This is a genomic window from Rhizohabitans arisaemae, assembly GCF_025996515.1.
In the GTDB taxonomy this organism is placed as follows: Bacteria; Actinomycetota; Actinomycetes; order Streptosporangiales; family Streptosporangiaceae; genus Rhizohabitans; species Rhizohabitans arisaemae.
In genome coordinates, this window is sequence record NZ_BLRH01000035.1 from 401,607 (window position 1) to 459,277 (window position 57,671).

Here is a 57,671-nt window from a genome sequence, read left to right on the forward strand (position 1 = left end):
CGCCGGGTGCTCGCCGGCCCGTCCCGGCCGACCGCGGTGTTCTGCCTCTCCGATTCGATCGCGTACGGCGTCTACGCGGCGGCGGCCGAGCTCGGGCTCGCCGTCCCGGGCGACGTCTCCGTGATGGGATACGACGACCATCCGATGTCCGGGCTGCTCAGCCCCGCCCTCACCACGGTCGACTGGGACATCGCGGGTATCGTGCGCACCGCGGTCGAACTCGTGCTCGCGGCGGCGGACGGCGAGCCCCGCGCCCGCCGTACCGTCCAGGTCCCCTCGCTCCGCAGGCGCGGATCGACCGCCCACCCCGCCCGCTGAGGTTTTGGGGGGCGTCGCGCCGTGTGATGAGCGGCTTGGCGAGGTGGGAGTGGCATGATCGATATTTGCCGTTGAAGGAGCGACGATGAATGATCCCCGTGAGGTGCTGACCCGGTCGGCACCCCCACCCGACCTGGTGATTCGATACGGTTCCTGGCCTGATCACATAATCGACGTACGGCTGCCGCACACCGAGGCGCCGGCCCCTTTGGTCGTCTTGCTGCACGGGGGGTTCTGGCGGGCGGAGTACGACCGCACCCATACCTGGCCCATGGCCGCGGCTTTGGCGGAGCGGGGATACGTGGTCTGCACCCCGGAGTTTCGGCGGATCGGGCACGAGGGCGGCGGTTGGCCGGGCACCTTCGACGACGTCGCCGCGGCGGTGGACGCCCTGCTCGGCCAGGAGGCCGAGGACGCGGAGGCGCCGCAGGGCGAGGCGGAGGCCGAGGGTGAGCCGAGGCGGACGGGTGGGCTGCTGATCCGCGCGGTGGGACGGGACCGGGTGGACCTGCAGCGTGCCGTGGTCATCGGGCACTCGGCCGGCGGCCATCTGGCGTTGTGGTCCGCGGCGCGGCACCGGCTGCCGAAGGGGTCTCCGGGGTTTCGGGAGGAGCCGCTCCCGATCCGCGGGGTCGTCGCGCTGGCGGCGGTGTGCGATCTGGGGGCCGGAAGCGCCCTGGGGTTGGACGACGGGGCGGTCGACGAGCTGCTGGGCGGGTCGCCCGAGGAGCGCGGGGAGCGGTACGACGCGGCGGATCCGTCGCGGCTGGTCCCGTACGACCTTCCGGTGGTCCTGGTGCACGGGGCGCTGGACGAGCAGGTCCCGGTGGGGCAGAGCCGGGGTTTCGCCGCGGCGGCCGGCGGCCTGGTGGAGCTGCGGGAACTTCCGGCGACCGAGCACTTCGGGGTGATCGACCCGCTCTCGCCGGCCTGGCCGCACGTGCTGGCCGCGGTCGCGGAGGCCTGCGACAGGTCACCGTCCGCGCGGCGGTGAGGGGCCGTGGCCCGCGGCCGAGGAGGTCGGCCGCGAACCGGTTCCCCGTCGGTGCGGTCTAGTCGTCGCCGAGCACCAGGCTGAGCAGCCAGCTCACGATGCCGATGATGAGCGCGCCCCAGAAGGCGGCCATGAATCCCTCGACGGCGAACGGGATGTCCAGCCCGTCGGCGATCCAGCTCGTCAGCCAGAGCAGGCCCGCGTTGACCACCAGGGCGATCAGGCCCAGGGTGAGTATGTAGAACGCGCAGCCGATGGTCTTCACGATCGGCTTGATGATCGCGTTGACCAGTCCGAAGATCAGGGCGACCGCGAGGAGGGTGCCGATCTTGGTCGCCGTGGTGTCCGCGTCGACCGTGATCCCGTCGACGAGTTCGGTCGCGGCCCACAGCGCGGCGGCGACGACCACAATCCTGATGAGGATCTTCATGCTTCCGATCCTGGCACGTATTCGGGGTCTCGTGGAGTGGTGAACGGGGTTCGGTCGCCGGATCCGCCGTCGGTTCGGGGGCGCCGGGCGAGGTCCTCCGGTGTTTCACGGAGAAGGTGGTGTTTCGTGCCCATGCCTCCACGCTAAGCGCTGGGACGGTACGGCGTGCGGTCCGCCGGTGAACCCGCGGGGAAAGCCACGGCGGTGGCGCCCAGGAATCCGCGGTTCCCCCGCGGGCAGGACGGACGGCCGCGACCGTGTACGGCGAGCCGCCGGAACGTCCGGCCGTCCCGGGCCGGGCGGGTGGGGGTCCCGCGTCCGCCCGATACGGTGCCGCGCGGCCGGGCCGGCCGTACGGCGGGGGAGTCCGCGGCGGGCTCGTCGCCCTTGGCCGGTCCCCGGCGGCCGAGCAGGGACGCGGCCAGGACGAGCATGAGGATGATCTCCGCGAAGAGCACGGTCCGCTGGGCCAGTCCGTCACTGGTGAGCAGGAGCCCGGCCACGCCGAGCAGGCATCCCCCCGCGATCCAGGTCACGATTCGCGCGGTCGCCTCCAGCTCCGGGATTCCGGCGAGCCTCCGCGCGACCAGCAGCCCGGCGCCCGGGATGCCGAGCAGGGCGGCGCCCGCGCCGTACCGGTGGATGTATCCACTCAAACTCACCACGTCGGCACCGGGGTCGGTGGGGAAGTACGCGGCCAGGAGCAGTCCGAGCGCGGCGAGGGCGAGCAGCCACTGCGCCAGGGGGTGTACCCCCGGGCGGAGTTTGGAGAGCGCCAGCCCGAGCGCGACCAGCCCGGCGGCGAGGGAGGCCATGCTCGCCCCGAGCACGGCGGCCCCGTCCGGGTGGTGCGCGTACACGCTGATGAGCCCGGTGGTGCCGATGGCCATGTGGAGGTAGATCATAAACGCGAAGGCCAGCACCGTCCCGGTGACGGTCAGGCGGGCGTAGGTGCGGGTCACTGCGGCGGTCCTCTTCTTCGTTCGGGGTGTGCATCGAACGTACGGACCGCGAGGGGGGTGAATCGTCCGGCCAGGTGGGGATCTTCCCCCTGCGACTCCGGAGGGAGAACCCCTAGCTCCGCACTGCGTCCCAGGGCGTCGGCGGAGCGGAGGAGTGGTACCTGAGGAGGAGGCGATCTGGGCCGTCGGGAGGGTTGACCACGCCGACCTGCGGCGATGCGGCCGCTTCGGATCGGCGGGACGTCATCTGGGGGAGTATGCCCCTAAGGGGGGTCACCCCCCGGGTTCATGGTCGAGGAGTGAGTAAGCCCCGTACCCGTTCCACGGCGTCCGATCGGCGGGCCACCTGGGGCAAAGGCAAGACCCGGCCTGCGGGGCAGGCCGGGTCACGGGGTCAGCGGAGGGATTTCAGCGAGGAGATCACCGTGGTGATGTCCCGCCAATGGCGGCGGTGGGTGTCGGGAATGCTCATGAAGATCATGGCGGGCCGCTTCTTGCCCACGTTGACCAGGCCGACGGCGGAGACGGACTCCCTGCTCTTCCCCTTGACCGTGTACTTCGCGGTGAAGACCAGGAGCCAGCCCTTGCGCTTGCCCGCCTTGAGCTCCTGGGAGGCGCGCCAGGAGACGGTGGTGCCCTTGGGGTGGAAGCGGAGCGTCCAGCGGGCGATGTCGGCGGCGGCCAGCCGGAGGTTCTTCTGCGGCTCCAGCGGCATCGGGGCCGAGGCGATCCAGGCGGGGGCCTTGTCGCGCAGGGTGCCCTTGAGGAAGCGCTTGTGCGCGAACGGCGAGGGCGGCGCGGTGCCCCAGGGGCTGACCAGTTTGGCGTAGGAGATGCCGGTGCGCCGGTCGGTGATCCGCCCCTTGGCCTTGGTGGCCTTGCCGGGCAGGGCGCCCAGCCGCTTCTTCGCCGGCGGCGGGGGAAGCTTCTCCACACCCGGGGGCTTGGCGGGGGTGACGGTCGGGGTCGGCGTGGGCCCGAGGCCGCCGGCCGAGCCCGGGGGGAGGGTCACGGTGGCGATCGGCGTCAGGGTCACCGAGGTGCCCGGCGAGGGAACCCCCGCGGCCAGCGGCACCGGGGTCGCCTGGGGCGGGGCGTCGGTGGGCGACGGGGGGACCGAGCCCGCGGACGGGGAGGGCAGGGCCCTGTTGCCCAGCGGCGCGGCGGCGACCTTGTCGTCGGCGGACGGCCGGTTGATCAAGAAGAAGGCGACACCGACCACGGCGACCACGGCCACCCCGCCCGCGACGAGGCGGTAGATGACCCGCATGGGCAGATCGCCGATTCGAGTCCGCTTTGAGCTGCGGGGATCCGGCTGGGGCGCCGGCTGCGGCGGTTCTTCGACCTTGATCCGGGGAAGCGGGGTGGTCTCCGCTTCGGCGAGCACGTAGGTCGGCTGCCATTTGGATCGGTCGGTGTTGTTCCATTCACCCGGCTCGTCTGACACGGCGGGAGCTTACGGCAATCCGACCTCATTCCGGGCCTGGTCAAATCACGCTTTGAGAACGAAGAACCCGACGAACAGTGGCAGAGGTGGCTAACCCCACCTTTCACTTCAACCTCATGAGATACCACCACGAATCGTCAATTTGGGTGTCAGTGCCCTCCTCGCGGTCGGCGTCGGTCGGCGTGTGGTGGTTTGGGTGACGGCGGCGGGTGCGGTGTGTGGGTGATCGTTGTGGTGTGCGGCCCCCAAGGGGTGCGGACAGCGCAACGATCACTGGGCCGTACGGCTGGGGCGGCGGCTGGGTCGGGTGGTGGTGGCCTGTGCTTCGGCGGTTGGCGCGGTGGTCTGCGGGGTGCGTTTCGCGGCAGGCCGGCGGCGGAAGGTAGCACGGTGATTACGTGGTGAAGTCGCCGGGTTTGGTCGGGCGTGGGACCGGCGGTCCGGTGGGGCGGGAAGCAGGCGTGTCAGGGGGCCTTTGGGGGGTGCGTAGGGAACGCGTCAAGGTTCATGTGGTTCGCATATGGAACGCGTTAAGACAAGGCAAATGTCCCTTTTGAGGATGTTTGCTCAGTCTGGGCCCATGGGGGACGGGCTCGGGAGCGGTCGTCCGGCCACTCCCGTCGTGGCGCATCCGGGGCGCCTTCCCACACAAGACAAGGACTGAAGAACCAGATGGGTGACGTGATCTTCATCGTCCTGACAGTGGCGATCTTCGCCCTGTTCGGGCTGGTCGTGAAGGCGGTGGAACGGCTGTGAGGAGTAAGCACGCCGACTCACGCCCCGCCTCGCTCCGGGATCGGAGCGTTCGATGACACCGGACAACCTGATCGGCCTCGTGCTCGCCGTGGGCCTGGTGGTCTTCCTGGTCGCTGCCCTGCTGTTCCCGGAGCGGTTTTGAAATGAGTACAGCCTGATGAACCCCACACTGGCAGGGATCCTCTTCATCGGATCCCTCGTCCTCGCCCTGGCGCTCGTGTACCGCCCCTTCGGCGGCTACATGTACCGGGTCTACACCGGAACCGGGCACCTCGCTCCCGAGAAGTTCATCTACCGCCTCATCGGCGTCAAAGCGGACTCCGAGCAGCGGTGGGGCACCTACGTCCGGAGCATCCTCGCCTTCTCCCTGGTCTCCGTTCTCCTCCTGTACGGCCTCCAGCGGCTCCAGGACAAGCTGCTGTTCAACCTCGGCTTCGACCCCGTGGTCGACCACGTCGCGTGGAACACCGCGATCAGCTTCGTCACCAACACCAACTGGCAGGCCTACTCCGGTGAGTCCACCATGGGGTACCTCGTCCAGATGGCCGGGCTCGCCGTCCAGAACTTCGTCTCCGCGGCGGTCGGCATGTCCGTGGCGATCGCCCTGGTCCGGGGCTTCGCCCGGAGCAAGACCGACCTGCTCGGCAACTTCTGGGTGGACCTGGTCCGGGGGACGGTCCGGATCCTGCTGCCGATCGCCTTCGTCGGCGCGCTCGTCCTGGTGGCGGGCGGCCTGATCCAGAACTTCAACGGAATCCAGACGGTCGCCACCCTGGCGGGCGGCGAGCAGAGCATCACCGGCGGTCCGGTCGCCTCCCAGGAGGTCATCAAGGAGCTCGGCACCAACGGCGGCGGCTTCTACAACGCCAACTCCGCCCACCCGTTCGAGAACACCACGAGCTGGACCAACTGGTTTGAGATCTTCCTGATCCTGGTGATCCCGTTCACGCTCACCCGGACCTTCGGCCTCATGGTCAAGGACAAGCGCCAGGGCTACGCGATCCTCGCCGTCATGGCGACCCTCGCCATCGCCAGCGTCACCCTGGTCAACCTCGCCGAGATCTCCCACAACGGGACCGTGCCGCAGGCGGTGGGCGCCGCGACCGAGGGCAAGGAGGTCCGGTTCGGCGTCTCCAACTCGGCGACGTTCGGCGCGGCCACCACCCTGACCAGCACCGGCGCGGTCAACTCCTTCCACGACTCCTACACCGCGCTCGGCGGCGGCATGCTCATGTTCAACATGATGCTGGGCGAGGTCGCGCCCGGCGGGGTCGGCGCGGGCCTGTACGGCATGCTCATCCTCGCCGTGATCGCGGTCTTCGTCGCGGGGCTCATGGTCGGCCGGACCCCCGAGTACCTGGGCAAGCGGATCGGTGCCCGCGAGATCAAGTTCGCGGCGCTGTACTTCCTGGTCACCCCGGCCCTGGTGCTGATCGGTACGGCGGCCGCGATGGCCTCGCCGGAGCAGCGGGCGAGCATGCTCAACACCGGCCCGCACGGTTTCTCCGAGGTCCTCTACGCCTTCACCTCGGCGGCCAACAACAACGGTTCGGCCTTCGCGGGCATCACGGTGAACACCCCGTGGTACGACACCGCGCTCGGCCTGGCCATGGTGTTCGGCCGCTTCCTGCCGATCATCTTCGTGCTCGCCCTCGCGGGCTCCCTCGCCGCCCAGCAGCCGGTGCCGGTCTCCGCGGGCACGCTCCCCACCTATCGGCCGCAGTTCGTCGGCCTGGTCGTCGGCGTGACGGTCATCCTCGTCGCCCTGACGTACCTGCCGGCGCTCGCCCTCGGCCCGCTCGCAGAAGGAATTCGCTGACCATGACGACCCAGGTCCTCAACACTCCCCCGGAGAAGGCCCCGGTCGGGCGGGTCCGGGCCGGCCTGCTCGATCCCAAGCTCATGCTGACCTCGCTCCCCGACGCGTTCCGCAAACTCAACCCGGCGACGCTGTGGCGCAACCCGGTCATGCTGATCGTGGAGATCGGCGCCTTGTTCACCACCTACCTCGCGATCAAGGATCCCTCCTTCTTCTCGTGGTCGATCGTGGTCTGGCTCTGGCTGACCGTCCTGTTCGCCAACCTCGCCGAGGCGGTCGCGGAGGGACGCGGCAAGGCGCAGGCGGCCACGCTCCGCCGTACCAAGCGCGACACCCTGGCGCGCAGGCTCCGGGGCTGGAAGCCCGGCGGCAGCACCCCCCGGGACGCCGCGGTCGACGTGGTGGGCGGCCCCGACCTCAAGCAGGGCGACTATGTGATCGTCGAGGCGGGGGAGCTCATCCCCGGCGACGGCGACGTGGTGGAGGGCATCGCCACCGTCGACGAGTCCGCGATCACCGGGGAGTCGGCGCCGGTCATCCGGGAGTCCGGCGGCGACCGGTCCGCCGTCACCGGCGGCACCAAGGTGCTCTCCGACCACATCGTGGTCAAGATCACGCAGAGGCCCGGCGAGAGCTTCATCGACCGGATGATCGCCCTCGTCGAGGGGGCGAACCGGCAGAAGACGCCGAACGAGATCGCGCTCAACATCCTGCTCGCCGCAATGACGATCATCTTCCTGCTCGTCACGGTGACGCTCCAGCCCCTGGCGATCTACGCCAAGGCGCAGAACCCCGGCGTCCCCGACTCCCTGGCCATCACCGCCGACGGCGTCACCGGCGTCGTCCTGGTGTCACTGCTGGTCTGCCTCATCCCGACCACGATCGGGGCGCTGCTCTCGGCGATCGGCATCGCCGGCATGGACCGCCTGGTCCAGCGGAACGTCCTGGCCATGTCGGGCCGGGCGGTCGAGGCCGCGGGCGACGTCAACACCCTGCTGCTCGACAAGACCGGCACGATCACCCTCGGCAACCGGCAGGCCTCGGAGTTCATCCCCGTCCAGGGGGTGTTCGCCGCGGACCTGGCCGAGGCCGCCCAGCTCTCCAGCCTCGCCGACGAGACGCCGGAGGGCCGCTCGATCGTCGTCTATTCCAAGGAGCAGTACGGCCTGCGTGAGCGCGAGATGATCGTCGGGGACACGGGGGAGCCGACCGCGGAGCCCGTACAACTCCACTTCGTCCCGTTCTCGGCGACGACCAGGATGAGCGGCGTCGACACGCCCGACCGGCAGATCCGCAAGGGCGCGGCGGCCGCGGTCATGCGCTGGGTCCGGGAGAACGGCGGTGACACGGGCAACGTGGGCACGCTGGTCGACGGGATCAGCGCGAGCGGCGGCACGCCGCTGGTCGTCGCGGAGCTGCCGCAGGGCGGTACGGCCAGGACGCTGGGCGTCATCCACCTCAAGGACGTCGTCAAGGCCGGCATGCGGGAACGCTTCGAGGAGATGCGCCGGATGGGCATCCGGACCGTCATGATCACGGGCGACAACCCGATGACGGCCAAGGCGATCGCCGAGGAGGCGGGGGTCGACGACTTCCTCGCCGAGGCGACGCCCGAGGACAAGATGGCACTGATCAAGAAGGAGCAGGAGGGCGGCCGGCTGGTCGCGATGACCGGGGACGGCACCAACGACGCCCCCGCCTTGGCGCAGGCCGACGTGGGCGTGGCGATGAACACCGGGACGTCGGCGGCGAAAGAGGCCGGCAACATGGTGGACCTCGACTCCAACCCCACCAAGCTCATCGAGATCGTCCAGATCGGCAAGCAGCTGCTGATCACCCGGGGCGCCCTGACCACCTTCTCCATCGCCAACGACATCGCCAAGTACTTCGCCATCATTCCGGCGATGTTCGCGGTGGTCTATCCGGGCTTGGACGCGCTCAACATCATGCGTCTGGCGAGCCCGCAGTCGGCGATCCTCTCCGCGGTCATCTTCAACGCGGCGATCATCGTGGGGCTGATCCCCCTGGCGCTGCGCGGAGTGAGGTACGTCCCCAAGAGCGCGTCCAAGCTGCTCAGCCGGAACATCTCCGTCTACGGAATCGGCGGGATCATCGCCCCGTTCATCGGTATCAAACTCATCGACCTTGTGATTCAGTTCCTTCCGGGGATGTCCTGACATGCGCATGAACAGTTGGATTCGTCAGCACTTGGCAGCATTGCGGGCGTTGCTCGTGCTCACCGTGCTGCTCGGAGTCGCCTACCCGGCGGCGGTCTGGGCCGTCGCCAGGGTCCCCGGCCTCAACCACAAGGCCGAAGGCTCCCTCATCTCGGTCGACGGGAAGACCGTCGGCAGCGAGATCATCGGCCAGTCCTTCACCGACGCGGAGGGCAATCCCCTCAAGCAGTACTTCCAGAGCAGGCCGTCGGCCGCAGGAGCCGGCTACGACCCGCTCTCCACCGCCGCGAGCAACCTCGGCCCCGAGGACGTCCTCGACACGCTCCCCATCCCGGGTGCCAAGGACGATGAGGGCAACCCGGACGAGGGCAAGCAGAGCCTGCTCACCCAGGTGTGCGCCCGGAGCAAGGCGATCGGCGAGCTCGAAGGCGTCGACGGCGGGCGCCCGTACTGCACGCAGGACGGGGTCGGCGCGGTGCTCAAGGTCTTCCCGGACCGAGCCGTCAGCGTCAACCAGGCCTGTCCGGCCACGCCGTTCGTCGCCGCCTACCAGGGGCGCCCGGTGGAATGCGGTAAACCTGGCGAAGACTACGCGAGCGGCCGTACTGTACCGATAAGGGGGAACATCAAGGCTGTGGTCCCGCCCGACGCGGTCACCGCGAGCGGCAGCGGCCTCGACCCGCACATCACCCCGGCCTACGCCGAGCTGCAGGCCCCCCGGGTCGCCACGGCGCGGGGGATGGACGTCGGCAAGGTGCGGGAGCTCATCGCCGAGCACACCGTCACCCGGACGCTCGGCTTCATGGGCGAACCCGCCGTCAACGTCCTGGAGCTCAACCTCGCCCTGGACCGGGCGAAGGCCGGCTCCTGACCGGCGGGACACCGGCGGGTCGAGTAGAGGAGGAGATCGACCGGAGGGGAAACCGGACACCGGTGTACCCTCCGAGGCTCCAGAGCACCGAGGCACGGAGGTGTGAGTGGCACGGGGACGGCTCAGGATCTACCTCGGCGCGGCGCCGGGGGTGGGAAAGACCTACGCCATGCTCGGCGAGGGCCACCGGCGCCTGCACCGCGGTACGGACGTCGTCGTGGGACTCGTGGAGACCCACGACCGTCCGCTCACCGCCCAGCTGATCGAAGGGCTGGAGGTCGTCCCCCGCAAGACCATGGTCCACCGGGGGGCGACCTTCACCGAGCTCGACGTCGACGCCGTGATCGACAGAAGACCCCAGGTCGCGATCATCGACGAGCTCGCGCACACCAACGTCCCCGGCTCCCGCAACGCCAAGCGCTGGCAGGACATCGACGAGATCCTCGACGCGGGGATCGACGTGCTCTCCACCGTCAACATCCAGCACCTGGAGTCGCTCAACGACGTCGTCGAACAGATCACCGGGGTCCCCCAGCGGGAGACCGTCCCCGACGAGGTGGTCCGGCGGGCCGAGCAGGTCGAACTGATCGACCAGACGCCCGAGGCGCTCCGCCGCAGGATGGCGCACGGCAACGTCTACCCGCCGGAGAAGGTCGACGCGGCGCTCCGCAACTACTTCAGGGTCGGCAACCTCACCGCGCTGCGCGAACTCGCCCTGCTCTGGCTCGCCAACAAAGTCGACGACCAGCTGGACAAGTACCGGGCCGACCACGGGATCGCCGGCACTTGGGAGGCCCGGGAACGGGTCGTCGTCGCGCTCACCGGCGGCCCCGAAGGCGACACCCTCGTCCGCCGGGCCGCCCGCATCGCCGCCCGGGGCAAGGGCGCCGACCTGATGGCCGTGCACGTCACCCGGAGCGACGGCCTCGCCGACGCCGGCCACGCCAACCTCGTCCGCCAGCGGACCCTCGTCGAAGACATGGGCGGGACCTACCACCAGGTCGTCGGGGACGACGTCCCCCGGGCGCTCATCGACTTCGCCCGCGGGGTCAACGCCACCCAGCTCGTGCTCGGGGCGTCCCGGCACGGGCGGCTCGCCCAGCTGTTCACCCGGGGAGTCGGGGTGACCACCACGGCGCTGTCCGGGCCGATCGACGTGCACCTGGTCACCCACGAGGAAGTGGGCAAACGCTCCCGGCACAGCCCGCACGGGGCGCTCACCCGCCGCCGCCGGCAGATGGGGTTCCTGCTCGCCCTGATCGGGGTTCCGCTGCTCACCATGGGCCTGTGGTGGTTCCGCGAACCGCTCTCCCTGCCCAGCGAGATCCTGCTGTACCTCTGCCTGGTGATCGCCGTCGCGCTGACCGGGGGAGTGTGGCCCGCCGTCTTCGCCGCGGTGGCGGGCTCGCTGGCGCTCAACTACTACTTCACGCCTCCGATGATGGAGTTCACCATCGCGGAGACCGAGAACGTGCTCGCCCTCCTGGTGTTCGTCCTGGTCGCCGTGGCGGTGAGCTACGTGGTCGACCTGGCGTCCCGCCGGACCCGGGAGGCCGCCAGGGCGGGCGCGGACGCCGAGGTGCTCTTCACGCTGGCCAGCAGCGTCCTGCGCGGGGAGGGCGCCCTCAACCAGCTGCTGGAACGCCTCCGCGAGACCTTCCGGCTGGACGGGGTCACCCTGCTGGAGCGCCGCCAGGAGAACCACGCCTCGGCCGACGACCCGCTGGACTGGCAGATCCTGGCCACCGCCGGACCCGCCGCCAGCACCTGCCCGGCCGAGGACGACACCGACATCGTCATCGACGAACATCTCGTGCTCGGCCTGCGCGGCCGTACCCTGCGCGCCGAGGACCGCCGGGTGGTCGAGGCGTTCGCCGCCCAGGCCGCGGTGGCCTTGCGGCAGCAGCGGCTCACCGCGGAGGCGCGCACCGCCCGGCCGCTCGCCGAGGCGGACCGGATGCGCACCGCGCTGCTCGCCGCGGTCAGCCATGACCTGCGGACCCCGCTCGCCTCGGCCAAGGCCGCGGTGGACAGCCTGCGCAGCACCGAGATCGACTGGAGCGAGGAGGACCGCAAGGAGCTCCTCGCCACCGCCGAGGAGTCGCTGGACCGGCTGGACCGGCTCGTCGCCAACCTGCTCGACATGTCCCGGCTCCAGGCCGGGGTCCTCGGTATGGCCGTCGCCCCGCTCGCCGTCGAGGAGGTGATCCCCCGCGCCCTGGACGAGCTGGGCCGGGCGGCCGTCGGAGTCCGGATCACCATCCCGGACGGGCTCCCCGAGGTCCAGGCCGACCCGGCGCTGCTGGAACGAGTCCTGGTCAACCTGATCTCCAACGCCCTGCGCTACAGCCCCGAGGGGCGGGCCGTGTACGTGACCGCCTCCGCGCTCGGCGACCGGGTGGAGATCCGGGTCATCGACCGCGGGCCGGGGATCCCGACCGCCGATCGCGAGCGGGTCTTCCTGCCGTTCCAGCGGCTCGGCGACCGGGACAACGACACCGGGGTCGGTCTCGGGCTCGCCCTCTCCCGGGGCCTGGCCGAGGCGATGGGCGGCGCCCTCACCCCGGAGGAGACCCCCGGCGGCGGCCTCACCATGGTCGTCGCCCTGCCGGTCATGCCGCGATCCATCAAGGGGCGCCGATGACCCGGGTCCTCGTCGTCGACGACGAACCACAGATCCTGCGGGCCCTTCGGATCAACCTCGCCGCGCGGCGCTACGAGGTCGCGGTCGCCCGGGACGGCGCCGACGCGCTCCGGCAGGCCGACGCGTGGCACCCCGACCTGGTCCTGCTCGACCTCGGCCTGCCCGACGTCGCGGGAACCCAGGTGATCCGCGGGCTGCGGGCGCGGCTCGCCGTACCGATCATCGTGCTCTCCGGCCGGGTCGGCAGCCGGGACAAGGTGGAGGCGCTCGACGCCGGAGCCGACGACTACATCACCAAGCCGTTCGCCGTCGACGAGCTGTTCGCCCGGATCCGGGCGGTCACCCGGCGCGGCGGCCGGCACACCACGGAGACGCGGATCGGCGAGCACATCGTGGACTTCGTCCGTCGGACCGTCTCGGGAGGGGTACGGCTGACGCCGACCGAGTGGCGGCTGCTGGAGGTCCTGTCCCGCGATCCCGGCACGCTGATCGCGCACGACCGGCTCCTCACCGAGGTCTGGGGCCAGGCCTGGGTCGGCCAGACCGGCCATCTGCGCCAGTACATGGCCCGGCTCCGCCGCAAGCTGGAGCCCGATCCCGCGCACCCCCGCCACCTGCTCACCGAGCCCGGGATGGGGTACCGCTTCCAGCAGCAGTGAGCCCGGCCGCTCCCGGGGGAGGCGCCGCGTGGGCTCGGCGCCTCCCCCGGGAGCGGACCGAAGCCCTCCGGGAAGGTCAGCGCCGGGCGACGCCCAGAACGTGGGTGACGTGGGAATGCCGGAAGCGTTCCAGGGACTCCACGACGAGTCCCGCGCTCTCCACGGCGGCGATCGTGTCCCGGTTGGGGTGGCATCCTCCGCTCACCCGCCACCAGAGCGGGGTGGCGAGGTCCTCGGCGAACGCGGTGACGGGGTTGGCCGAGCGGACGTGCTCGTAGAGGCGCAGGGACCCGCCGGGCCGGAGCACCCGGGCGATCTCGCGCATCGTGAGGTCGGGCCGCGGCGCCGTACAGAGCACCAGGGAGCAGACCACCGCGTCGAATCCGCCGCTCGGGAACGGCAACCGGTCGAAGCCTCCCAGCACGACGGTGGCGGCGGGGGCGACCGAGGCCGCGAGCCGGGCCAGGGTCGAGTCGGGTTCCACCGCGACGATCTCGGTGACGGTCGCCGGGTATCGGGTGAGCTTGACGCCGTCGGCGGAGCCGAGCTCCAGGATCCGGCCGGCGAGGCCGTCGACGAGCCGGGCGCGTTCCGGGCTCCGGGCCGAGCGGGGGTGGTGCAGCTGCTCCATGCCGTCGCCGTGCTCCATGGTGACCGTTACGGTGCGGGGCGTCGCGCGGCGGTGATCGGGAGGCTCCTCGGCCGGTTCGCCGGCGCTGGGTAAGGCGGACATCGGACTCCTTGCGAGATGTACATCATCAAATATCTACCGGCGAGGTGGATTGTGTGGGTTTCTTGACGTTTTCCTGACGCCTGTCCTGATAATCGCTATGCGCTGTTGACAAGGTCCGGGGCGTGAAGCCGCGGCCTGCGGGCAGTCGATGCTGTGTGACTCAGGTTTGGCCGGGGGAGGCGTATCCGCTCGGCGCCCACTACGACGGCGTCGGGACGAACTTCGCGCTCTTCTCCGAGGTCGCCGGCCGGGTCGAACTCTGCCTCTTCGCCGACGACGGGACGGAGAGCCGGATCGACCTGCGGGAGACGGACGGATTCGTCTGGCACGGGTACCTGCCGGGGGTGGGGGCCGGGCAGCGGTACGGCTACCGCGTGCACGGCCCCGACAAACCGGAGAACGGGCACCGCTGCAACCCGGCCAAGCTCCTGCTCGATCCCTACGCCAAGGCGATCGAGGGCACCCTGGACTGGGACGAGGCGCTGTTCGGCTACCGGTTCGGGCGTCCGAACGTGCGCAACGACCTGGACTCCGCACCGCACGCGATGCGCTCGGTGGTGACAAACCCGTACTTCGACTGGGGGGTGGACCGGCCGCCGCGGACGCCGTACCAGGACACCGTCATCTACGAGGCCCACGTCCGCGGGTTCACCATGCGCCACCCCGGCGTCCCCGAGGAGCTCCGCGGCACCTACGCCGGGCTCGGGCACCCCGCGGTCGTCGACCACCTCACCTCGCTCGGGGTCACCGCGCTGGAGCTGATGCCGGTCCACCAGTTCGTGCACGACGACGTACTCCTGGAGCGCGGGCTCGTCAACTACTGGGGGTACAACACGATCGGCTTCTTCGCGCCGCACAACGACTACGCCTCATCGGCCCGGCGGGGGACACAGGTCCAGGAGTTCAAGGCCATGGTGAAGGCGCTGCACAAAGCCGACATCGAGGTGATCCTCGACGTCGTCTACAACCACACCGCCGAAGGCAACCACCTCGGGCCCACCCTCTCCTTCCGGGGGATCGACAACGCCTCCTACTACCGGCTCGTCGACGACGACCCGCGCTACTACGCCGACACCACCGGGACCGGCAACAGCCTGCTCATGCGCAACCCGCACGTCCTCCAGCTGATCATGGACTCGCTCCGCTACTGGGTGGAGGAGATGCACGTGGACGGCTTCCGGTTCGACCTGGCGGCCACCCTCGCCCGGCAGTTCCACGAGGTCGACCGGCTCTCCGCCTTCTTCGACCTCGTCCAGCAGGACCCGGTGATCTCCCAGGTGAAGCTGATCGCCGAGCCGTGGGACGTCGGCGAAGGCGGCTACCAGGTCGGCAACTTCCCCCCGCCGTGGACCGAGTGGAACGGCAAACACCGCGACACCGTCCGCGACTTCTGGCGGGGCGAACCGGGCACCGTCCCCGAGTTCGCCTTCCGTCTCACCGGCTCCAGCGACCTCTACCAGGACGACGGCCGCCGACCCGTGGCCTCGATCAACTTCGTCACCTGCCACGACGGGTTCACCCTCACCGACCTGGTGTCCTACGACCGCAAGCACAACGAGGCCAACGGGGAGCTGGGCCGGGACGGCACCGACGACAACCGCTCCTGGAACACCGGCATCGAGGGACCCGCCGCCGACCCCGACATCACGGCGCTGCGGGAACGCCGCAAACGCACCTTCATCGCCACCCTCCTGCTCTCCCAAGGCGTGCCGATGCTCTCCCACGGCGACGAACTCGGGCGCACCCAGCGCGGCAACAACAACGGGTACTGCCAGGACAACGAGCTCACCTGGGTGGACTGGACCGCGCTGGACCGGGACCGTTCGCTGATGGAGTTCACCCGCGGGCTCACCGCGTTCCGCCGGAAACACCCGGTGTTCCGGCGGCGGCGCTTCTTCCGGGGGGACGCCTCCACCGGCGAGCTCAGCGACCTGGCCTGGTTCACCGCCGGGGGGCGTGAGATGGCCGACGAGGACTGGAACGCCGACCACGTCAAATCACTGGGCGTCTTCATGAACGGGGACGCCATCACCGAACCCGGCCGCCGGGGCGAGACGGTCCGGGACGACTCGTTCCTGCTCCTGTTCAACGCCCATCGGGAGACGGTCCGGTTCACCCTCCCCGCCCAGCGGATCGGCGAACGTTGGATCAAGGAGATCGACACCGCCCTCCCGTTCCTCCTCGACGACGGCCTGCTCAGCAAGGTCGGCGACGTGGTCGACGTCGAACCCCACTCCCTCCAGGTCCTCCGCCGCGTCTGACCCCGCCCGGCGGGGTACGGCCGCGGAGCGGCTCGGTTTGTGCCGGTACGGTCACCTGGTCAAGGCTCAGGAGCCGGTTTCGGCCGCGACCAGGAGCCCGTCGCGTCGGACGGTTTTGGCGAAGACGAGCAGGATCGTCCCCACGAGGTAGCAGATCCCGGCCGCGAGCGACAGCCACCAGGGGAAGTCCGCGTACCAGCCCACATGCTCTTCGCGTAATCCGTCTCCCGCCCACGGGCCGTAGAGCAGGAGCATCGTGTACGGGGCGACGGCCAGCGCCACGGCGGTCCGCACGCCCGGGGTCCCGCCCCGCAGCCACACCAGGGCCGCCAGGGCCAGCGCGATCACACCGGCCGCGGCGTAGACCCACAGTTGAGCTTGGAGGGCTTCCAGGGCGCGTTCCACGACGAAGCCGTCGAGGGCCGACTCGGGGTCGGCCGCCCGCCGCCGGACGGAGGGCAGGAACACGAGCGAGCCCGCAGCGACCAGCAGCCCGCACACCGACGCCACCAGCAGACACGCGACGGCCCACCCCGGCCCCGGCCTTCCCCGCTCCCGTACCGCCGCGCCCCCGTCCCTCGGGCGGTTCGGTCCGGTGAAGAAGAGCAGGCCCGTCCCCACGAGGTGGCAGAGCGCGGCCGCGCCCGCCAGCACCAGCACCGCGTCCCACCACAGGCCGGGCTGATCCTTGTTCGCGGCATCCGCCAGCACCAAGCCCAGGAACAGGTAGAACGGCGCGTACGGCGCGAGCACCAGAGTCGCGACAGTCTGTACCGCCCGGGTGCCGCCCCGCCACCACGCCCAGGCAGCCACGGCGAGTGTGATCACACCGGCCGGGGTGTACCCCCATGCGAACAACTGCAGGGAGAGGGGCACACTGTCGGGGAGTTCCACCAGGGCTTTCGGGTCACGCTGCAGGTCCAGCAGGAGAACGAGCGCGCCGATCCCGATCACCAGCTCGCACAGGGACGCCGCCAGCAGACACCCGGCGGCACGCCCCATGCGCCATGTCTTGAGGCCTTTCATCGCCCCCACCCTTCCACGGCCGACGCGCCGCCGGTACGGCTGCCGCGCGCCGAAGCCTGAGGCCGTACCGTACCTTCGGTCTCTCATCGCATCGGGCGATCAATCGATCATGGACGGGTCCACTTGGGAACCACTTGCGGTCGCGGCGGAGGAACGCGACTCCTCCACCGCGTGTGAACCCCTCTGAGGTCTGGGTACGGCCTGGGCCGATTCGGCGGATGTCCGGTACGGCCCCGGCGGCCCGGACGCAGCCCGTACGACATACCTCCGGTCGAGTGACCGGGTGGCGGTGGCCGCTCAAGGCGGTGGTGCGGGCCGCCGGCCGTGTCCGTCGTGGTGGTCGAGGGCGAAAGCCCAGGTGACGAGGGAGGAAGCCGTCCGGAACGGGGTGTCGTCACCCGCTTCCGGATCGGAACGATCACCGTTTTGGAGGGGTGGGGAGGGGTACCCACCCTGATCATGAGGGACTATGAATCGCTCTCGTCGGAGGAGCTGCACGATCTCGCGGTACGGCGGGCGGTCCGCCACGCCGACTTCGGTTTCCTGTGGGAGCTGCTCAAGGCGATACCGGCCGCCGAGGCGGTGTCCGGCCATCCGGACGCGACCACCCGCGATCTGACCAAACTCGCCGGGCTGATCAGCGACGCCATGACCTCCGGCAAAGGCGACATCGCGGAGGCGCTCCGGCCGTTCTACCTGCACTACCTGATGGAGAACGGGTCCTGAACCGGCTACGCGCCCGGGAAGACCTCCCACTCGGTGCACGGCTGCAGCGCGTAGTGGTGAAAGATCATGCCGACCTGTGCCGCCGCGGAGTTGATCTGCACGACCTCGTCCCCGGGCCCGCAGACGCACTCGGGCGTGCCCTCATGTGCCACCACATCCCCTAGTGGCATCACATGAACGTTCATGAAAACCTCCCAATTGCCCCATTCTGGGATAAATACGACTTTAAGTCCTTTGGGGTGGGTTGGCTAGTCCTTGGGGTGCGGACTCGGAATCCTTGACCTTTGCCGGGTCTTCGCAGCTCAGTCGTCGGCCTGTTGAGAACCGGTCTCGGCTACGTGGGGGAGTGCGACACGGTGGACGGCCTTGGTGAAGACGAGGAGGGTCGTCCCCACGAGGTAGCAGATCCCGGCCGTGATCGACAGCCACCAGGGGAGGTCCGCGTACCAGCCCACATGTTCTTCGTGCAGGTACGACCACAGGCTGAAGGATGTCCACGAACCGAAGACCAGAAGCGTCGTGTACGGGGCGACGGCCAGCGCCACGACGGTCCGCACGCGCGGGCTTCCGCCTCGCCGCCACACCAGGGCGGCCAGGGCCAGCGCGATCACGCCGACCGTGGTGAATATCCACAGGTGCGCATGGAGGGTTTCCAGGGTGTCGCTCGCGTTGTAGTCGTCGACCAGGCCCGACTCGTGGTCGGCCGCCCTGCGCCGGACGGACGGCAGGAAGACGAGTGAGAACCCCGCGGCCACCAGCCCGCAGATGGACGCGGCCAGCAGGGACGCGACGGCCCACCCCGGCCCGAGCCTTCCCCGCTCCTGTACCGCCGTGTCCCCGCCATCCGGGCGGTTCTGCGCGGTGTGGAAGAGCAGGCCCGTCCCCGCGAGCTGGCAGAGCAAAGCCGCGCCCGCCAGCACCAGCACCACGTCCCACCACAGGCTGCCATGCCAGTTCTTGTCCGTGTAAATCGGCGCTATCAGCCCCAGGTACAGGTAGACCGGCATGGACGGCGCGAGCACCAGTGTCGCGAAAACCCGCACTCCCGGGGTCCCGCCGCGCCACCGCGCCAAGGCCGCCAAGGCCAGCCGGATCGCACCGACCACGAGGTAGGCCCAGATGTCCCAAGGCAGGGCATCCACCGTGGTGTCAATGTAGACGCCTAGACCGTCGCCGCCCGCTTCCTGGGCCTTCAGCTCCCGTCGAAGGCCGAGGAAGACGACGAGCGTGCCGGTCGCGATCAGCAGTTCGCATACGGCCGCCGTCAGCAGGCACCCCACGGCGAGCCCCGTACGCCACGTCCTGAGGCATTTCATCGCCCACGCCCCTTCCGTGATCGACACAGCGCCGGTACGGCGCCGCGCGCCGGGGCCTGAGGTCGTACCGTCGGCCCCTTGCCGTGTCGGGCAAAAATCGATCATGGAGGGGTTCGCTTGGGAACCGCTTGCGGTCGCTGCTCTTTGTCCGGGACGAATCAACCGCGGTCAGTGTTGAGGACCGGGGTCGGCGGCGTGGGCGAGCTCGCCACGGCGGACGGCCTTGGTGAAGACGAGCAGGGCCGTCCCCGCGAGGTAACAGAGAGCGGCCGTGATCGACATCCACCAGGGGAAGTCCACGTACCAGCCCACGTGCTCCACCCACAGGCCGTATCCCGGCCACAGGCTTAAGGACGCCGACGGACCGAAGAGTAGAAGCGTGGCGTACGGGGCGACGGCCAGCGCCACGAGGGTCCGTACGCGCGGGGTTCCGCCCCGCCGCCACACCAGGGCGGCCAGGGCCAGCGCGATCACGCCGGCCGCGGCGTAGACCCACAGCTGCCCCTGGAGGGCGTCCAAGGTGTTGTCCGCGAAGGAGTCGACGAGGAGGCCCGACCGGTGGTCGGCCAGCCTGCGCCAGACGGAGGGCAGGAACACCAGGGAGGACGCCGCGACCGCCAGCCCGCACAGCGACGCGGCCAGCAGGCACGCGACGGCCCACCTCGACCGGAGTCTTTCCCGCCCTCGCCTCGTGTCCCCGATCTTCGGGCGGTTCGGTCCGGTGAAGAGGAGCAGGCCCGTCCCCACGAGATGGCAGAGCAAAGCCGCACCCGCCAGCACCAGCACCAGGTCCCACCACAGGCTTGGACGCAGTTTGTCCGCGTAATCCGTCCCCAGCAGGCCCAGGAACACGTAGAACAGCGTGTACGGGGCGAGCACCAGCACCGAGAAGACCCGTACCCCCGGCGTCCCGCCCCGCCCCGCCGAGGCCGCCAAAGCCAGCCGGATCAAACCGACCGCGAAGAGGACCCAGATGAGCGAGGGCAGGGTGTTCACCGTTTCGTCCAGCCAGCCGTCATCACCTAGGCCGTCGTAGAGCGATGCTCTCTGGGCCTTCAGCTCCCGTTGGAAGCCCAGCAGGAGAAGGAGCGCGCCGACGCAGATCAGCAGTTCGCATACGGCCGCCGTCAGCAGGAATCCCACGGCACGTCGTGCGAGCCGCGTCATCCGACTTCCCATCGCCTTCGCCCCCTCCATGAACCGATCATGGAGGGGTTCGCTTGGGACCCACTTGCGGCCACTGCGACGATGTCGGCGTTCATGCTTGCACCGCGAAGGCACCGGCGTGATGAGGTCGGCGTCTTCGACCGATGGGAGTGTCAGGCTTTGGCTCGTCGGTGGCGGTACCCTCGTCGCCTGCTCCGGATCAACCTCACCTGCGGACTGAAGAGGGTTCGTCGTACCCCACCGGTGGCTCACACGGGGCGTTGCCGCAGAGCGGTTCCGGTTGGTGGGGCCGCGGTAGCCGTACGGCCCGTCAGGCCGGGATCGTCGGTACACACTCGCCCGGGTCGGTGCCACTACGGGGCGAAGCCGGTGTTTCGGTTGCGTGGGGGCGGACGGGTTTGGTGAAGACAAGCAGGGTCGTCCCTGCGAGGTAGCAGATCCAGGCCGTGAGCGACAGCCACCAGGGCAGGTCCGCGTACCAGCCCACATGCTCTTCGCGCAAGCCGTTTCCCGGGTCCGGGTTTATGGATGCCCACGGGCCGAAGACCAGGAGCATCGTGTACGGGGCGACGGCCAGCGCCACCAAGGTCCGCACGCCAGGGGTTCCGCCACGCCGCCACACCAGGACGGCCAGGGCCAGCGCGATCACGCCGGCCGCGGTGTAGACCCACAGGTGCGCATGGAGGGCGTCCAGGGTGTGGCTCACGTTGTAGTCGTCGACCAGGCCCGACTCGTGGTCGGCCGCCCTGCGCCGGACGGACGGCAGGAAGACGAGTGAGAACCCCGCGGCCACCAGCCCGCACAGCGACGCGGCCAGCAGGCACGCGACGACCCACCCCGGCCCGAGCCTTCCCCGCTCCCGCCCCGCCGTGTCCCCGCCCTTCGGCCGGTTCGGCGCGGTGCGGAAGAGCAGGCCCGTCCCCGCGAGCTGGCAGAGCAAAGCCGCACCCGCCAGCACCAGCACCAGGTCCCACCACAGGCTTTGATGGTAGTACGAGTCCACGTAAATCGTCCCGAGCAGGGCCAGGTGCGGGTAGACCAGCATGGATGGCGCGAGTACCAGCACGGCGAAGACCCGGACCCCCGGTGTCCCGCCGCGCCGCCACGCCAAGGCCGCCACGGCCAGTCGGATCGCACCGACCACGGTGCAGCCCCAGATGAACCAGGGCAGGGCGTTCAGCGTGAAGCCAAGGAAGGTGGCAACATCGCCCTCGCTCGCTATCTGGGCCTTCGCCTCCCGTTGAAGGCCCAGGTAGACGACGAGTGTGCCGATCACCATCAGCAGGTCGCATAAGGCCGCCGTCAGCAGGCACCCGACGGCGCGTCCCATGCGCCACGTTTCTCGGCTCCGCATCGCCCACACCTCTTCCACGGATCGATCATGGAAGAGGCTGCTTGCGGAACACTTGTGGTCGACAGCGCGGACCACGCGCTCCGGAGCCGCTGCTAGCTGCCCGGATACTTCGCGAACCACTCGGTGGAGTACGACACCATCCCGCCCTGGAGCATCTGGGTGGCGAAGTCGTCGGCGAGTTCGGCGACGGCGGCGCGGCCCTCCAGGGCGACGAGCCACTCGCCGGGGAGAACGGATTCGCCGTGGAGCACACCCAGGATGTTTCCGCAGATCGCGCCGGTGGAGTCGCTGTCCCCGGAGTGGTTCACCGCCAGCAGGAGCGCCTGCTGGAACGGGGAAAACCCGGCGTAGGCTCCCATGCCCTGCCCGCGTGGCGGCGCGGGCGGCTGCTCCACCAGCGCGCAGTAGACCGCGATGGCGAGTGCCTCCTCGGCGACCCAGGCCCCGCCGAGCGTCTCGATCTTCTCCGGACCCGGGTCGCCCTCGTCGACCAGGACCAGGGCGGCTCGGAGTGCTCGCGAGGTCTCCTCGTGGCCCGGGTACTCGGCGAGCAGTTTCATCGAGTCCACCACGGCCTGGCGCAGCGGCAGCCCTTCCACCAGCAGGTGGATGAGCACGGCGAAAGCCCCGGCGGCGAGATAGCCGGTGGGATGGCCGTGCGTGAACTGCGAGCATTCGGCGGCGAGCCGGAAGACCTCCCGCGGGTCGCCCCCGATCAAGCCGAACGGCGCGGAGCGCATGACCGTGCCGCACCCCTTGGAGTTCGAGTTGATCGGGCCGGCCTCACCCAGCGGGGCGGGGTTCGCGGCCGGGGCGCGCAGCCCGGACATGCAGGCGTTGCCCGGTGCCCGCTGCGAGTACAGCCAGGTCTGCTCGCGAAGCCATCCGGTCCGGAAGAACGTGTCGTCGCCGGACGGTGGAGCCTTGTGGTTCTGAGTATCCAGCCAGCGCAGATAGGCGTTGTGGATCACGGAGGGGACGTGAGCCTGACCTCTGGTGATGACTCGGACGTTGGCCCGCAGCAGACCCTCCACCGTGAACAACGTCATCTGGGTGTCATCGGTGATCAGCCCGGTCGAACCCCGCCAGGTGTGGACGAAGCCGGTGACCCCCTCCGGCCCGTGCAGGTCGCGGATCCGGGCTATCGACTCGAACTCGATCGGCGCGCCCAGCGCGTCCCCGATGGCCCCGCCGAGCAGGCACCCCCTGACCCGGCTCCGGTACACCGCCGACCCCTCAGCAGAGTGATCTCTCACAGATACCCCTCCCCGTGTGACAGAGATCAACATACGCCCAAAGCCACCCCTTGGCACCTATTTGTCGTACGACGTGAGCTGCGCGACGCTCCGTTCACCACTGGGAAGGGAGGCATCCGCCATACGAGGGATCGCCCCGCTGATCGTCGTTTGGGCACGTGGGCACGCAGGATTGCCGGGTAGTGGCTCCATCGAGGCTTGGACGCCGAGACGAGGGAACCACTCCTGTGGATGGATGCCCAACGTGAGCGGGGCAGCAAATGTAACGCGGTGCTAGTTACATTTGAGGGCTCGCTGGTTACATTTCAGCGCTTGCGACGTCGGCGGCGCTCGGGTCCCGGGGGTGCAAGATTGGTCGTGTCATGCCGTACGGGCATGCTTTTGTCGGTCTCGGGTGGGTATCGACCTTCCGCGGGATGCCCGAGCAGCTCCCGATGCGGAAGGAGCCGACCATGAGCAGCCACTACGCGGAGGAGATGCGGAGAAAGGCCGAGGAGATCCTGTCCCGGGCGCGGGAGGACTCCGCGTTCGCCGACCGGCTCAAAGCCGATCCGCGTGCGGTGCTCGCGGAGATCGGGGTGCCGGAGAACGCCCGGCTGGTCGACCTCCCGGTGGTGCTGCCCCAGGAGTGCGAACAGACGTGTGTGGACTTCACCTGCATCTTCACCCCGTCGCTCTGCCCGGAGACCTGCCTGCCGTTCGGGACCATCGTGTTCTGCGATGTCGCCACCCACGTCTGATTCGGTCGCAGGTCCGGACCGCTCCGCGTATGCCCGATGAGTGCGGGTACGGCCGAGGTTCCCCTGCTTCCCGTCGTCCTCGCGGCGCTGGCCGGCGCTCCGGACCGGGACGCCTGGGAGGCCGTGCGCTGGGAACACGGGAACGGCTTCTGGATCCGCGTCCGCCACCTCGCCACGCGGGTGCCGTACCAGGGCTGGAAAATCCACGTGTCGAGCTGGGCGGGTTCCGCGGAGGACGTACTCCGGCGGGCGCTGGCGGTGTTGATCGGGGAGCGGGCGACCTTCAAGGTCGCCGGATCGAACGCCGTGCTCCACTACCTCAACTCCGGTAGGGGAGGGGCGAGCCAGGTAGGTAAGTTCATCACGGTCTATCCACAAGACGATGGGCATGCGGTACGGCTCGCGCGGGCCCTTGACGACGCCGTCGGCGGGCTGCGGGGACCCGGGATCCCCTCGGACCGGCCGGTACGGGCGGGCAGCCTGGTCCACTACCGCTACGGCGCCTTCGTCGGGGGACGGGAGTTGCAGACGCCGATCGGTGAGATCGTCTCCGCCCTGGTCGACGGCGACGGGCGGCTCGTCCCGGATTCGCGTCAGGAGTTCTACGTCGCGCCCGCCTGGGTGGCCGACCCGTTCCTCGACGCCAGGGTCTCGGCCGACCCGCCGGAACCCAGCCCGCTGATCGACGGGCGCTACCTGGTGCTGGGCACGCTGCACCGGTCGCAGAGTTCAAGCGTCCACCTGGGCGTCGACCTGGACGCCAAGACACGCGTCGTGGTCAAGCGGGCCCGGCGCGACAGCCTGATGGGCATGGACGGCCGGGACGGCCGCGACCGGCTCCGCACCGAGGCCGCGCTGCTGCGCCGCCTGGACCGGGTGGCCGCCGTCCCGCGCGTCCGCGACCTCGTCGCCGCGGACGACGAGGTCATGCTGGTCCTGGAGGACGTCCCCGGCATGACCCTGGAGGAGCGGGTGGCCGAGCTCCAGCGGTACGGCCGTCGCCTCCCGGTCGAACTCGCGGTCCGATGGGGGCGCGCGCTCGCCGCGACGCTGCACGACGTCCACCGGGCGGGGGTCGTGCACAGCGACGTCAAACCGGCCAACATCCTGGTCTCCTCCGACGAGTCGCTCCACCTGATCGACTTCAACATCGCGGTGGATCCGGCCGAGGAGGCCGGACGGGCCGGCGACCGGGGCGGGACCCGGGGATACGTGTCCCCCCAGCAGCTGGCGGGCGAGGCGGCCACCGTCGCCGACGACGTCTACGGACTCGGCTGCGTCCTCTACTACGCCGTCACCGGCGCGCAGCCGTCGCACACCCCCACCGGTGCCCGGCCGCGTCCGATCTCCCTGCTCAACCCCGCGGTTCCCGCCGGTTTCCGCGAGGTCGTGGACCGTTGCCTGGACGCGGACCCGGCGCTTCGCTTCCCGTCCATGGCCGACCTGGGCCGGGCGCTCGCCGCCGGCCACGGGTCCCCGGCGGCCGACGAGGTCCCCGCGGAGGCGGCCGAACGACGTCGATCCCGGGAACTGGCGAGCCGTCTCGCCGAGACCCTGTGCGCCGCCGGGCGACCCAGTCCCCACGGCGACGGGTTGGTCTGGCTCAGCGCCCACGCCTCGGGCCGGGGCACGCTCTCCCGCGACCTGTGCCTGGGCGGCGCGGGAGCCGTACTCGCGCTGGCCGAGCTGACCGCCGAGTTCGGCCGCCCCGAGCTCGCGGACGCGCTCGCGGCGGGCGCACGCTGGCTGGAGATCGCCCCGGCCCCGGGCGGCGACCCGCTGCCGGGGCTCTACGTCGGCGAGTCGGGCATCGGCGCCGCGCTGCTCCGGGCCGGACAGGTCCTCGGGGACGATCGGCTGGTCGACGCGGCGCTGGCGCGCGGCCGGGCGGTCGCCGCGCTGCCGCACGCCTCCCCCGACCTCTACAACGGAACCGCCGGCCGACTCCGATTCCACCTCCTGCTGTACGACGCCACCGGCGAAGACGAATGCCTGCGTGCGGCTCGGGCCGCGGCCGACGTCGTGGCCGGACGCGCCGAACGGTCCGCCGCCGGCGGGTGCTTCTGGACGTTCCCCGACGGTTACGGGGAGATGAGCGGGCACGCGTATCTCGGCTACGCCCACGGAGCGGCGGGGATCGCCGACGCGCTGATCGATCTCGTCGAGATCACGGGGGATACCCGCCACGTTCCCGTGGTGGCGGGCGCCGCGGCCTGGATCGCCGATTCGGCGGTCGACGTGCTGGACGACGGACAGGGACTGGGCTGGCCCGCCCGGCCGGGGACGGCGCCGTCGGTCCCGTTCTGGTGTCACGGCGCCGCGGGCATCGGCCACTTCCTGCTCCGGAGCGCGGCCCGCGGCCTGGTGCCGGGTGCGCGGGACTTGGCGGAACGGGCTGCGCTCGCCACGGCCTGGGGAGCGCGCTTCGCCGGTCCGAGCCGGTGCCACGGGCTCGCCGGCAACATCGAGTTTCTCCTGGACGCGTACCAGGCGACAGGTGAGGTACGGCGCCTGCGTGAGGCCCGCGTGCTCGCCCGGTTGCTCGACGCGTTCGCCGTGGACCGTGACGGGCGGCTCGCCTGGTCCGCCGACGTGCCCGACCTGATCACCCCCGACTACATGGTCGGCTATCCGGGGATCGCGCTCACCCTGCTCCGGCTCGCCGACCCGGACCGGCGGCCCGGCCAGCTCGGCCTGGCCGGGTTCCGGCACGCCGCGGCTCCCGCCGGGCCCGCCCGCTGAAGCCTTTTGTCCTTGAGCTCTCTCCCTGGCGTTCACGGCGGCTCGGCCTCGGGGCGGTGTTTCTCAAACCCCGTGGAGCTCGGCCCATCCGAATTTCGATCGATCGGGCGGGACCGTGACGAATTCCAGCGGATTCACCGTCGTACGAGCCCGCACAGCGCATGATCTGAGCGTGCGGGCCGATCGCCGGAGAGGGTTTCCATCGCCGTGGCGCCGTACGAACTCCGTATGTCCGCCCGCATAACGCTGTGAGTCTTGATATTTCTGACTACACAGAGCATTGTGCGGACCGCAGGTAGGGACAGAGAGGCGGGGCATCGTGGTGCGTGTCTACCAAGCGATGATCCGGGACGCCGCGGATCGCCTCGGCCCGCGGTTGCGCGGTACGTTCGCCACCTGGTTCCGGTACGCCGACGACGGCGCGGCGGAGGTCGAGCTGAACACCGGCGGGGTACGCGTCCGGCTGCACGACGGCCCGGTCTGCGGCCGCTACATCGCCGACACCCCCGACCGGTTCAAGACCACCGTCAGCTGGGGACGCGGCACCAAACACCGGGCCGACTGGTGCACGATCGCCGTGGACAGCCTCGACGAAGCGGACCCGGAGCTGGACGGCGCCCCCGGCTTCGTCCCCGCGTTCCTGCGGACCAGCCGCGCCACCGACGGGTCCGTCCCGCTGGAGAGCACGCCGCACGAGATCGACGTGTCCAACCTCGGCGAACTGCTCGCCTGGCTGACCGATCAGAACCGCCGGGTCCCCGTGGTCGTCCTCACCCCCGATCCCCGCACCCCGAACATCCCCGCGGTGAACGCGGCCCGCCTCGCCGAGGCCCTGTCCGGGATCGCACTGATCGCGCGCCTGCGGGACCAGGCCACCCAGGACAAGATGAACGCGGCGCTCGGCGAGAGCCTGGTGGTCTTCGGCGGCGGACTCCGCACCTATCTGCCGGAGCTGCGGGTGGGCGGGGAGACCTATCCGCACCGGCACGCCGTGCGCAGCGGCAACGCGCTGCGGGAGCTGGGCCCCCGCGCCCTCGACGTGGTGATCAGCGCCGTCACCCGGGAGTCGGTACGGCGTGCGCTGCCCGAGGACGTCAAACAGGCCACCCGCTTGATCACCGGTGTCCTCGCCGGGAAGCTCAGCCTGGAGCAGATCGCCAAGAACGCGCCGTCGCCCGCCCAGCTCGCCCAGTCCAGGCTCCGCGATCGGCTGATGGCCGTCACGGTCCCCGCACCCGCGGCGGCCCGCACGCCCGTACCGGAACAAAGGGCTCCCGAGCCGTCACCTGAGGCGGTCGCCGAGCCCGCACCCGTGGTGACCGAACCCCCGGTTCCCGCCACGGCCGACCCGCACAGCGTGCTCACCGATCCGGCCGAGATGGCCGACCGGATCGCCGCCCGGGTGGCGGTCGAGCTCCGCGGTGAGATCCTCGCCGCGCTGGAGATGGCCTCCGGCGAGACGGCTGCCACCGGCGTGGAAACGCGGCGTTCGATTCAGACGATGTCCGCACACATGTCGGCGCTCCGCCGCGAACTCGACCAGACCCGGCGGCAGGAACAGGCCGCCGCCTCCCGGCAGGCGGAGGCCGAAGACCAGACCGCGGTGCTCGAATCGGAGCTGGACCGCCTCCGGAAGGCCCACGACCAGCTGGAACTGGACTACGAGGAACTCGCCGACGAGGAACGACGCGCCAGGGAACGCATCCGCTGGCTGGAAGGGCGGCTCGCCGAACTGTCCCAGCCCGTGTACGACGTGGCGACCCCCAAGGAGGTCTGGCGGCCGGAGACCCTCATGGACGTCCTGCTACGCGCCCGCGACACCCTCACCCGCCTCAACCTGCCCGAACCCCTCGACAACGAGGCCGCCAAACTCGACATCACCCACCCGGGCCGCTGCCGGCTCTGGGCCGGGAAGACCTGGGACGCGCTCCAGGCCCTGGACGCCTACGCCACCGCCCGGACCAGCGGCCGGTTCCACGGCGGGTTCTACGACTGGTGCGTCCAGCCTCCCCCGGGGCTGCCGTCCATCACGCTCACGATGCTGTCCATGCGGGAGTCCGAAGCCGTGTCGGGCCGGCCCAAGTTCCGGGACGCCCGCACCTTCCGCGTCCCCGCCGAGGTCGACCCCTCAGGCGGGGTCTTCATGCAGGCCCACGTCCGGCTCCAGCGCGTCGGCTACCCCGCCCCCCGCATGTACTTCCACGACGACGCCGGCGGCCCCACCGGCAAGATCTGGATCGGCTACCTCGGCGAACACCTCCCCAACACCCGCACCAACTAACCAACCCACCGGTACGGGCATCCGCCAGGTCTGCGGAGCCCGGAGCCACCGCACACTTCTCAGAGGTCGGCGACCAGTACTTGATGTCGCGGCGGAGTTCGGTCGAGGAAGCGCACGGTGAGCCGTACGGGATCGTTGCGGCCTTCCGGGACCTGTAACGGTAACCGCTGGGATCTGCTTCAGCTCACCGGGGCGGCGCCCACGCCGACCGTGGCGGATACCCCACCCGCCGATGTTCCGCATGGGCGGACGGCCTGGGGTGGGGTTCCGCGGATCGGCTGGGGTGGGATTTCGCGTGGCTCGGTGGGTGATGTCGATCGGTGGCAGGATCTGCGATGGCATCGGCCGGCCGAGGGCCCCGGGACGGAGACGCCCGGCGGCGCGTACCGGGCTCGGCGGCGGTCGCAGGGCGATGAGGAGGAAGTCGTGTCGGACAGTTTCATGCTGGCCACCCGGATCCCGATGACGCGGGAGGGCTTCGAGCGGTGGCTGGACACCCCCGCCCCGGATCCGGGCGCCATCGCCAATCCGGGCGACATGTTCGACGGCTGGTTCTGGAACGGACGCCGGGCGGACACCGAATGGGGGAGTGCCGAGGTAGGGGTGACACCACGGGACTTTTTCGGCGGGCTTGTCGTGCGGGCGTGTTCGGGTGCGTCCTCGGTGGGTGTGCTGCTGCACCGGGAGGACGCACTGGAGGCGTACCTGTTTCACCTCGGCTATGCGGAGTCGACGGTGCACACGGCGCTGCTGATGTTCGCCGCCGCCGGGGCGTTCAAGTCCGAGCCCGCCGAGGACACGGTGCTCTTCTGGGCGGAGGCCGGCGGAAGCCTGCGGGACGCCCGGTGGGACGGGTGGCTGGCCGTGCTGTCGGTGGGCAAGGACGGGGCGCGGTTCACCGGCACGGTCGACCTGGCCGATCCGATCGCCGGCCTGCGATCGGTCGAGGACCGCTTCTTCGCCATGGTCGACCGCCTGGCCGAGGAGGAGGAGTCGTGGGACTCGGACTCGGGTGCGCCTTACCGTACGGACACGCCTCGGGATCCGGCGTTCACGGATCCGGCGGTGCTGGAGCGGCGGTGAAGGCCGTCACCTGCGTGGCGTGAGCCGCGGTTCAGCCGTACATGCGGAGCTCTGCCGGGCCTTTCCAGACGGCGGCGATCTCGTCGAGGGGGAGGTTCAGCGCCTCGCTCAGGGCCACGATCGTGCCGAACGCCGGTGAGGGGAGCCGCCCGGTCTCGATTTTGCGCAGCGTCTCCGGTGAGATGCCTGCGGCCAGCGCGATCTGGGCGAGTCCGGTTTCGCCCCGTGCCCGCCGGAGCAGGGAGCCGAGGCGTCGTCCGGCTTCGATCTGCTCCGGGGTCAACGGGTTGCGAACCATGGCCTCCACTCTACGGCCCTTCGCGTCCCCGGTCGCCGGATGGCGGAGGGCTGTCTTGCGGAGTGCGACGCTCAGTTCTGCGTGGAGATGCAGAACGGGTGGCCGGCGGGGTCCAGCAAGACCCTCCGCTCCTCGGGATGCGGTTGGGCCGGGGGCTCCACGGCGCCAAGGGCCAGCATCCGTGCCTGGGCCGCCTCCAGGTCGTCGACGCCCAGTTCCATGTGCGCCTGCTTCCCCTGGGACGGGTCCGGCCAGGTCGGACGCCGGTAGTCGGCGACCCGGATGAAACCCAGTCCCGGTGAACCCTCTCGGCCGAGCAGGACGAAGTCGTCGCTGGAGTAGACGACGGGCAGGCCGAGGGCTTCGCCGTAGAAGCGGGCCAGCTCGGCGGGGTCCGGGCAGTCGAAGTCGACGGACAGCAGACGGATCGCCGGTGCGGTTGTGGTTCCAGTGCTCATGGGAGGGACATTAGGACGAGACCAGGACAGCTCCGGTCCTGGTCATGGGGAACAATTCAGGATGTGATCGGCACTTCCGCCCGCCTGCTGCGACTGGTCTCACTGCTGTCCACCCGGCCGGCCTGGACCTGCCGCGAGCTGGCGGAGCGGATGGCCGTCACCGGGCGCACGGTGCGGCGGGACATCGCCAGGCTGCGGGAACTCGGCTACGGCATCGAGTCCGACCCCGGGCCCTGGGGCGGCTACCGCCTCGGCGGCGGTACCCGGGTGCCGCCACTGATCCTCGACGACGAGGAGGCGCTCGCCGTGGCCGTCGCACTACGCGAGGCCGCGTTCAGCGGCATCCTCGGCAGCGACCTGGCCGCGGTGTCTGCGCTCCTGAAACTGCGGCAGGTCCTCCCGCCCCGGATCGCGGACCGGCTGGGTGAGATGGACGCCGTCTTCGTCCACACCCCCAGGCCCGAGCGGCATCGGATCTCCCCTGACGTGCTGCTGGAACTGGCCGCCGCCTGTCGCCGCGGTGAGCGCACCCGTCTGTCGTACCGCGATCACGCGGGCAAGGACAGCGTCCGGGACGTCGACCCCTACCGCCTGGTGCGCACGGGTCTCCGCTGGTACTTCGTCGCCCGGGACGTGGCCCGGAACCAGTGGCGGACGTTCCGGGCCGACCGGGTGGTGCGGGTACGGCCGACCGGGCAGCCGGTCGAACTCGGCGACCCGCCCGACCCGGTCCTCCTCGTCTCCCAAGGCATCGCGAGCGTCGTGTACCCCCTCTACGGGAGAGTCCGGCTCCCGCATCCGATGGAGGCGGCCCTGCTGCTGGTGCCACCGACGATCGGCACCCATCATCCGGACGGGCCGGATGCCACCGTCGTCGAGATCGGCGCCAACGACGCCGACGAGCTCGCCCGGTACCTCCTCGGCCTGGGCACCCCACTGCAAGTCCTATCCCCGGACGACGTCCGGGAGGCTCTGCTGCGCCGTATCCGGGAACTGTTCGAGGGCAACGGGGGCGGCCGGTCCTCGCCGTAGGCGTTGCGCGGACCTGTGAGGTCTGAGACTCAACCGGTGTCACCGGGGGCCTTTACCGAGCGGCCGCCGGTGCGGAGGCGGAGCCGGTGCCAGGGCACCTCCGCGTGGCGGGCAGCAGGCCGTACAGGCGTCGGATCTTGGGTTTTCCGGAGTGGGTACGGCGCACGCGTGCCCGCTGCGGGCGGGGGTCGGGTGAATCGTCGAAGGGATTGGTATAATAATACCGATAGTCGATCTCGCCCATGGAGTCATACGTTGATCAACATCAAGTCCGCGCGGGAAATAGAGCAGATGCGGCCCGCCGGAGAATTCGTCGCCCAGACCCTCGCAGACCTCGCCGGCCGGGCGGCGGTCGGCGTCAACCTGATGGACCTCGAACACCACGCCCGCGAGCTGATCCGCCGCCGGGGCGCCACCTCCTGCTACTGGGACTACGCCCCCTCGTTCGGCAACGGGCCGTTCCGCAACGTGGTCTGCCTCTCGGTCAACGACGCGGTGCTGCACGGGCTGCCCTTCGACTACACCCTCCGCGACGGCGACCTGCTCAGTTTGGACTTCGCGGTGTCCGTCGACGGCTGGGTCGCCGACGCCGCGGTCAGTGTGGTCGTCGGCACTCCCGACGGCGAAGACCTCAGGCTCATCCGGGCCACCGAGGAGGCGCTCGCCGCCGGGATCGCGGCGGCCCAGCCCGGCAATCGCGTCGGCGACGTCTCGGCGGCCGTCTCCGCCGTGGCCGCCGCCCACGGATATCCGGTGAACGACGAGTACGGCGGACACGGCGTCGGCCGGAGCATGCACGAAGAGCCACACATCTCCAACGTCGGACGCGCGGGCCGCGGCTACCGGCTCCGGCCGGGGATGACCTTCGCCATCGAACCGTGGTTCGCCAGGACGACCGACCGCGTCGTGCACGACCGCGACGGCTGGACCATCCGCTCCGCCGACGGCTCCCGCACCGCCCACTCCGAACACACCGTCGCCGTCACCGAGACCGGCGCCCTGATCCTGACCGAAGGAGTCCCCCGGCTCTCCATGGCGACGTGAACCGCGCCGTCACCCCGGGACGACAAGCACGGGGACTCGATTTCGGCAAGAGCGGTGCGGGAAACCATCCGGTCACGCTGTCCGGCGAGAGCGTGACCCCCGTCGATTTCGCGGTTCGGGCGTATCCGGAGGATCATTGACACGAGCCGTGGTTTCCCTCGACGATCTCATGTGTGGTGTCGCGGAGGTTCGTCTCCTTTGTCGTGGCCGCTCTTCTCGCCATCGGACTGATTGTCGCCATACGCTGGCTGAGTTCCGATGAGACCGAGCCGCAGGCGAGTAAGTGCTCAGGCGACGCCGTACAGGTGCGCCTGGCCTCCTCGCAGGACAAATTCGGGGTGCTCCAGCAGGCCGCCCGGGACTACAGCGGGCGTCAGGTCGGGGGGAAATGCGCCGAAGTCCTGGTGGAGTCGGCGAACTCCGGCACCGTGATGCAGGCCTTGGCCCGAGGCTGGAACGAGCAGACCGACGGACCTCGCCCCGACGTGTGGAGTCCGGCGGCGAACGCCTGGACGACCCTGGCCAGGCAGCGGGTCGGCACCGCCGACGGCACGCCGCCGATCCCGGAGGGCAAGGCGACCCCGATCGTCACCTCGCCGCTGGTGATCGCCATGCCCGAGCCCATGGCGCGGGCGATCGGGTGGCCGGACAAGGCGATCGGCTGGGCCGAGCTCGCCGAGCTCGCCGCCGACCCCCGGGGCTGGGCCCGGTTCGGCCGTCCGGAGTGGGGCGCGTTCAAGCTCGGCAAGACCAACCCAGAGTTCTCCACCAGCGGCCTGAACGCCACCATCGCCGCCTACTTCGCCGCCGTCGGCTCCACCTCCGACCTCACCGTCCGCGACATCGAGAACGCCAAGGTCAAGGAGTTCGTCGGCAAGGTCGAGCGGTCGATCGTGCACTACGGCGACATCACCTTGACGTTCCTGGCCAACCTGCAGCGGGCCGACGACAAGGGCGCCGCGCTGCGGTACATCTCCGCGGTCACCGTCGACGAGAACGGGGTCACCGACTACAACCGCGGCAATCCGTCCGGGGCGCCCGAGACCCTCGGCAAGCACGCTCCGCCGCGGACCAAGCTGGTGGCGATCTATCCCAAAGAGGGCACGCTCATCCATGACCATCCCTATGTACCGCTGACATGGATGGATTCCGGCAAGAAGGCCGTCGCCGACGATTTCCTGAAATATCTCCATTCAGCGCCGGTACAGAGCCTGTTCCAGTCGTACGGCTACCGCAGCCATGACGGTAAGCCGGGACCGCTGGCCACACCCGAGTACGGCCTGCGGCCCGACGCGAAGATCGCCGAACTCAACGCGCCGTCGCCCCAGGTGCTCGCCAAGATCCTGGAGAGCTGGTCCGAACTGCGCAAACGGGCCAACGTCCTCATCGTGATCGACAAGTCCGGATCCATGGAACAGGAGGCGGCCGGCACCGGGAAGAACCGTCTGGAGGCGGCCAAGGACGCCGTGGTCAAGGCGTTGCCCCAGTTCCGCGCCGACGACAAGGTCGGGCTGTGGGCCTTCTCCACCAAGCAGAACGGGGACCTGGACTACGTCGAGCTGGCCCCCGTCCAGGCGATAGCCCGGCACGGCACCGCGCTGCAGGACCGGACTCGGGAGCTGATCCCCGGCGGCGGGACCGGCCTGTACGACACCATGCTCGCCGCCGTGGAGAAGACCAAATCCACCTACGACCCTGAGGCGATCAACGCGGTCGTCTTCCTCACCGACGGCAAGAACGAGAAGAGCGGCGGGCTCTCCCTGGAGAACCTTCTGCCCAAACTGCAGCCCACCGGGGAGCAGGACGTCCGGATCTTCACCATCGGCTACGCCGACGAAGCCGACCAGGAGGCCCTCCAGCAGATCGCCACCGCCTCCGAAGGCGCCAACTACGACGCCTCCCGAGCCGACGCGATCGACCGGGTGTTCACGGCGGTGATCTCCAACTTCTGATGAAACGCCTGATGAAGGAGTTACGCGACCCCTGGGGCCTGCTGCTCGGGGCCACGGCGGGCGGTGTCGCCTGGGCCGCGAGCGTGCACCCCGCCGCGGCCGCGCTGGTCGGCGTCTCCTGCTGGGTGGCCAAAGCCGGCGTCGGCGCTTACCAGACGCGTGGCGAAAGCCGTACCGAACTCGGCGTGGACCCCCGCAGCGGGGAGGCGGAGTGGCTGAGACGGGGCGGCGCGGCGGCCCGGCAGTTCGCCGAGCTGGCCGCGTCGCTCCCGCCCGGACCGGTGAGCGAGCGGATCGAGGCGCTGGCCCCGCACGTCGACGACGCGGTCACCACGCTACGCCGGTTGGCGGGCCAGGCATCCCTGGTGGATCGGGCCGCCGCCAGGATCGACGCGGGTTTCCTCCGCCAGGAACGCCGGCGATTGACCCACGCACAGCAGCAGGCGACTCCGGAACTCGCCGCCGAGCGGGCCCGTTCGCTCGCCGGAGTGGAGGCGCAGCTCGCCGTACACGATCGGCTGACCGGAACCTGGAGCCTGCTGCTGGCCCGCCTGGAGTCCGGCGCGATCGGGCTGGAGAGCCTGCTGGCCCGGGTGGTGGAGCTGTCGGCGCTCTCGGCCACCGGCTCACCGGAACGGCTCCGGGCGCTGGACGAACTGTCCGAGGAACTCGACGGCATCCGGCAGGCCCTGCACGAGACCGAGGACATCACCAGGACCGTCCTGGACGGATGAGGGGGCGGCCGTGCTGGGGCGGATCAAGCGGATGTGGAGGAACCTCGCCGATCGGCGGGTCGACCCCCGCGAGCAGATCAGGCAGGCCATGGAGGAGGGCAGACGCCGGCACCACCGGCTGCGTGAGCAGGCCGCGATCGTCATCGGCAGGGAACACGAACTCCGGGCACGCCACACCCGGGCGCAGGACCGGGTGGCCGACCTGGAGAGCCGGACCACGCAGGCCCTGGTCCTCGCCAACCGCGCCCGGACAGCCGGAAACCCGGACAAGGCGGAGGCCCATGAGCGTCAGGCCCGCCTGCTCGCCGGGGAGCTCGTCAACGCGGTCGAGGCCGTCGGGCAGCGGGAGAGCCAGCTTGACCAGGCCGTTCAGGCCACCGAGGTGGCCCGCTCCACGGTCGAGCGCAGCGCGCTGAGTCTGCGCAGGCGCCTGGTGGAGTTGAGCGCACTGCTCTCCCGCGCCGAGCAGACCCGTATGCAGCTGGAGATCAACGCTGCTTTGCAGCGGCTGGACCCGGTCGCGTCCCAGGGGGACCCGCTGGCCCTGGAACGTCTCCGCGAACGGGTCGACGACGATCACGCCCGCGCCTTCGGCGAAGCACAGGCCCTGACCGGCCCCGTCGACCTCGACCGTGAGCTCCGCGAAGCCGTCGTCGACGACATCCTGGACCGCCTCCGGCGCAAAGCCGAAGGCGAGTGAGGCTCCCGCTTCGCGACGGCCGTAAGATCCGGAGATCGCTCAAGAGGTTTCCGCCGGAAAAGGCGATGGGGAGCGGCCCATCAAGGGCGGCTCCCCAGCCTTAGTCCTGGGCAGCTTACAGGTGTTGTGAGACATTTGAGCGCATATTTGGGAGAGACTCAGCCGGGCCTTCTCCGATCGACAACCGTCACCTGGCGACCGGAAAATCCGCGAAACCATCTACATAGTGATTATGGGTGATCAGTTCCGTCTCCCAGGCACGATCACTCGGCAGCCGAGTCAGGGGCGGAGCAGGTGGAGGATCTGCGCTGATCAGGTGGAACTACTACAGTAACCATGGACAGAGGGGGATACGTGGCCACTGTGACTCGGCCCAAGGTTGAGAGTGCCTTACCGAGTGAACTCGTTGATTGGGTTCTCTCCGGTCGGATCAGGATGCCATCTTTCCAACGGTCCTACCGATGGGATACCCATGATGTCACCGAACTTTTCGACAGTATTCTGCGTGGGTATCCGATTGGAAATCTGCTGGTCTGGCAACGCTCAGCGGCTGCAGAAGTCGTTACCATCGGTCATCTTCAGATTGATGCGGCTGAGCGTGGTGACGCCTACTGGGTTGTCGATGGACAGCAGCGGATAACAAGCTTGGTAAGCGCACTCACGGCTACATCGGAGACAGTGGATCCTAGGTTTCGGATCTATTTTGATCTGGAAGAGGGCAGGTTTGTCTCGCTTCCTCGACGGAGAAAGCCTGCAGATCACTGGATGCCTATGGCCCTTGCCCTGAACACTGCGCGGGCGAATGCCTGGATCAGGGCTCGGCCTCAACTTGATGAGCGTCAGATTCTATTGGCTGATCAGGTTGTCGCTGCAGTCAGGGACTATCGGATTCCCATGTATGTGGTCACGGGTGACGACGATCACGCGCTGCGTGATATTTTCGATCGAATGAACACTTTTGGGAAGCCGTTGAAGAGCGCTGAGGTTTTCAATGCTCTTCATTCAGTCTCAAGAGAGCATCGACCGAGTGACTTGCGTACACTCTCAACGAGTGTCCGATCTTTCGGATTCGGTGAGTTTTCCGAACAAGTGCTGATGCAGAGCCTGTTGGCCATTCGTGGTGCAAAGGTGGACCGAGACTTCCGGAGGGAATTCAAGGACGACTCCGATAGGCAGGATGCCTTTCGTACTACTGAGCGGGCACTGGGTCATGTGGCTGACTTTCTTCGCGATGTGGCTGATATACCCCATGTCCGCTTATTGCCATATTCTCTCTATGTGCCGGTCCTTGCGCGCTTCGTGGCGAAGTTTGGTCCTCCGCAAGGTCGGGCTGCCGAGCTTCTGCGTCGCTGGATCTGGCGGGGTGCTGTCCTCGGTGTCGCACCTCAGGGAAATACGGTGGGTATTCGGCAGGGTGCGTCGGCTGTGACCGGGGACCCGGTGTCGAGTGCGGATCGTTTGCTGCGTCTCTTGCCGACCAAACCCGGACAAGTCTGGGAGCCTGATCTTTCGCAGGTTCAGCTGAACAGGGCTCAGGCGAAGATCAACACCCTCGGACTTCTCTCGCTGCGTCCCCGAAATCTCCTGAAATTGGACGCACACGGCAGTGCTCTGGATGTAAGGTCCATCCTTGATGAATCCGCTGTACTGGTGCCTATAATTCCTGGTTTGAAGTCTGCTCTAGGGCAGAGTATGGCAAATCGGATGATCCATCCAGTATCTCGGTCGGTCGACTTATATGAGGCCTTGACGGGTGGATCTATCGAGGCCGAGATACTGGGGAGTCACTGTCTGGATGGCAGTGCCATTGAATTACTGCGAACAGGTGACGAGTTGGGGTTTCTGCAGCGTCGTGCCAAGGCGGTTCGAGAGGTGATCGCTAATCACGTGCAGGATCGTGCACTCTTCGGGTTCCGTGACGGTCCTGATCTTGCTTCTCTGATGGAAGACATGGAGGAGGAGAGTGGGCTCGCGTAGCGTGACAGCTGGTGTCTACTTATCCAACCGGCGCGTCGGTACTCTCGGTTATCTCGACGGCAATACGTGGTTCGACTACGAGGATCGGGAACCAGGACATCCTGTCCTCGGACAGGCGTTCGAGGCCGAACCGAATCGTCGGCGGACCGCCAGTGGTGCGCTGCCCGCATGGTTCGCCAATCTCCTACCGGAGGCAGGGAGCGGCCTTCGTCAGATAGTCGGCAGGGAGCTCGGTCGTAACAACCCCCACGACTTTCAGGTAATGACCTACCTGGGCGATGACCTCCCCGGAGCTGTGCGGGTCGTTCCGGATAGCGATCTCGGTGAGATCTCGGGACTCTCCGAACGGCAACCTGAGATCGGCGGCCAGATCGTGCGCTTCTCCCTGGCCGGCGTACAGGCGAAGTTCTCGATGAGCTGGGAGGGCAAGGGCTTGGTACTTCCGGCCTCGGGCCGAGGAGGTGACTGGATCGTCAAGCTTCCCGACCGCAGGTTCCCCGATGTACCCGCCAACGAGTTCGCGATGCTCCAGTGGGCACGCCATGCGGGTATCGAGGTGCCTGAGCTTGAGCTGATCAACGGAAGCATGTTGAAAGGGCTGCCGGAGAACCTCATAGCTCACGACGAGTACGCGCTGGCCATAAAACGTTTCGATCGAACGCCTGGCGGTCGGGTCCATCAGGAAGACTTCGCCCAAGTGAGGGAGGCTTCGGTGGAGAGCAAGTACGACCGAGCCACCTACAGCGGGCTGGCGAGGTTCCTGAAAGTGGTGTGTCCTCAGGACATCGCGGAGTATGTCCGCCGACTGGCAACCATGGTCGTGATCGGCAACCTCGACGCCCACCTGAAAAACTGGACTCTGCGCTACCCCGATGGTCGCACCACGCGGCTGTCACCCGCCTACGATTTCGTCTCCGTCTCCGCCTATCCGGAGTTTCGCAACGACGAGCTGGCCTTCGCCCTCGACGGTGGGAGAGTAGCCAGGAACATCACTATGGATCATTTCCGAAGCTTCGCCCGTCGCGCATACCTGGATGTCGATGAAGTCGTTCCCATCGTGAGCAGAACGGTCGGCATACTCGCCGAAACCTGGCAGCAAGTTGCCCGGGACTGCCCGGTTCCCGATTTCGTGCGTCAGCACATCGATCAGAGGATTGCTTCACTCCCGCTGATCCGGGAAGCTCGGCCAACCTCGGATTGATCGGGAGGCGGATGTCTTGCCGTCCACAATGCCTGAGCCGCTTGCTTCCGGAGTCACAGAACAGTCCCACTGCCCGAAGCTCCCTGGTCGGGGTTGATCCGGCCGGAACGCCATCCTGGCTCCGGATGCTGCGGGCGTCGAAGCCGACGATGGACAGCCCGTCCTCGGCGGCCACCCGACCGATTGGGCGATCACATCAACCGAACCGTGGCGGGGTGTCGGTATGGGCGCGGCCTGTCCTGCCCGGCGGCTCACCCGTGGCGACCTCGCTGAGGACGGCGTGTACCGCGACGGCCACTCTGGCCGGGGAGTAGCGCGCCCGGACCGCAGCGGAGTGGCGGGCCGCGACCTCGGTGTCCGGGCCGGTGGTCGCCAGCTCGACGAGGCGTTCCCGGAGTTCGCCGACGTCTTGGTAGAGGACCTGAGGATCGTCGCCGGTGACCTCGGGATAGGCGCCGATCCGAGGAAGAAGACAGTGATTGGCGGTGGCCATCGCTTCCAGGGTCGCGACGCCGAGGCTCTCGTGCGTGGCCGTGCTGATCTGGATGTCGCTGTGCCACAGCGCCGTGTAGTAGTCGTCGATCGGCAGGTCGTCGCCGTACTCGATGCGGCCGGGATAAGCGGCGGCCAGGTCCCGGAGACGGCCGGCCCACGGAGACTGTTCGGGGAAGCGCCTGGTCACCAGGATGCGCGCCGCGGTGTTTTCGAGGGCGTCCGCCGCCACGTCGAGAAAGACCCCGGGCTGTTTGGCGGTGTTCGGCGCATGGTTGAACACGACGGTGATGCCGTCGCGGACATCCGCCCGCCGGGCCGCGTCGATCCTTTCGAGGTCGAGGGGCAATCCCACCACACGGAGTTTTCCGGCGAGCGCGTCGGCGGCCTTCTCGCTGACCGAGCGAACGCCGCCGAGAATCGTGCTGCGCATGTAGTCGCTGACCGTCAGAACCCGGTCCGCCGCCATCAGGTTGCCGAGGTCGGCCCAGCGAAGCTCAGGGTAGTGCTCGAACCGGAAGAGGTCGGTCTCGTCCCAGTGGCTGCCGTGCGTATAGGTCACCAGTGGCAGTGCGGCGGTGTCGTCGAGCACCCACCGCAGGTCCGCGGTGAACGGCCAGAACGCGTGGAAGGCCAGCACCACGTCGTAGCGCGCGCCGGTGACCGCGGTCTCGACCGCCGTGAGCATCTCCCCGGTCCACACCGTGCGCCGCCGGGCGTCCGACGCGACGACGTCCACGTGCAGGCCCAGCCCGCGCAGGCCCGTGACGAGCGCCGCGGCCGAGGTGACGCCGAATCCCAGCGCGGCGCTGACCTCGACGGGACCGCTGTCGGCCGTATGGACGTACGTTGCGACAAAGAGGATTCTCAAAAGGTTCCTCCTATGGGACGTTTCTTGTGTCGGATGCGTGCACAGTCAATGTGATCGGATCCTTAATGTCGATATTTGATGATCTGCATAAGAAACGACCTGCGGGAACACGCCTATTCGTCAATCGGCACACCCCGTGCCGTGACATCGCCGAACGCCTCAACAACGATCCGGCGCAGCAAATTGTCCAGGTATACGTGGGTGTGGGGGGAAACGGGAAAAGCTCATTGCTGCGCACCCTCCAGAACCGGTGCGCCTACCGCCTCCCCCGCGAGGAGTGGGAGGAGGTCCGCGGCTATCCCGACGATTACTTCGTCGACGCGCTCAGCCGTACCCCCGGCGCGGAGAAGGTGCCGACGGCGCTCCTGGACTTCGGCGTTCAGCCGTCCGGTGTGAACCGGCCGCAGGAGCCGCTCAGCGCCCTGTTCATGCTTAAGCGGCAGCTGGCCGAGTCGGGAGTCCGGACGCCGCGGTTCGACTTCGCGGCCGTCTCGTACCTGCACCGATCCGGTACGGACGTGCAGACACTCATCGCCGAACTGTTTCCTCGCTCGGAACTGCTGTCGGCGGCCGGCATCGCCGACGCCTTCCTGCAGATACCGGTGGTGCAGCTCGGCACCGCGCTGTTCGAGTGGATGAACCGCAGACTCGACAATCTGGCCGAACAGCGGAAACTGCGCCGCCGCGTACCCCCCGAAGTGGTGAACGAGGTACTCTCCCTCGCTCCCGAGCCCGAACTTATGGAGGCCCTGCCCCGGCTCTTCTGCGAGGATCTGCGCGCGGCGCTGACCGGCCGCCGCACCCCGCATCGGATCGTGCTGTTCTTCGACACCTATGAGGCGGTGGCGGGAGAGGGCAACCGTTCGCGGTTCGGCAACGTCGGCGGACCACGCTGGATCAGATCGCTGCTCGGCAACCTGCCGCTGGCCGACGGAGCCGTGGCCGTGGTCGCGGGCCGCGCGGCACCCACCTGGTCCCGGGCACTCGTCGAGCCGATCCCCGAGCGGTACATCAAGATCGACGCCTTGGGGGCGCTGCCCGACCGGTTCGCCCGGCTCTACCTGGAGGATGCGGGAGTGCGCGACCCGGCACTTCAGCAGGCACTCCTCTCCTACGCGAACGCCGAGACCGGACTGGTCCATCCGCTGCTGCTCGGCCTGTCCACCGATGTGGTGCTCACCGCCGCCGAACACGGCCGGGACCTCCTGGCCGCCGACTTCCCCGCCGCCCCGGAGCTGCGCGACAAGGAACGGGCCCTGGCCGCGCGGCTGCTGTCACAGGTCGACGACGAGATCGAGGAGGCCGTCGCCGCCGTGTCGGCCGCCCGGTCGTTCGACAAGCACCTGTTCTCCCACCTGGGAGCGGAGCTGGACTTTCCCGCGACGACGGCCGTGTTCCGGCGGCTGAGCTCGTTCTCCTTCGTCACCCCGGTAGCCGGGGAACAACGGTTCGCCCTGCATCAGCTGCTGCGCCGGGCCATCTCCCATGTCGCACCTGAACTCGTCCTCCAAGCCCACGAGGTGCTCGCCGACTACTATGGCGCGGTGGGGGAGCCGAACGAGTTCACCAGGCGGGTCGAGCACATCTACCATCGCACGCGGCTCGATCCGGCCGACGGAGTCCGGCTCTGGCTCGCAGAAATGGACCGGGTGCTGTCGGTCAGCCGGTTCGATCTCTGCAGATCCCTGCTGAGCGTGCTCGACGACCTCGACATGCCTTCCCCCGAGGTCTCGCGCGCCTGCGACTACCAGGTGGTGCGAGCCGAGATCGCCCTGGGCCGCTGGGCCGAGGCCGAGGAACGGTTGACGGCCCTCCCCCCGGAGGAGGCCCACACCCACCTGCTCCAGGGCGAGCTGGCTTTCGTCCGAGGTGACTTCGACGGCGCGAAACACCATGGCGACCTGGCTTTGGCGACAGGCGGGAGCGGTACGGCCCGGCTCCCGTTCCTGCTGTTCTCCGCCAACATGATGCTGTTTCTCGGCCGGTTCGAGGACGGCAAGCGCATGTGCCGCGAAGGGATTACGATCATCGGTCCCGCGGGGGACGGGAACACCGCCGTTCTGTGGCACACACGCCTTGCGTCCATCGAGTTCTTCTCGGGGGAGATCGAAGCCGCCAAGGAGCAGCTGACGTTGGCCGCGCGGCGCCTGCGCGACATTCCCGAGGCCAACCGGGACCGTCAGGCGGAAGCCGGGCTGCGGCAGGAGGAGGCCGTCGTCGCCGAAGCCGAGGGCCGCGCCGAGGACGCGCTACGCGGCCAGGCCGAGGTGCTGCGCATCCGCCGTGAGATCGGCGACGTCCGCGGGGTGGCCCACGGCTTGAACGGCCTGGGGCTGGCGGCACTGCAGATGGGGGACGCCGCCCAGGCCGAGGAGCAGTTCACCCAGTCCGCCGTGCTCGCCCGCGACCTCGGAGAACGTCTGCTGTACGCCAAGGCCACCCGGGGGCGCGCCGAAGCCGCGACCCTCGCGGGGCGGTTCGACGACGCGGATCGGCTGGCGGCCGTCGCCCTCGACGGTTTCGAACGCGCCGACATCCCCTACGACATCGTGCACGCCTGGATCACCCAGGCCAGGGTGCATCGAGCCCGCGGTGACGAGCGCGCCTGGCTGACATTGGCCGACCGGGCCCGGCGAGAGATCGAACGGGAGGGCTTCGGCAGCCTGTACGCGCGTTGCCCGGAGATCCGGCCTCCCTCGGCCGAGCGGATGGCCGCGGCGATGACGGCGTTCGCGGCGGGCGACGCGCTGGGCGTCCCCTGGGAGGGCTCACCCCCGGACGCGATCGACGCCGGTCGCATCGCCGGGATTCCCGCCACACGATGGGGCTGGCCTCGCGGCGCGACCTCCGACGACACCGCGCAGATGCTCCTGGTCGGCGAACTGCTGGCGGAAACCGGAGGACGTCCGACGGCCGAAGCCTTCCTCGCCCGGCTTGCCGCGCAGGAGGACGAGATCCGCGGCATCGGCCCGACCACACGCCGCGCCCTGCGGCACTTTCACGAGACGGGCCTGCCGCCCGAGCCGGCCGCCGACGACCGCGCCACCAACGGCGCGGCGATGCGGATGCTCCCCGTCGGCTGGATCACGCCCGCCGCCGACCCCGACCTGCGCCGCCGGCGGGTGGAGGCGCTGTCGATCGCCACCCATCGGGTGCCCGGGTCCATCGCCGCGGCCTGCGTCGTCGCCGCGATGGCCTCCTGGGCGATCGAGGGGGTGGGCGTCACCGCCGTCCTGGCCGCAGCCGGGGCGGAGGCCGATTGGGTCGCCGAGCGATACGGCGAGCCCGCCGCCGTACGCGCCGCCCTTGACGGGACCTGGATCCCTCCCGCCGACGGCATCACCCTGGACGCGCTGGAGACGGCCGCCGCCGTCGTCCACGTTCTGCGGACGACGGCGGACCTGGACTCGGCGTTGCACCGGTCCGTTCTCCTGGGCGGCGACACCGACACGGTTGCCGCACTTGTCGGCGGGATCCGCGGTGCGATGGCTCCCGGCGAGCTCGCCGGCCTTCCCTGGCTCTCCCTCGTGGACTTTCACCAGCCCACAGACCTGGCCGAACGGCTGCATCGCCTGCGCGTGGCCTGGTACAGCGGGTGATCGAGGAGGTCGCCGCCGGGATCCGGTCGGCGACCCGGCCGATCGCCGTACTGGCCGGGTCGGGTGTGTCGCAGTCGGCGGGAGTGCCGACCGGGCAGGATCTGCTGCGCGAGCTCGCCCGGCGGCGCGGTGCGGACGCCGGCCACGATCCGGTCGCCTGGTACCTCGGGTCGCTCGACACGTTTCCCGACTACTTCGGAATGGTGGGAGACGGTACGGACGCCCTCCCCGATCCGATCTTCGATCGGCCTTCGGCCACGCCCGCGCATCGGGCGATCGCGGGATTGGCCGCAGCCGGGCTTGTCGGGCCGATCCTCACGACCAACCTTGATCGCCTGCTGGAGCGGGCGCTGCACGAGGCAGGGGTGCCCTTCGACGTCGCCTACGAACTCGACACGCTGACCCGGGTCAGCCTTGACGGAGTGGTTCTGCTCAAGCTGCACGGGGACTACCAGGACATCGGAATCCGGCATACCGCGCCCGTCACACACGCCTACCACCGCGTGATCGACGACCTCCTCGACCGGGTGTTCGCCGGATTCGATCTCCTGGTCTGCGGGTGGTCGGCGAGCTGGGACGTCCCGTTACGGCGTGCGCTGTGCCGGGCGGTGCACGGACGCGTCTGGTGGCTCCAGTGCGGGGAGCCGTCCGAGGCGGCGCGGCGGATCTTCACGGTACGGCGCCCGACGGTGGCCCGGGTGCCGGGCTCGGACGAGGGTCTGACGGCGCTCAGCGCACTCCTGCTCGGTACAGACCGCGATGCGCGATGTGGTCCAGCACCGGGTCCGGCACCAGATAGCGGATCGGCTGACCACGGCTGACCCGCCGCCGGATCGCCGTGGAGGAGATCTCCCAGACCGGGACGTGCAGCAGGGTCACACGGTCACCAAGCGTCGGTGCCACGTCGACCCGTTCGTACCCCTGCCGCGAGCAGAACACGAAGTGCGCCAGGTCGGTCAGCGACCGGCTCTCATGCCAGGTGCCGATCGACGCCAGGACGTCGGCACCCGCGATGAAGAACAACCGGGTTCGCGGGCCGTGTATCCGCCGCAGTTCGCGGAGCGTGTCGACGGTGTACGTGGGGCCGGGCCGGTCGAGCTCCATCCGGCTCGCGGTGAACCGGGAATCCGCGGCGACGGCGAGCTTTGTCATCGCGTACCGTTCTTCGGCGTCCGAGACCGTACGGAGGTCCCGCTGCCAGGGCCTTCCCGCCGGGATGAAGACCACCTCGTCGAGGCCGAGCCGGTGGGCGGCCTCGCTGGCCTTCAGCAGATGCACGTTGTGGATCGGGTCGAAGGTGCCACCCATGATGCCCAGACGGACGGTCACGACTCAGTATCGGCGCCCGCCGTACACCGCCGATAGAACCGCGTCCGACAGAAAAGCGATCCGTGCCCGAGATGAGCAAGGCACCACCGGGCATGTGACCACGACGAGTCGCGGAGCCCCCGTCGCACCACCGGGCGCTGAGAACGGGTGCTTCATGTTTCCTTGATCAAAAACTCGAGGTCGCGCCAGAACTTGTCGAAGGACGGGGAGTTGGCTCGGGCCAGCTGGACATCGAACACCTTCGTGAAGCCTGCCTGGTGGGCCATCGGGTCGATGGCAAGACCCGGAGGGAAGTGCCTCGACAGTCTCTCTTTCGCCCCACGGATTCCTTCTGGATCAGTTGGAACCGCGACGTTGTCCGCGAAGCCGTAGACGCCGGCCAGTGAAGGGGCGGCTGCCAGGAACCATGCCTCGAACTCTCGTTTCGCGATGACAACGCTGGCCGCGACATCCGAGCGGCAGGCGCCGATCCGCTCCTTCAAGGAAATCGCCAGCTGAACGGGACAGTCGTCATCGGCGTCGATGAGAACCATCAGGCCGGAGCCTGAAGGCTTGCCCCGCATCGCAACCGTTACTGCGGTTTCGACGCCGGTCCTCTTGATCAAAGAGTTCCGAGGAACCCGATAGGGCTGCGGAATGTTGGCATAGGCTCCAGGAACGATCAATGGGACCAGCCGTCGTAGCAGAGTCGGCAGAGCGGCGACTTCTCCATGCCCCTCGACGATCGTCACAATGGTCGCGGAGTTCACCGGCCGTCTCCAGACTCGGAGGCAGGTGACATGAGCCCACTTCGGTGGAGTTCCGCCACACTCATGACCTTGTCGTCCACAAGAGAGCGAACCTCGGTACCGACGGGTCCGATTCGGCTGACACCCTCCGTGTTGGCCACCACGACGAGGTGGGAGAGGTCGGCGCTCTCGTTGTCGAGCAGATCCGAACTTTGCGTGGTGACGATCACTTGGGTACGGCGTGCCGCCGCGACGAAAGTTCCGTAGAGGCCGCCGAGGGTGGACGGGTAGAGGGCCTTTTCCGGCTCTTCCAGAGCGATCAGGGGGATCTCTCCTGACAACGCCCTCGGTTGGAGGAGCGCGGCGAGCACACCCGCCGCCCGTAGGGTGCCCTCGGACAGCGATTCCCGCTCGAAAGTCGTAATCACCGGATCAAAGTGCCGTTGGCCCGAGGTGATAAAGCGCCCCTGGACGGTTGAGTAACGGCCTTCCAGTTTCCTGTCGATACCGACGGCGTTCTCCACCAGGGCCGCGAGAGCGGAGTCCAGGGTCTCCTTCGCCTCCGGATGCTCATCTGCCAATGCACCAAGGACCTGCCCGAGATGCTCACCCCTGGGACCCAGCACATCGGTGGGGCGTAAGTCCTGGTCGATCTCCCGCAACACCGATGGATCCAGATCGTAGAACCACGATGCGGTCAGCTGCTCAAGGATCCGCCCGAAAGGGAAAGCGTCCATCTCCAAGCTGGCGATCGCCGGGAGCGCCAACCGATCAGTGCGAGTCAGCTTGACACCCAGATCCATGGTGCGGGAGAAGGATGGTCCGCCCTCGATCCCCACTTCCTCCCGCGCGACGATAAAGCTATCGCCGTCGGGGTGAGGTGCGCGGATCTCAAGGTGAAAGAAACTGGTCTCCGCCGACGGCACGTTCATGGTGAGCTTGATCTCGAAGGACTCCGCGGTACCCGCCCCAGGAGTGTGGTGGAGCAGAGCGGCGAGCCCCCCACGACGGGTTATCGCCTGGGCGGGGGTGTCCGTGAGAGCGTCGACGACGAATCTGATCGCGTCCAGGAAGTTGGATTTTCCGGACGCGTTGGGTCCCACGATCACGGTAAGCGGGCCAAGAGTGACGTCACAGTCAGCGATGGATCGGAAGCCTCGGACCTGCACCCGGGAGATAGACGGTGTGCTGCTCATGACCTCACCAATTCCTCGTCCCGGCGATCGGTGCCTCGAACCGTGCGATAACCCGCATCATGCGATCGGCATGCTGCCGCCCGGAGTATCCGCCATGACCCGGCCGTCTAGATCGTATCCCTTGGCCGCGCTGATTCCCGCTGGACAGGAGAGGGTTGGCACCCTGGGCGGCCTGCCGGTGCGCGTGGTGGGTACGAGCTGCGCGTTTCCCGGACAAACGGGTGGCGGTCGAAGGCTTCCGGATCCGGTGGTACGTCCATGCGGCGCAGGCGGCCTCGGCGTCGAGGTGTCGAATACCGGCGCAGCGGAGGTAACCCAGCTCTGGTTCGCCTGCTCCTCTCACCCTCCATCCTGGTGCCCCTGCCGTTTGCTCCCATTGCGATTGAACATGTCATCCATGGTTACCAGCACTAGGTCTCGCCGGTTCCCCGCGTCCGCCATGAGGTCGGGGTGGAAGCCGGCCCTGCTGAACATGGCCAGGTGCGCATCATGGGCACGTGCGCCGAGGAGCTCGCGAATGTGCTCCAGGCGGGCCAGGTCACGGGCGTCACGAGGCCGGTTGGTGCATTTGGCCTCACCGATGAGGGCGACCCTCGCCGAGCTGGTCCGCGGCATGTCGCCAGGCGCAAGGCTTGCGACGTCGAGCTGGTGGCTGATGCCGTGTTCGCGACAGGCCACGGAGGTGGTGCCGGTCCAGCCGATCTCCATGCGCTCAGCCAGCGAGGTGATCGTCCACTCCCTCGCCAGATGCTCGAAGTGCGGGCCGAGGATGTGGGTGGCGAACGTCTGTCGCGCCTGTGACCAGGCCTGGGCAGCCCTGCCGCGACGCTGGAACAGTTGCAGACGCGGCAGGGTGATCGTGTGGTGGAACCGCATGATCGGGTCGGAGATGGCCACGATGGGTTTGCGCTGCAGCAGCAGGTCCTCGTCCTGGGAGTCCTGTGATCGAACCGCCTCAATGGGCTATGTGCCCAAGGCGCGCGGCTGACGATCGACTGGAAGCTCGGCCTTGCCGACGGGGTGCCCACCCAGACCCGCGCCTACGACGGCACGCCCGTCCGACTCCTCGATGCATCGCCGAGCGCCCGAGACGGCTGCCACGCCATTCAGATGCTTACGAACAGGTGTCCGGCGGCGAGAGTTGTCGCGTCGGGATCTGTGGTAGCCCGTGGCGGATGCCTCGGGCTACCCGCCGCCAGGTCAGAGCTCCCTGGGCCTCGGGAACAATTTGAAAGGCAAGCCGCTGACCCGCCTATCCGTGACTCCTATGTCGTTACTCGAATCCCTTCACCACCTGACGCGGCGTCAGACGGTGATGCGGTAGGCGCGGATCACCGTCTGCTCGACCGTGTTGCCCGCAGTGTCTGAGGCCTTGGCGCGCAGCGATACAAACCCATCGCCGCGGGGATGGTCAAGGACAACCTTCATGTGCCGGACGTCGGCCTTGGCCCAGGTGACGCCGTCGTCGTAGGACACCTCCACCGACAGCTTGCGCAGGCGGCCCGATGTGCTGCCGGGCATTGCCCGTAAGGTGACCGGCACCGTGAAACGGCGGCCGGCGGGCGCGGCGTTTCGCTGGTCGAGTTCGGGCGCGAACGTCACCACGGACAGTGGCAACCGGACGGTCTCGCCCTCCCCGGGGGTGTCCGAGCGGAAAGTCCACGCCGCCGACGAACGCGTGCTCAGGGTGGCGGGGGCGCCTCTTTCGGCCTCTGCCACCAGCTTGTAGTCGCCCGGCCCTGCGGGTATGGGGAACTCCGCGTTCAGGGAAGGCGTCTCGGCGACCGGCTTGCCGTCGCGGTAGAGGACGGTGCGTTCGGTGGCGCGCGAGGACCAGCCGAGTGAGCCTCGCCCGTCGCCGTGCAGCCACAGGTTCGTCCGGAGGACGTCCCCGGTGCGGATTGCGTCGCCGCCTTCCTGATCACCTGCGGGCATTGAGGGACCGAACACGCCACGGTTCCACCGCTCGGTGACGGTCCTGCCCGGCCTGTAGCGGGCGAAGCCGGAGTCGAACCGGTTGAGCCGTCCATCCGTGCCGTACTCGAACATCATGCGTTGCCAGCGGATGCCGCCATCGGTGTTGAGGTACTCGGTCTGCGTGAACGGCGTCCCGAACCATGTCGGCGCCAGGTAGGAGAAAATCTTCCCGTCCCTCGGCCAGGCCCGGCTCGACGCGGCTACTCTCGCGTCCGGCAGATGGCTCGCGTAGTCGGTGCGCACGGCCACCAGGTCATTCTGCGCCACCTTTCGCTGGAAGCCGGTCACCATGCGACCCCGCACGAACCAGGTCAGCCGGTAGGCATAAGGACTGGGATTCGTCGGGGCGGCCCACTGGCCGGCCACCTTGGTCAGCACGTCCCCATCGGTGGTGTCGGGACCGAGCTGCGCCGTGAACAGGCGGTCGAAGCTTTTACCGACCAATGTCGTACGGCCCAGGCTCCCATCGCGGTCCCGCCACTGGTACATGATCTCTCCGAGCAGGGGAACGGCGTCCGCACGGGGCGGCTTCACCGAGATCGGCCGGGCGAGACGGGCGTCGGCGGCCACGGACCGGTCCCTGTCGAGGTCCACGCCCGGATGGAGGACGCCGGCGACGCCGTCCTCGCCGAGGATGTGGGCCTTCACCAGGTATCCGCCCTTGGGCAGCCGCACCGTGACCGTGCTCTCGCCGGCCAGGAACACGTCCAGGTCTCTGCGCCCGTCCAGCGAGTAGACGTCCGTCCCATAGGTGTCGGTCGGCCGCCCGGCTCGGTCGGTATGGACAATGGTCAGGTCGTAGCTCTCGACCTCCTTCTCCACCGCCACCGGCGTGCTCACGGACACGCCGTCGGCCCCGGTCGCCAGCACGTATCCGCCGAGGAAACCGTCGGGCACGTCGGCGCGGGTGTCGGCGGTGACCGTGGCCTCCGCTTGGCCGCCCGCGGGTACGGTCAGGGTGGCCGGTGTCACGGTGAACGCCTTGCCGGCGCGTGCCTCCAGGTTCAGTGTGACCGGGGTGTCCAGGTGATTGCGGTAGACGAGCTTCCTGGGGACGGGCTCGTCGTCGCCGTGCGGCCAGACCTGCTTGGGGAAGCCGATGCCTGCCGGTTCCGCGGTCACGACCTGGGTGGTGGCGCGGTCGGCGTCGACCCGGCCTGCGCCCTGCGTGTAAATGCCGAGCTCCGGATTCGGCGTGGCCGAGGCCATCAGCGCGCTCTTCAGCGTTCCTGCCTTCCAGCCGGGTCGCGCGCCCGCCAGCAGCGCCGCGACGCCCGCGACGTGCGGCGTGGCCATGGAAGTGCCGGACTGGGCGACATACGGCCCCGCCCCCGGGCTGTCCTTGCTCCGGGCGGCGGTGATGTCCACGCCAGGGGCGGTGATGTCCGGCTTCAGGCCGCTGTCGCCCACGCGCGGCCCGCGGCTGGAGAACGACGCCGCCTCCTCCGTCTTGCCGACGGCGCCCACGGCGAGGGCCGCGTCGGCGCTCGCCGGGGAGTTGACGCTGCGGTCGGCACCGTTGTTGCCCGCCGCCACCACGAACAGCGTGCCGTACTGCTCGGTCAGTGCCTGGACGGCCTGCTCCACCAGGTCGTCCTCAGGTGTGTCGGGAGCGCCGAGACTCATGTTCACCACGCGGGCGCCCTGCTCGGCCGCCCACTGCATGCCCGCCAGGATGGCGGACTCCGCGCACGACAACGACTCGCACACCTTGCCGTCCAGCAGCGTCGCACCGGGTGCCACCCCGCGGAGCCTTCCGCCGGAGGACTCGCCGCCGCCCGCGATCGTGGACGCCACATGTGTACCGTGGCCTACGGTGTCCCGCGCGTCGCCGGTGCCGGTGAAGTCGGCCCGGACGGCCACCTTTCCCGCCAGATCCCGATGGGTGTCGTCGATGCCGGTGTCCAGCACCGCCACCTTGACACCCGTCCCGGTCAGGCCGCGCGACCAGGCGCCGGGGGCACCGATCTGCTTGACGCTGGCATCGAGCGACACCCGCCTGCGGCCGTCCAGCCAGATCTTCGCCTTGCCGCCGGTGACGTCCTTCCAGAACCGGGCCGCGCCCGTCCGCTCCTGCCGTACGGCGAAGCCGTCCACCGGGGCGAGCGGCCTGACCTGTGTCGCGCCACGCAACGTGCGCGGCGCGGCGCCCGCGACGATGAGAGGCAGCCCACCGTTCCGGTCGTCGTAGCCGAGTTCGAGCAGCCCGGTCACGTCGAACAGGCGCGGGTCGAGACGCTTGTCCCTCAGCAGCGCGACGGCGTCGCTGGGCAGCACGCGCAGTCGGCCGCCGCGCTCCTCGGTGGTGAAGGTGATGCCCTCCCTGCCTTCACCCGGTTCGATCGTCGCCGTCAATTCGCCGTGGACGGTGACTCGGTCGCCGGTGACCAGTGTGATGGTTTGTGTCCTTCGCGACCTATCCGTAGCGTTCTGCTCGGTCAGACCGACAGGATGCGGCGTCGCCTCCGGCCGGGCTGTGGAAGTGGGGGTCGCAGCCGCCGGTTGGGCGGCGAGCGCAGCGGCCGCCAGCAGTAAGACCGCGGCCGCCCTTGATCTCTTATGCACTGAAGGAACTCCAGAGACATCGGTGGTGGATCACCATGTATCCACCGATGACCCCGATCCACTTCACGGTGGCCAGATGACCTGGGTGGTCAGTGGGGACGGCACCGCGGCGCCAAGTGGGCGGTGACGGCGGCGATAGCCTCCCAGGGTTTGACGTGGCGCGGGCTCGCCCTAGTCGACGTCACCGCTCCGAAGAGCGATCACGGTTGTGCGCGGTCGACCCTGAACTCTCTGGAACGCCCTTGCATCGCAACCTGTGCCGCAACCCTCCGAGCCGCCCTCCGTCTATCGTGATCAAGCGGCAGACTTATGTGTGGCGAGGATGTCCCCGTTCACTCGGAAGCCTGGAGCGCACGGCCATGAAGTACACCGTCTCGATCGAGATCGCCCTGCCGCTGGAGAGGGCGGTCCGGCTGCTCGCCGACCCGGCACACCTGCCGATGTGGCTGCGCGGTCTGGTGCTGCATGAGCCGCTGAGCGGGGTGCACGGGCAGGTCGGTACCAAGTCGCGGGTCGTGATGCAGATGGGGCGGCAGAAGTTCGAGGGCACCGAGACCATCACGCGCCGGGAACCGGCGGACCTGCGCGAGATCCCGACGGGGAGCGTCGTTCACTTCGACCGCGAGATCGTCGGCGAGGGCATGTGGAGCGCCGTGCGCGACCGGCTGACCGAAGCCGGTCCGGAGACGACACTCTGGGTGAGCGAGAGCGAGTACCGGTTCAGCGGCTTGCTGATGCGGCTGGTGGGGCTCCTGATGCCCGGCGCCTTCCGCAAGCAGTCGCAACAGCACATGCAGGACTTCAAGGCGTTCGCCGAGCTGGGAAAGGACGTCCGCGAAGCGAAGGACTGATCCGCTTGCGAACGGCGGTCGCCGACAACATTGCGGCCAGGGGTTGTGGCCGCGTAGCCACCCGCTGTAGCCGCCGGCTCGCCGCGGCCGACAAGGCCCTGCAGCACCTGATCCGGGCCCCTTCGGCACGGCCCTGATCGCTACCGCGTCGTGACCCGTGGCGACCCGACCGGTTGGTTCTCCGCCCGCGGCAACGACCACCCACCGCGACCTGCCCCCGAGCGGAACGACCCGGTTTTCAATCCCAGCTCACCAGCAGAAACGACTCATGCCTTGAGCTGGGAGCAAGCAGAACCCACCCCGACGCGTAGCCCCGGCCTTCTGGTCAAGCCTGGCTGGGATGTTCACATGAGACGGCGTCGGCAATCGGGCCGAAGCCGGGGGCTGGAACGTCCGATCATGTGTCGGATTCGTGCCGAAGAGCAATCCGCGAGCAACCAATGCCGCGCCTTGGCCGCACCAGAGGCGACTTGAGACCCTCCAAGAACCGAGAATCCCCAGCTCAGCGCACTGAGCCAGGGATTCTATCGGGTGCGCCGTCAGGGACTCGAACCCCGGACCCGCTGATTAAGAGTCAGCTGCTCTGACCAACTGAGCTAACGGCGCCTGCGATGCACTAACTCTAGCGGCTTTCCGGGGGTGATTCATACCGGGGGCGCATCCCGGGGCGGGCGGGCGGGGCCGGGGCCGGGGGAGCCGTACGGAATGGGCGGGAATCATGCCGGTACGGCCAGGTGCCGGACTTCGGCGGGTGTGCACGTGGGCTCCGGGTGACTCGGATGCCTGCTTGGCGTATCCGGCCGGTCGGCTGCTCCGAAACCGTTTGGCCGGTGGCGGCGGGCGGTGGACACTGCCGGTATGGATGACGGGATCGACACGGATGTCGCAGGTCTGATCTACCTGGGGCTGCGGGACGGCGACCTGGACGTGGGGTCCCTCGCCGAGTTCGCCGGACTGCTCCGGGTGACCGGCCGGGGCGACGCACTCGTCGACGAGGCCCTCCGGCGTTCCGCCGGGCTGTCCGCCGAGGAGGTGGCCCGGCTGGCGGAGAGGCTGCTGGACCTGGCGGGCTTCGAACCCGGGTTTGACCTGAAGCCGGAGGCGTGGCCGGTCCTGCGGGACGCGCTGGACACCGTCGAGCGCGACGTACGGGCCGCGGGTATCGACGGGGAGCTGGTGCTGGAGTCCGCGGAGTGGGACGTGCAGACCGGGTGCGCCCGGGTGCGGTTCCGTTTGCAGCAGGCGAGCAGCGCGCTGCCCGCGGTGCTCGCGGACCGCCCGGTGCGGGCGCTGGTGGAGATCGCCGACTCGGTCCAGGGGCTGGTGACGGAGGAGTTGTGGACCGTCTGGCCGCTCTGCCCCGAGCACGTGGTCGGCCTCCATCCCCGCAGGTTCGGGGGCAAGGCCGTCTGGTCCTGTACGGCCGCGGGCGGCCATGTCGTCGCGCCCATCGGCGAACTTCCCAGGTCTGTGCCGTGAACTTGCGACCGTTCCGATCGGGCTGATCCCGGGGTGCACCGGTTGATTCCGAGTCGGGGGTGTACGTCTGCCGCGGGCACGGCCGCAGGGCCGTACCGGATCCCCACCATGTGATCGTTGCGCTCTGCGTGCCCCGAAGGGGGCACACACCACAATGATCAGAGAACGTCCGAGGCCATCCGTGGTCCGTCCTGGGCGGTGGGTGTGGTGTCCGGTCCGGCGAGGGCGGCGTCGATGCGGTCGCGGGACCAGGGGGTGGTGAGGAAGCCGCGTTTGACGTTGAGGATCTGGATGTCGGCGGTCCAGGATCTGATGCCGGGGATGCGGCCGAGGGTGCGGCTGGTGAAGTGGTGCAGGTCGACGGTGGTCGGCATGATCACTTCGCAGAGCATGGAGGATTCGCCGAGGGTGGCCAGGATGAGGCGTACCCCGGGGTGGCGGTGGAGGGTGGCGGCGATCTCGTCGAGGTGACCGGGTTCGACGGCGAGCCAGAACAGCACCTCCGCCTCGTAGCCGAGGGCGGCCGGCGGGGCGAAGGAGGCCACGGCGGCGCAGCCCCGTTCGATCATGCTGTCGAAGCGCCGCCGTACCGTGCTCTCGGTCACCCCGAGCCGTTTGGCCACGGAGAGGAAGCCGGCCCGCCCCTCCACGCCGAGGATGCCGAGGATGTCCATGTCCATGGCGTCCAGGTGACCGGCTTCGCACCGGTGCTGGACGTAGACGGCGGACCGATCGCCCACATCGGTCGTGAGCAGCTGACGGCTCCAGTCGTAGGAGACCTTGTAGGTGTGCATGACGAGGTCGGCCTGGCTGCGCAGCACCCCGGGGATGCGGTGCACCTCGTCCACGAGCATCGTGTACAGGGCCCGCCGCTTGCTGGCGATGAGCTCGAACACGATGTCGTGGCTGCCGGTGACGATGGTGATGAACCGGACGTCGGGGTTCTGGGCCAGTCGCCCGGCCACTTGGAGCTGGCTGCCGGGGGCGCAGTTCAGGCGGACCACGAACGCGTCGACGGGGCCGGAATGCTCCATGTGCGGGGCGACGGTCACGCAGAGGAGTCCGTCGGCGATGAGCTGCTGGGCACGCCGCGCCACCGTGCTGGTGGAGGTGCCCACCAGCTGGGAGATCTCGGTCCAGCTCGCCCGGCCGTTCACGAGGAGGGCCGCGAGAATCTGCCGGTCGAGCGGATCCAGATCGTTCATTGCCAGCATTTTTCCGTGCTTGTCAGGTGTTCAGCACGTTTTTTAAGAAATCGCGGACGGTGGCGTCCCAGAGCTCGGCCTCTTCGATCTGCGGGGAGTGCCCGGAGTTCTCGAAAATCGCCAGCGTGGAGTTCGGGATCAGTTCGGCGATGGTCTCGCTGCACGCCAGCGGGGTGACCCAGTCGTGCCGGCCGACGGTGATCAGCGTCGGCGCCGTGACGGACGGCAGCTGCGGCTTGAGGTCGTAGTCGAGCTGGTTGACGGAGAACGCGAAGTTGTGCGTCCGGTAGTGGTACGGCGTGGCGTCCGCCCGTACGGCCGTCAGCGACGGGTCGTAGTTGTGGTCGTAGAGCGGGAGGATCTCGGTCCAGCACTCCTTCATGTCCGCGTCGTCCCAGACCGTGCCGTCCATGATCCGCAGGAACTTCGCCATGTCGAGCTCCACCCGGGCCGACTCCAGGGCGTTGCGCCGCGCCGCCTCCTCGTTGGCGTTGTCGGCCGAGGTGTCCCGGAGCACCAGAGCGCTCACCCGGTCCGGATGGGCGATGGCGTACTCCATCGCGATGAAGCCGCCGTAGGAGCCACCGGCCATGATGATCTTTTCGGCGCCGATCCACTCCCGGATGGCCTCTACGTCGGCCACCCACTGCTCGTGGGTGAACGGGCCGTTGTCGTCGCTCGCCCCCGACCCGCGGGCGTCGAACACCACGACGCGGTAGCTGTCCGCGAGGCGGCCGAAGCTCGCCCGCGGCTCGGCCATGGAACCCAGGCCCGGCGCCCCGTGGTGGGCGATGATCGTGGGCACCCCGGGCCGCTCGCCCAGCACCTCGATGTGCGTCCGGTTTCCGTTGACGTTCAGATACACAGGCGTACTCCTCGGATGATTCAGGCGTTTCAGGCGATGACGATGTCGGCGAGCGACTTGGGGTAGGCGGTGAGCCGGCGCGGCCCGCCCTCGGTGATCAGAACCGTGTCGGAGATGCGGTAGCCGGCGTGGCCGGGGATGTAGATCCCGGGCTCGCTGGAGAGGATCATGCCGGGGGCGAGCACGGTGTCGTCCCCGTCCTCCAGCCACGGCGGCTCGTGGAAGCCCAGCCCGATGCCGTGGCCCTGCCGGTGCCGCAGGTACTCGCCGAACCCGGCCTCCCGGATCACCGCCAGGCAGGTCTGGTTGGCCGAGGCGCAGGTGGCCCCCGCGAGCAGCGCCTCGGTGCCGACCTGCTGCGCCTCGCGCACGGTCTCGTAGTAGCGCCGCTGCGCGTCGTCGGGCTCGCCGAGGAAGAACGTGCGCTCGCTCTCCACGAACCGCCCGCCGACCGCGCAGCCGAGGGAGAGCATGAACGACTCGCCGTGGACGAGCCGGTCCCCGCCGGGGAGCCGGTGCGGTTGCGCGGAGTTGGCCCCGCCGTACACCAGGCCGCCGGTGAGCATGGGCACGACCACGATGTCGGTGTGCTCGGCGTACATCATCCGGGAGCCGAACGCGGTGACGTGCGCTTCCAGCTCGGTCTCGGTCGGCAGGTCCCCGCCGCCGGCCAGCGCGTCGCGGACGAGCGCCACGCCGGCTTCGATCATGGCGTCCGCTATACGGGCCGCCTCCTCGTGCAGGACGATCTCCTCGGGCGTCTTGCGCTGCCGGGTGGCGCCGACGGCGTCGCTCACCCGCCAGCGGGTTCCGGGGAACGCCGTGGCGAGCTGGACGGTACGGCCCACGGCGGTGGAGGGCGCGTAGCCGGCGGTCGCGGGCAGGATGTCCAGGTGCCGGGCGAGTACGGCGAAGGGGGGCACGACCCCGGGGAACTCCGGGTAGGCGAGGATCTCGGCGTACGCCCCCTGGTCGGCCGCGTACTCCCGCTCCAGGTCGGGCACGAGCAGGAGCGGCGATCCCTGCTCGGGCAGGTAGCAGGCGACCGGCCGCTCGTTCGGGAAGTGCTGGAACCCGGTCAGGTAGGCCACGTCCAGCGGGTCGTCCAGAAGCAGCGCCGACAGGCCCTCCTCCGCCATCGCGGCCCGGACGCGGTCGAGCGCACCCGAGTGGAAGGAGGCGGGCAGCCGCTGGGAGAAGGTCACGATCACTCCGTTCAGTGGGCGCGGTGGTTGCGCGCGTCGTTGTAGGCGACCGAGAGCAGGGTCGCCGCGACGACGAGGAGGAGGATGGCCAGGGAGGGGAAGAGCGTGGTCCACCAGGCGGTGGCCAGGGACCCGGAGAGCTGGGCCTTGT

At 69.2% G+C, this 57,671-nt stretch carries 47 protein-coding genes and 1 tRNA gene (2 of these 48 cut by a window edge); 25 read left to right on the top strand and 23 right to left on the bottom strand.

What is annotated here, in order from left to right; all coding sequences use genetic code 11:
- Together RUR_RS23950 and RUR_RS23955 are read left to right on the top strand one after the other, a co-directional pair.
- A protein-coding gene (locus RUR_RS23950) for a LacI family DNA-binding transcriptional regulator (RefSeq protein ID WP_283137416.1) crosses the window boundary here: on the top strand, positions 1-318 show its 3' end. 690 nt of this gene lie to the left of the window's left edge; only the last 318 of its 1,008 coding nucleotides appear in the window; the start codon falls outside the window, past its left edge; its stop codon occupies positions 316-318.
- 85 nt (positions 319-403) lie between these two features.
- Positions 404-1,312, top strand: a complete 909-nt coding sequence (locus RUR_RS23955; protein WP_283137417.1) for an alpha/beta hydrolase family protein — start codon at positions 404-406, stop codon at positions 1,310-1,312.
- A gap of 58 nt (positions 1,313-1,370) precedes the next feature.
- On the opposite strand, the gene RUR_RS23960 is transcribed toward RUR_RS23955, so the two are convergent.
- The 3 genes from RUR_RS23960 to RUR_RS23970 all read right to left on the bottom strand — a co-directional run bounded on the left by RUR_RS23960 (position 1,371) and on the right by RUR_RS23970 (position 4,151).
- Positions 1,371-1,742, bottom strand: a complete 372-nt coding sequence (locus tag RUR_RS23960; protein WP_283137418.1) for a phage holin family protein — start codon at positions 1,740-1,742, stop codon at positions 1,371-1,373.
- Between the two features lie 143 nt (positions 1,743-1,885).
- Positions 1,886-2,704, bottom strand: coding sequence for a DUF998 domain-containing protein (locus RUR_RS23965; protein WP_283137419.1), 819 nt, complete (start codon positions 2,702-2,704; stop codon positions 1,886-1,888).
- Between the two features lie 394 nt (positions 2,705-3,098).
- Complete coding sequence (locus RUR_RS23970) at positions 3,099-4,151, bottom strand: hypothetical protein (protein WP_283137420.1); 1,053 nt, start codon at positions 4,149-4,151, stop codon at positions 3,099-3,101.
- A gap of 808 nt (positions 4,152-4,959) precedes the next feature.
- Between RUR_RS23970 and kdpF the strand changes: the two genes are divergently transcribed.
- The 6 genes from kdpF (at position 4,960) to RUR_RS24000 (ending at position 13,077) form a co-directional block, all read left to right on the top strand.
- Positions 4,960-5,049: a K(+)-transporting ATPase subunit F gene (kdpF, locus tag RUR_RS23975; protein WP_283137421.1), complete on the top strand. Its 90-nt coding sequence runs from the start codon at positions 4,960-4,962 to the stop codon at positions 5,047-5,049.
- Between the two features lie 15 nt (positions 5,050-5,064).
- A complete protein-coding gene (kdpA, locus tag RUR_RS23980; RefSeq protein ID WP_283137422.1) occupies positions 5,065-6,726 on the top strand; it encodes a potassium-transporting ATPase subunit KdpA in 1,662 nt (553 codons plus the stop codon).
- A 2-nt stretch (positions 6,727-6,728) separates the two neighbouring features.
- Positions 6,729-8,903, top strand: a complete 2,175-nt coding sequence (kdpB, locus tag RUR_RS23985) for a potassium-transporting ATPase subunit KdpB (RefSeq protein ID WP_283137423.1) — start codon at positions 6,729-6,731, stop codon at positions 8,901-8,903.
- Between the two features lie 7 nt (positions 8,904-8,910).
- On the top strand, positions 8,911-9,774 hold the full coding sequence (locus RUR_RS23990) for a potassium-transporting ATPase subunit C (RefSeq protein WP_346349068.1): 864 nt from the start codon (positions 8,911-8,913) through the stop codon (positions 9,772-9,774).
- 106 nt (positions 9,775-9,880) lie between these two features.
- Complete coding sequence (locus tag RUR_RS23995; RefSeq protein ID WP_283137425.1) at positions 9,881-12,418, top strand: sensor histidine kinase; 2,538 nt, start codon at positions 9,881-9,883, stop codon at positions 12,416-12,418.
- On the top strand, positions 12,415-13,077 hold the full coding sequence (locus RUR_RS24000; RefSeq protein ID WP_283137426.1) for a response regulator transcription factor: 663 nt from the start codon (positions 12,415-12,417) through the stop codon (positions 13,075-13,077). Before RUR_RS23995 ends, RUR_RS24000 begins: the two co-directional genes overlap by 4 nt.
- A gap of 76 nt (positions 13,078-13,153) precedes the next feature.
- On the opposite strand, the gene RUR_RS24005 is transcribed toward RUR_RS24000, so the two are convergent.
- Complete coding sequence (locus RUR_RS24005) at positions 13,154-13,810, bottom strand: class I SAM-dependent methyltransferase (RefSeq protein WP_283137427.1); 657 nt, start codon at positions 13,808-13,810, stop codon at positions 13,154-13,156.
- 155 nt (positions 13,811-13,965) lie between these two features.
- Between RUR_RS24005 and glgX the strand changes: the two genes are divergently transcribed.
- A complete protein-coding gene (glgX, locus tag RUR_RS24010; RefSeq protein WP_283137428.1) occupies positions 13,966-16,071 on the top strand; it encodes a glycogen debranching protein GlgX in 2,106 nt (701 codons plus the stop codon).
- A gap of 66 nt (positions 16,072-16,137) precedes the next feature.
- On the opposite strand, the gene RUR_RS24015 is transcribed toward glgX, so the two are convergent.
- Entirely contained in the window at positions 16,138-17,097 is a 960-nt protein-coding gene (locus tag RUR_RS24015) for a hypothetical protein (RefSeq protein ID WP_283137429.1), read from the bottom strand.
- 459 nt (positions 17,098-17,556) lie between these two features.
- Here RUR_RS24015 and RUR_RS24020 point away from each other — a divergent pair, with 459 nt between their 5' ends.
- Complete coding sequence (locus tag RUR_RS24020; RefSeq protein WP_283137430.1) at positions 17,557-17,823, top strand: hypothetical protein; 267 nt, start codon at positions 17,557-17,559, stop codon at positions 17,821-17,823.
- Positions 17,824-17,828: 5 nt separating this feature from the next.
- Here RUR_RS24020 and RUR_RS24025 read toward each other — a convergent pair whose 3' ends face one another.
- From RUR_RS24025 to RUR_RS24045, 5 genes are all read right to left on the bottom strand, one after another.
- Positions 17,829-18,008, bottom strand: coding sequence for a hypothetical protein (locus tag RUR_RS24025; RefSeq protein ID WP_283137431.1), 180 nt, complete (start codon positions 18,006-18,008; stop codon positions 17,829-17,831).
- Between the two features lie 117 nt (positions 18,009-18,125).
- On the bottom strand, positions 18,126-19,139 hold the full coding sequence (locus tag RUR_RS24030) for a hypothetical protein (protein ID WP_283137432.1): 1,014 nt from the start codon (positions 19,137-19,139) through the stop codon (positions 18,126-18,128).
- Between the two features lie 168 nt (positions 19,140-19,307).
- On the bottom strand, positions 19,308-20,336 hold the full coding sequence (locus RUR_RS24035) for a hypothetical protein (RefSeq protein ID WP_283137433.1): 1,029 nt from the start codon (positions 20,334-20,336) through the stop codon (positions 19,308-19,310).
- 280 nt (positions 20,337-20,616) lie between these two features.
- The gene (locus tag RUR_RS24040) at positions 20,617-21,660 is read right to left on the bottom strand and encodes a hypothetical protein (RefSeq protein ID WP_283137434.1); all 1,044 of its coding nucleotides are present in this window, start codon (positions 21,658-21,660) and stop codon (positions 20,617-20,619) included.
- A 92-nt stretch (positions 21,661-21,752) separates the two neighbouring features.
- A complete protein-coding gene (locus RUR_RS24045; protein WP_283137435.1) occupies positions 21,753-22,916 on the bottom strand; it encodes an ADP-ribosylglycohydrolase family protein in 1,164 nt (387 codons plus the stop codon).
- A 452-nt stretch (positions 22,917-23,368) separates the two neighbouring features.
- On the opposite strand from RUR_RS24045, the gene RUR_RS24050 reads away from it, so the two are divergent.
- The 4 genes from RUR_RS24050 to RUR_RS24065 all read left to right on the top strand — a co-directional run bounded on the left by RUR_RS24050 (position 23,369) and on the right by RUR_RS24065 (position 29,762).
- Complete coding sequence (locus RUR_RS24050; protein WP_283137436.1) at positions 23,369-23,656, top strand: hypothetical protein; 288 nt, start codon at positions 23,369-23,371, stop codon at positions 23,654-23,656.
- Between the two features lie 36 nt (positions 23,657-23,692).
- Positions 23,693-26,398: a class IV lanthionine synthetase LanL gene (lanL, locus tag RUR_RS24055; protein ID WP_283137437.1), complete on the top strand. Its 2,706-nt coding sequence runs from the start codon at positions 23,693-23,695 to the stop codon at positions 26,396-26,398.
- 322 nt (positions 26,399-26,720) lie between these two features.
- Positions 26,721-28,679 (top strand): DUF2968 domain-containing protein, encoded by a 1,959-nt coding sequence (locus RUR_RS24060; RefSeq protein WP_283137438.1) that lies wholly within the window; start codon positions 26,721-26,723, stop codon positions 28,677-28,679.
- A gap of 426 nt (positions 28,680-29,105) precedes the next feature.
- The gene (locus RUR_RS24065; RefSeq protein ID WP_283137439.1) at positions 29,106-29,762 is read left to right on the top strand and encodes a hypothetical protein; all 657 of its coding nucleotides are present in this window, start codon (positions 29,106-29,108) and stop codon (positions 29,760-29,762) included.
- A gap of 31 nt (positions 29,763-29,793) precedes the next feature.
- Here the strand turns inward: RUR_RS24065 and RUR_RS24070 are convergent, their stop codons facing one another.
- The gene (locus RUR_RS24070; RefSeq protein WP_283137440.1) at positions 29,794-30,060 is read right to left on the bottom strand and encodes a helix-turn-helix domain-containing protein; all 267 of its coding nucleotides are present in this window, start codon (positions 30,058-30,060) and stop codon (positions 29,794-29,796) included.
- 71 nt (positions 30,061-30,131) lie between these two features.
- Positions 30,132-30,518, bottom strand: coding sequence for a VOC family protein (locus tag RUR_RS24075; RefSeq protein WP_283137441.1), 387 nt, complete (start codon positions 30,516-30,518; stop codon positions 30,132-30,134).
- A gap of 63 nt (positions 30,519-30,581) precedes the next feature.
- Between RUR_RS24075 and RUR_RS24080 the strand changes: the two genes are divergently transcribed.
- The 7 genes from RUR_RS24080 to RUR_RS24110 all read left to right on the top strand — a co-directional run bounded on the left by RUR_RS24080 (position 30,582) and on the right by RUR_RS24110 (position 39,158).
- Positions 30,582-31,550 carry a helix-turn-helix transcriptional regulator gene (locus RUR_RS24080; protein ID WP_283137442.1) on the top strand — a complete coding sequence of 323 codons (969 nt, stop codon included), beginning with the start codon at positions 30,582-30,584 and terminating at the stop codon, positions 31,548-31,550.
- Positions 31,551-31,805: 255 nt separating this feature from the next.
- Positions 31,806-32,594, top strand: a complete 789-nt coding sequence (gene map, locus RUR_RS24085) for a type I methionyl aminopeptidase (RefSeq protein WP_283137443.1) — start codon at positions 31,806-31,808, stop codon at positions 32,592-32,594.
- A 173-nt stretch (positions 32,595-32,767) separates the two neighbouring features.
- The gene (locus RUR_RS24090; protein ID WP_283137444.1) at positions 32,768-34,546 is read left to right on the top strand and encodes a substrate-binding and vWA domain-containing protein; all 1,779 of its coding nucleotides are present in this window, start codon (positions 32,768-32,770) and stop codon (positions 34,544-34,546) included.
- Positions 34,546-35,280, top strand: a complete 735-nt coding sequence (locus RUR_RS24095) for a hypothetical protein (RefSeq protein ID WP_283137445.1) — start codon at positions 34,546-34,548, stop codon at positions 35,278-35,280. The genes RUR_RS24090 and RUR_RS24095 overlap by 1 nt, the downstream gene beginning before the upstream one ends.
- 10 nt (positions 35,281-35,290) lie before the next feature.
- Complete coding sequence (locus RUR_RS24100) at positions 35,291-35,980, top strand: PspA/IM30 family protein (protein ID WP_283137446.1); 690 nt, start codon at positions 35,291-35,293, stop codon at positions 35,978-35,980.
- Positions 35,981-36,334: 354 nt separating this feature from the next.
- Positions 36,335-37,957 (top strand): DUF262 domain-containing protein, encoded by a 1,623-nt coding sequence (locus RUR_RS24105; RefSeq protein ID WP_283137447.1) that lies wholly within the window; start codon positions 36,335-36,337, stop codon positions 37,955-37,957.
- Entirely contained in the window at positions 37,944-39,158 is a 1,215-nt protein-coding gene (locus tag RUR_RS24110; RefSeq protein WP_283137448.1) for a type II toxin-antitoxin system HipA family toxin, read from the top strand. The genes RUR_RS24105 and RUR_RS24110 overlap by 14 nt, the downstream gene beginning before the upstream one ends.
- A 196-nt stretch (positions 39,159-39,354) precedes the next feature.
- Here RUR_RS24110 and RUR_RS24115 read toward each other — a convergent pair whose 3' ends face one another.
- Complete coding sequence (locus RUR_RS24115; protein WP_283137449.1) at positions 39,355-40,521, bottom strand: glycosyltransferase family protein; 1,167 nt, start codon at positions 40,519-40,521, stop codon at positions 39,355-39,357.
- A 227-nt stretch (positions 40,522-40,748) separates the two neighbouring features.
- Between RUR_RS24115 and RUR_RS24120 the strand changes: the two genes are divergently transcribed.
- Together RUR_RS24120 and RUR_RS24125 are read left to right on the top strand one after the other, a co-directional pair.
- A complete protein-coding gene (locus tag RUR_RS24120) occupies positions 40,749-44,120 on the top strand; it encodes an ADP-ribosylglycohydrolase family protein (protein WP_283137450.1) in 3,372 nt (1,123 codons plus the stop codon).
- A complete protein-coding gene (locus RUR_RS24125; protein WP_283137451.1) occupies positions 44,117-44,941 on the top strand; it encodes an SIR2 family protein in 825 nt (274 codons plus the stop codon). The genes RUR_RS24120 and RUR_RS24125 overlap by 4 nt, the downstream gene beginning before the upstream one ends.
- Here the strand turns inward: RUR_RS24125 and nadD are convergent.
- The 5 genes from nadD to RUR_RS24150 form a co-directional block, all read right to left on the bottom strand.
- Positions 44,850-45,449: a nicotinate-nucleotide adenylyltransferase gene (gene nadD / locus RUR_RS24130; protein WP_283137452.1), complete on the bottom strand. Its 600-nt coding sequence runs from the start codon at positions 45,447-45,449 to the stop codon at positions 44,850-44,852. The genes RUR_RS24125 and nadD overlap by 92 nt on opposite strands.
- Positions 45,450-45,601: 152 nt before the next feature.
- On the bottom strand, positions 45,602-46,198 hold the full coding sequence (locus tag RUR_RS24135) for a DUF4276 family protein (protein ID WP_283137453.1): 597 nt from the start codon (positions 46,196-46,198) through the stop codon (positions 45,602-45,604).
- Positions 46,195-47,373: an AAA family ATPase gene (locus tag RUR_RS24140; RefSeq protein WP_283137454.1), complete on the bottom strand. Its 1,179-nt coding sequence runs from the start codon at positions 47,371-47,373 to the stop codon at positions 46,195-46,197. The genes RUR_RS24135 and RUR_RS24140 overlap by 4 nt, the downstream gene beginning before the upstream one ends.
- A gap of 339 nt (positions 47,374-47,712) precedes the next feature.
- Positions 47,713-48,270 carry a hypothetical protein gene (locus RUR_RS24145; RefSeq protein ID WP_283137455.1) on the bottom strand — a complete coding sequence of 186 codons (558 nt, stop codon included), beginning with the start codon at positions 48,268-48,270 and terminating at the stop codon, positions 47,713-47,715.
- A 408-nt stretch (positions 48,271-48,678) separates the two neighbouring features.
- Entirely contained in the window at positions 48,679-51,705 is a 3,027-nt protein-coding gene (locus tag RUR_RS24150; RefSeq protein ID WP_283137456.1) for a S8 family serine peptidase, read from the bottom strand.
- A 569-nt stretch (positions 51,706-52,274) separates the two neighbouring features.
- Between RUR_RS24150 and RUR_RS24155 the strand changes: the two genes are divergently transcribed.
- The gene (locus RUR_RS24155) at positions 52,275-52,766 is read left to right on the top strand and encodes an SRPBCC family protein (protein WP_283137457.1); all 492 of its coding nucleotides are present in this window, start codon (positions 52,275-52,277) and stop codon (positions 52,764-52,766) included.
- Between the two features lie 532 nt (positions 52,767-53,298).
- Here RUR_RS24155 and RUR_RS24160 read toward each other — a convergent pair.
- A tRNA-Lys gene (locus RUR_RS24160) sits at positions 53,299-53,372 on the bottom strand.
- 252 nt (positions 53,373-53,624) lie between these two features.
- On the opposite strand from RUR_RS24160, the gene RUR_RS24165 reads away from it, so the two are divergent.
- Positions 53,625-54,245: a hypothetical protein gene (locus RUR_RS24165; RefSeq protein ID WP_283137458.1), complete on the top strand. Its 621-nt coding sequence runs from the start codon at positions 53,625-53,627 to the stop codon at positions 54,243-54,245.
- Positions 54,246-54,403: 158 nt separating this feature from the next.
- Here RUR_RS24165 and RUR_RS24170 read toward each other — a convergent pair whose 3' ends face one another.
- The 4 genes in view from RUR_RS24170 to RUR_RS24185 are tightly spaced (at most 29 nt apart) and all read right to left on the bottom strand, a layout consistent with a single transcriptional unit that may run on beyond the window.
- Complete coding sequence (locus tag RUR_RS24170; protein ID WP_283137459.1) at positions 54,404-55,450, bottom strand: Lrp/AsnC family transcriptional regulator; 1,047 nt, start codon at positions 55,448-55,450, stop codon at positions 54,404-54,406.
- 22 nt (positions 55,451-55,472) lie between these two features.
- On the bottom strand, positions 55,473-56,315 hold the full coding sequence (locus tag RUR_RS24175; RefSeq protein WP_283137460.1) for an alpha/beta fold hydrolase: 843 nt from the start codon (positions 56,313-56,315) through the stop codon (positions 55,473-55,475).
- A gap of 29 nt (positions 56,316-56,344) precedes the next feature.
- A complete protein-coding gene (locus tag RUR_RS24180) occupies positions 56,345-57,520 on the bottom strand; it encodes a M24 family metallopeptidase (RefSeq protein ID WP_283137461.1) in 1,176 nt (391 codons plus the stop codon).
- Between the two features lie 11 nt (positions 57,521-57,531).
- Positions 57,532-57,671 carry the 3' portion of an ABC transporter permease gene (locus tag RUR_RS24185; RefSeq protein ID WP_283137462.1) on the bottom strand. It continues 739 nt past the right edge of the window, so 140 of the gene's 879 nt are visible here — the last part of the coding sequence; its start codon lies beyond the right edge, outside the window; its stop codon occupies positions 57,532-57,534.

Coding starts and splice junctions, on each gene's coding strand:
- kdpF (WP_283137421.1), top strand. CDS start 4,960: ATGACACCGGACAACCTGATCGGCCTCGTGCTCGCCGTGGGCCTGGTG.
- RUR_RS24165 (WP_283137458.1), top strand. CDS start 53,625: ATGGATGACGGGATCGACACGGATGTCGCAGGTCTGATCTACCTGGGG.
- RUR_RS24050 (WP_283137436.1), top strand. CDS start 23,369: ATGAGCAGCCACTACGCGGAGGAGATGCGGAGAAAGGCCGAGGAGATC.
- RUR_RS24155 (WP_283137457.1), top strand. CDS start 52,275: ATGAAGTACACCGTCTCGATCGAGATCGCCCTGCCGCTGGAGAGGGCG.
- RUR_RS24040 (WP_283137434.1), bottom strand. CDS start 21,660: ATGCGGAGCCGAGAAACGTGGCGCATGGGACGCGCCGTCGGGTGCCTG.
- RUR_RS24005 (WP_283137427.1), bottom strand. CDS start 13,810: ATGTCCGCCTTACCCAGCGCCGGCGAACCGGCCGAGGAGCCTCCCGAT.
- RUR_RS24075 (WP_283137441.1), bottom strand. CDS start 30,518: ATGAGCACTGGAACCACAACCGCACCGGCGATCCGTCTGCTGTCCGTC.
- RUR_RS24030 (WP_283137432.1), bottom strand. CDS start 19,139: ATGAAATGCCTCAGGACGTGGCGTACGGGGCTCGCCGTGGGGTGCCTG.
- RUR_RS24000 (WP_283137426.1), top strand. CDS start 12,415: ATGACCCGGGTCCTCGTCGTCGACGACGAACCACAGATCCTGCGGGCC.
- kdpA (WP_283137422.1), top strand. CDS start 5,065: ATGAACCCCACACTGGCAGGGATCCTCTTCATCGGATCCCTCGTCCTC.
- RUR_RS24035 (WP_283137433.1), bottom strand. CDS start 20,336: ATGGAGGGGGCGAAGGCGATGGGAAGTCGGATGACGCGGCTCGCACGA.
- RUR_RS23960 (WP_283137418.1), bottom strand. CDS start 1,742: ATGAAGATCCTCATCAGGATTGTGGTCGTCGCCGCCGCGCTGTGGGCC.
- kdpB (WP_283137423.1), top strand. CDS start 6,729: ATGACGACCCAGGTCCTCAACACTCCCCCGGAGAAGGCCCCGGTCGGG.
- lanL (WP_283137437.1), top strand. CDS start 23,693: ATGAGTGCGGGTACGGCCGAGGTTCCCCTGCTTCCCGTCGTCCTCGCG.
- RUR_RS24140 (WP_283137454.1), bottom strand. CDS start 47,373: ATGAGCAGCACACCGTCTATCTCCCGGGTGCAGGTCCGAGGCTTCCGA.
- RUR_RS24070 (WP_283137440.1), bottom strand. CDS start 30,060: ATGGTTCGCAACCCGTTGACCCCGGAGCAGATCGAAGCCGGACGACGC.
- RUR_RS24015 (WP_283137429.1), bottom strand. CDS start 17,097: ATGAAAGGCCTCAAGACATGGCGCATGGGGCGTGCCGCCGGGTGTCTG.
- RUR_RS24170 (WP_283137459.1), bottom strand. CDS start 55,450: ATGAACGATCTGGATCCGCTCGACCGGCAGATTCTCGCGGCCCTCCTC.
- RUR_RS24025 (WP_283137431.1), bottom strand. CDS start 18,008: ATGAACGTTCATGTGATGCCACTAGGGGATGTGGTGGCACATGAGGGC.
- RUR_RS23955 (WP_283137417.1), top strand. CDS start 404: ATGAATGATCCCCGTGAGGTGCTGACCCGGTCGGCACCCCCACCCGAC.
- RUR_RS23990 (WP_346349068.1), top strand. CDS start 8,911: ATGAACAGTTGGATTCGTCAGCACTTGGCAGCATTGCGGGCGTTGCTC.
- RUR_RS24095 (WP_283137445.1), top strand. CDS start 34,546: ATGAAACGCCTGATGAAGGAGTTACGCGACCCCTGGGGCCTGCTGCTC.
- RUR_RS24020 (WP_283137430.1), top strand. CDS start 17,557: ATGAGGGACTATGAATCGCTCTCGTCGGAGGAGCTGCACGATCTCGCG.